The sequence below is a fragment of the Glycomyces sp. NPDC050141 genome (assembly GCF_055586545.1).
In genome coordinates this window covers 1-56,786 of record NZ_JBVJHZ010000017.1, presented here as the reverse complement: position 1 = coordinate 56,786, position 56,786 = coordinate 1, and the positions used below count along the sequence as shown (strand labels likewise).

The following is a 56,786-nucleotide window of genomic DNA, read 5'->3' as shown; positions in this document are numbered from 1 at the left end:
AGCCGAGATCGGATAACGTTATCCCCCATATTTGAAGATAAGGTTATCATCCATATATGTCAATATCTAGAGGCACTGTATCGCCACCTCGATGCCCGCAACGACCACTGCATATAGCGAGTCAAGGCGTCCCGGTTACTGGACTCCGATCTCGACACGAGCAATCTCGGACACTAGATTAGATATCGTTATCCCTCAGGCCTACCAAGGATTCCGCATGACCGACCGCATCCCCGGGCTGTTCGCCATGGACCCCGTGTACCTCCCCAAGCTCTTCCCGGAGCCCTACCTGCGCCGCCTCCGCGCCGTCCTCGACATCGACCCAGGCTTCGTCGCGCGCGACTTCAGCGACGAGCGGACGGCCGCCGCGCTCGCCGGAGCGGAAGTGCTCATCACCGGGTGGGGCGCGCCCCGGCTCGATCCGCCCGTGCTCGCCGCCGCCGGAAAGCTGCGCGCGGTGCTCCACGCGGCGGGCAGCGTCCAGTGGATCGACCGCGCCGCCTACGAGCGCGGCATCGCCGTCGTCTCGGCGCAGAGTGCCAACGCCGTGCCCGTCGCCGAGTACACGCTCGGGGTGATCCTCTTGGCGGGCAAGAACATCTTCGGCCTGCGCGAGCGGTTCCGCACCGAGCGCGGCTTCGTGATCGGCGAGGACCACGGCCGGACCGGCAACTTCGGGCGCACGGTGGGTCTGATCGGGGCCTCCAGGATCGGACGGCGCGTCATCGAGCTACTGCGCCCGTTCGACTTCGAAGTGCTGCTCAGCGACCCGCACGTCGACGCGGACGAGGCCGCCCGCCTCGGCGTGCGGCTCGTGGACCTCGACGCGCTCATGGCGAAAGCCGACATCGTCTCGGTCCACGCCCCGGACCTGCCGGAGACGCGGGGCCTCGTTGACGCGACGCGGTTGGCGGCCATGAAGGACGGCGCCGTGCTCGTCAACACCGCGCGGGGATCGCTCGTCGACACCGACGCGCTCGTGGCCGAACTGGCGACGGGCCGGATCTCGGCCGTCCTCGACGTCACCGATCCCGAGCCGCCGCCTCCGGCCTCGCGCCTGTTCGACCTGCCCAACCTCTTCCTGACGCCGCACGTTGCGGGCTCGCAGGGCAACGAGCTGGCCCGCATGGGGCTCAGCATCGTCGAGGAGGCCGAGCGGCTGGCCGCCGGCGAGCCGCTCGTCCACGCCGTCGACCCGGGCCTGCTGGCGATCCAGGCCTGAACACCGCACCGCCCCGCCGCGCGTCGTTGCGCGGCGGGGCGGGCGGCCCGAGACGGTCGGTTATGCGAGGTCCCCGAAGAACTGGACCTCGCCGAGGTTCCCGTGCCAGCGGTTCGGGTTGTAGATCTTGAAGTAGCGGTAGGACGTGTCGTCGGTGACGGGCTTGCCCTGCCACACGCCCGCCGCGGTGCGGGTCAGCGGCTCGGTGAGGTTCGTCCACGTCGTGCCGTCGTTCGAGCCCTGGACGATCGTGCCGTCAGAGCGCGAGGTGCAGCACAGGCGCGGCAGGAAGTACACCTCGTCGAGCCGCACGGACGCACCTTCGCCGAAGTCCACTGTGTAGTACGAGCCGACGCCGGTGTTGAGGTCCCCGGCGGTGTTCGCGTCGCCGTCGAAGAGCAGGTAGCCGACCTGGTCGGCGGGCAGCCCGTTGCCGGGCCACTGCTTGTCCGAGGCGAGGACGGTGGCGAGGTTCGCGACGTCGATCCACTGGTCCCGGTTGCCGCCGACGAACAGGCCCGCGCCTTCGGTGGGGCCGTAGAGGGTCGGCCCGGCCGTGCCGTCGGCGCCGGTGTAGTCGACGCTGAGGGTGACCGGTCCGGGCTCGACGCCGTCGAGGACGACGGGGGCGAGCCAGTTGACGCCGTCGTCCGAGGAGGCGGCCGCCTCGATGCCCATCACGTTGACCGTGACGGACTCGACCGGCTGGCGCGTGGTGACGGCGACGTCCACAGTGTCGCCGACAGCGACCTTCCCGGCCACCGCGTCCTCGGAGGTGAAGCTGGCCTTCGCGATCTGGTTGCCGATCTCGTGGCGCTCGCCGTAGATGTGGAACTCGGTCATCTCGAAGACGCCGCGGATGATCCCGTAGAGGACGTCCGGCAGCTGCTCGATCATCTGGACCTTGATGTACCGGAACTGGTCGTCCCGGAGTTCCGGCTCGACTTCGAGGGTGTTGAAGTCCTGCGTGAAGGCCGTGGTCCCCGGCGTCAGCCTGGTCCAGGTGACGCCGTCGTTCGAGCCGAACACCGCCGAGTTGGCGAGCCGGTCGGCGAAGATGTTGCTCTGGAAACCGAACTCGCGGGCCGAGACCCGGAAATCGGGGCCGAAGTCGAAGACGTGCGACATGTTGACGGCCTGCGGGTAGCCGGTGCCGGTCTGGTTGTCGCCGTCGATGAGGAGCGCGGTGCGTTCCTTCGCGGTGGAGGCGTGCAGTAGGTTCGCATAGTCGAGGCTGCCGTCCACTGCGGACTTCGGGTCGACGAGGCGCAGGCCGTCGAACGCGGTGACCATGCCCGCCAAGGCGGTCGCGTAGGCCGCGTCGGTGCCGTCCTCGCGTTCGGCTTCGGCCGCTTCGCGTGCGGCGGTGAAGGCCGCCTCGGTCGCGGACTCGTAGCCGTCCTCGGGTTCGAAGTCCTCCTCGGCCAGCGCCATCGCGCCGTCGCGGTCGGCGGCGGCGTCGAGGACGACGGTGCGCGCGGCGACGCTGGTGCCGTCGTCGGCGGCGACGGTGACCGTGCCCGAGTCCGCTCCGGTCCAGGTGAGTTTCCCTGTGGCCGAGTCGATCTCGGCGCCTTCGGGGAGTCCGGCGGCGCTGTAGGCGGTGCCTTCGGGTCCGGTTGCGGCGAGGTCGACCGTGAGGTCGGCGCCGTCCCAGCCGACGACCCGGTCGGGGGCGTCGTCGGGGAAGACCGGTCCGTCGAGTTCGGCCTGGGCGTTGGTGTTGATGTGGTCGATGTCGACCGCGGCGCCCTCGGTCTCGATGAACAGGATGTTGTCCATGCCCCTGGTGACGGTGACGTAACGCCATTCGCCGCCGGTGTCCGGGACGGTGACGGTGGTGTCGCGCTTGACGGTGTCGTTGTGGCTGACGCCGCCGAGGTGGATCACGGCCTCGCCTTCAGTGCGGACGAGGAAGCCCTGCTGCGGCCTGTTGTTGGCGCCGCTGAGGTAGGCGATCTTCGAGCCGTCCGCCATAGTGACGTAGCCGTCGCCCTCCTGGACGTCTCCGGCGAGGTGCGTGTAGCGCTGCTCGACTTCGAGGAGGTCGGGGTCGGCGTTCGGCTGCTGGGCCGTTTCACCGGCCGCTTCGGCGGGCGCGAACATCCAGGAGTCGCCGCCGCCGTCGTGGCCGTCCCAGCCGACGCCGGTGAACCGCTTGGCGTAGGCCTCGGCGAAGAACGGGGCGATCGCCTCGACGTCCTCGCCACGCGTGAACTTGTAGTGGTAGTAGATCTCCCAGAAGCTCGCGGTGGCGTACCGGCCGCGGTAGCCGTCGGCGATGTGGTCGTAGGTGTCGCGGATCGTGCCGTCCGGCGAGATCGCGTACCCGACGGGGGTCCACTCGGGGTCGCGGCCGGACATGAACTGCCAGAAGTAGTCGGCGGCCTTCAGGATCCGGTCGTCGAGGAACTCGTACGGCCCCACGGCGTCATCGGCGGTGGAGACCGTGCCGTCGACCGGGTCCACTTCGGTGCCCTGAGCGGTCATCATGCGGGACAGGACCGCGAAGTTCGTGATGTTGCCGCCGCCGTGGGCCTGGTCGCGGCCCATCTCGGTGAGCTGCACGTGCGGGTCGTCGATCGCTTCGCCGGTCTTGTCGTTCTTGTCGACCCAGCGGGCGAGGCGGGCGACGGAGCCGTTGAAGCCCTCGTCCTTCGCGGTCTCGTTGACGGTGAACCACTCGACCTTCTCGGCGTAGAGGTCCTTGTCGTCCATGAAGATCGATCCGGCCATGGAGCCCATGAGCGGGTAGTTGTGCTGGTTCATGAAGCGGTCCGGCGAGGACATGAACGTGGCGATCGCGGGCCTGATGAGGTTGTCGCTGAACGCCTGCGTGTCCGCGTCGGTCCACTTGAGGGCTTCATTGTCGCCGCAGCTGGTGTAGCGCAGGAGTTCGGCGGCGGAGGCCATGCGGAAGAGCGGGATGCCGTTGTGGATGTGGGAGTCGGTGTAGTACTCGAACTTGGCGGGGTCCATCTGCTCCCAGTTGCGGATGATGGCGAGCGCGTTCTTGCGGTAGACCTCCTTCCCGGTGAGCACGTGCATGACCGCCTGGGTGTAGGACTTCAGGCCGTCCGCTTCGAAGAGCCCCCTCGTGCCCTGGTTGAACGCGGTGGTGCGCGGCTTGGCGGGGTCGGCTCCGGCGTTCGAGGGTTTCACGTTCTCCCCGGCGGCGTTGGAGCGCTGCAGTTCCGCGAAGCCGGACGCCCAGGGCTCGGCACCGGCCGCGAGCTGGTCGCGCACGTTCTGCACGATGGGCTCGGTGAGTCCGATGCCGGGGTGGCTGAATCCGGTTTCGCTTGTGGTGGTGTTGAACTGGACCTCGCAAGTGCCGAGGTCCTGAGCCGTTGAGGCGGCGGGGGCGAGCTGGACGAGTCCTATGGAGAGCAGGAGTGCCGCCGTGAGCGCGGCGGCGCGCCTGGGACGGGCGGCTGTCGGTGGTCGCATGAGAGGTTCCTCCGTTGGAACGGTGTGGGAGCGGTCGGGGCCGGGTCAGGCCCAGGTCTTGGCCAGCCGCCGGTGTTCTTCGGCGGTGACGGGGAGGACGACGCCGTGGCAGGGGTCGTCGGGGAGCCGGTAGCCGGTGGAGGGTGTCCACTGGCCTCCGGCGAGGTCGGTGGTCTCGAAGGGCACGTAGCGGCGCTCGGCGGTGAACTCGTCGATCCAGAGGAACCACTTGTCCTCGGTGTTCGACTTGTAGACGAGCGGGCCTTCGCCCTGCTTGATCGCGCCGAGGCCGATGCCCTCGGCAAGAGGCGTCCATTCAGGAGCGGTCAGCGAGGCGGCGGTCTCGGAGAAGATCGACTTGCCCAGCGGTGCTTGGCCGCCGCGTTTGCGTTCGTCCTTGGTGAAGCGGTAGTAGACGCTGTCGTGCTCGATCACGGTGGTGTCGATCGTCTGGCGGCCCCGGTCGATCCAGGCGCGCGGCGCGGAGAACTCGCGGAAGTCGCGGGTGGTGGCGTACATGATCCGGTTGTAGGAATCGCCCGAGTGCTCGGCGTCGGCGTAGAGCGTGGAGGACCAGTGGACGAGGTAGGCGTCCTGCTCGGGGTCCCAGACTGATTCGGGCGCCCACGTGTTGCCCGCTTCGGGCGGCGCGACCTCCACGAGGCGGCCTTCGCCCCAGTCGACGAGGTCGCGCGACTCCCACACCATGATCGACCGGCTGCCCCAGCGCTGCACGTGGTCCCAATCGGGGTCGTCGAACACGCGCAGGTCGGTGGCGACCATGAAGAACCGGTCGCCCTCCGGGGCGCGGACGATGTGCGGGTCGCGGACCCCGCGCGCACCCAGCGTCGAGCGCAGCACCGGCTCGCCGCCGTTGAGGTCGTCGAAGTGCAGCGGGTCGTCGCCGTCGCTCAATGCGAAGTAGATCTGCTCGCCTTGGGGCCCTTCGCGTTTGAAGTGGACGTACAGGTACCCGGCGAATGCGTCGGCAGTGGTCATGGTGCTCCTTGATGTCGATGGTCGGGCGGCGCTAGCGCACGGCATGCGTTCTCAGGAAAACGATATCGTGGTAGTGATTCCTGCTCCAGACATGAATAGCATCGATCCAAGGATAACGATATCCCAATCTCACGATGCGAGCCGACCCCCCGGTACCCCAAGGCACGCACCGGATCTACGGAAGGAACCCCGCGATGAGCGGAACGAACGCAGAGGACGGCCGCGCCTGTCGGCGCGGCCGCCGTGCTGGAGCTCGCGGCCGGCATGGTGACGGCGTCCTCGCCCGCCCAGGCCCCCCGAGCGCATCACCGACCACGTGGTCGCGGTCAACGAGACCGTGGGCGACGTCGGCTCACCCCGGCATCGGCCTCTCCGCCGACGACGAACGACTCCAAGGACCGGCGGGACGCCGGTAGGTCTAGTAGAGCGGGTCCCCCGGCTCGACCGTGGCCGTCGGGTCGTCGGCGCCGAGCGGCTTGACGACCAGGTCCGCGAAACGCGGTGTGCTGAAGGAGGGTTCGGTGCCCGCGAGGAGGCCCGCCATGCCCGCCTCGTGCGTGGCGTCCACCGCCTCCAGGACCGGTTCGCCGTCGATCAGCGCGGTGATGCCGTTGCCCGAGAAGCGCATCGCCACGCGGCGCCAGCGGCCCGGGGACGCGGGGACCGCCGCCTCGGCGAGCGTGTGCTCCCCTCCGGCGCCCCGGCCGCGTCCGGCGGCGATCATGGCCTGCTGCTCGGCGTCGCCGACCGCCTCGTCGGGGTCCTCCTTGCCGTCGACCGAGACCAGTCGGCAGGTCCCGTCGGCGGCGAGTTCGAACAGGTAGCACTTGGGGATGAAGCCGTAGCCGGTGCCGACGTGGTTGACGCGGCCCATGAGCGCGGCGCGCTCCCCGGCTTCGAGGAGGACGCTGACCGCGACCTCGTAGTCGGTCCAGGCGGCGTCGCCGATGATCGTGTACGGCCGCCAGTCCGGGGCCCACGAGAGCGTCGCGGCGGGCACGACCTGCCGCAGGCACGTGCCGCCTTCTGGCGCGGGCACGAGTTCGAACGCCCCGGCGATGTCGGCGGTGAACCGCGGCAGGTGCCCGCGTGTTTCGGGATCGCCGTAGCCGCCGAACGTGTCGCGGTAGGGGAAGGGGAACGGCGCGCTGGCGGGGACCTCGGCGAAACCGCCCTTGCGCTGACCGGTGGTCGTCGACAGCGAGTACACCGAGTCGGGGGCGAGGTCGATCTCCACCGCGCCGTCCACGATGTCGATGAAGCCGAGGTGCTGGAACTGCTCGGCGGCGTCGCTGCGCCACACGGTCACCGGGCCCTGCGCGAGGCCGCCGGGGACGCGCACGCGCAGGCGCTGCCCCGCGCGGGCGTCCTTCGTCTCGGCGATGACGCTGAAATCGCCTGCGGGCGAGCGGAGGGCGACGACGCTGCCGCCGCCGTCCAGGAACGTGCAGGCATCGTCCACATAGGTCCATCCGAGCTCGGTGAACTGGCCGTAGTGCGCGTAGCCCCACAGCGCCTCCCGCACCCGGTAGTGCCCGCTCCACGGCTCGTGCGCCACGATCATCGCCGGGTCCACCGCGTACGGCTCGACCGGGTAGACCCCCGCGACGTCGTACCAGAGCACGGTCTTCGTGGCGCCGCTGCGCAGGTAGTTCTCGTTGAAGCACTCCACGATGCTGATCAGGCAGTCGAACCCGCTCAGGTACACGTGGTCCTCGGTGTTCCAGATCGGCTTGCCCGCCTCCTCGGCCCAGGCGCGGACCTCGTCGGGGGCGTGCACGTCGTTGCCGTACATGACGTGTGCGCCGATCACGTCGACCGCCTTGACCGCCTCGGGGTCGCGGCGCAGCTGCTCGACGAAGTCGAACTTGTCGTCGGGCCAGTTGTCGAACGCGTGCAGGAGGACCGATGCGAACCCGGCCTCGTCGAGGGCCGCCCGGAGGCGCTTGGCGAAGTCGAGGCTCACGCCCTTCTCGTTGCGGCAGCCGATCGCGTCGAGTTCGAACCCGTGCACCTCGCGCAGCAGCCGCGCCCACGAGACGTAGTAGTCGGCCATGTCCTGCGACCAGAACTCGCCGTCGCCGATCCATCCCGGCGCGCTCCACGCCACGGCGTCCAAGCTCAGCACCGGGTTGCGCCGCTTCGCCTCCCGCACCACCCACCACGTGTAGCCGCGGTGCGTGCCCAGGTCGTCCCGGGTGTGCATGTGGCTGGGCATGGACCCCTGCGTCGCGTTCCCGTCGCCGGGCACCTCCACGAGCATCGCGCTCACCGACGCCCCGAACTTCGGCGCGAACACCAGGTCCAGGATCTGACCGCGCTGCGGCTCGGGGTAGTCCTTGAACAGCACCGAGGTCGCCCCGCCGCCGTTGACCGCCCCGATCCCGTCGAACCGGCGGTCGCCGGGCCCTTCCCGGACTTCGATGACCTGGACCTGCTCGCTCACAATGATTCCTAACGTCAGTCGGCGATGTCGCCGTAGATCAGGCCGCGGCCGTTGGTGGCGATGTAGACCCGGCCGTACACGTCAGGGTCGCCGGTGACCGCCTTGCCGGTCCAACCCCATTGGTGCGCGTCGTCGTTGATCCGCGTCCAGGTCAGGCCCTCGTCCGTAGAGCGCCAGATGCCCCGCTGTCCGTCGGCTTTCGCGGAGGCGTAGATCGCGGGGTAGCCGAAGCGGTTGCGGGCCTTGCCGAAGCCGACCGCGTCGGCCTCCTCGAAACGCTGGACGCGACGCCAGGTCCTGCCGCGGTTGGTCGAGCGCCACATGCCGTACGCCTTGCCGGTCTCGCCACCGGTCAGCCAGAGGTGGCCGGGTCTGCCCGGGACGGCACGCAGGTCGACGGGGCCTGCGGCGGGAAGTCCCGACGCGCCCGTGCCGGTGAACGAGGAGCCGCCGTCGGCGCTCGCGTAGACGGCGCCGCTCGCGAAGGCGTACAGGCGGTTCGGGTCGACTCGGTCGGCGCGCACCAGCGCCCCGGCCGGGAGGCCCGCGACGGGCGTCCAGGTCTGGCCGAGGTCAGAGGAGCGTACGGGCGCAGTGGCGCCGTCGCCCGGGGACCAGACGATGACCGCGCCGTCGGCGCTCACGGCGACAGTGCCCGCGTTGCCGCCGCCCGCGACGCCGTCGAGGCGCTTCGTCGTCAGCCAGGTCGCGCCCCGGTCGAGCGAGACGCCCACATGCCCGTCCGTATCACCTTCGACATCGCCGGTGCCGACGATGACGTCAGGATTCGTTCCCGCGAAGTCGAGGGCACGGCCCGAGGTCCAGTTCGGATGGCGGATCATGGCGCCCGGCCGGTCCAGGTCGGTCTGGACGAACCCGGCGAGGTCGCCCATCGCCGAGACCAGGGTGCCGCCGAGCGCGGCGATGTCCTGCACCGCGGTCTCCTCGATGCCCTGGACGCGGACGCCGACCTCGAACTGCTCCACCGGCAGCGCGACCTGCTGCCCGGCCGCCTCGTCCCAGCCCACCAGCGGCCCTTGCGCGTCCCACGCGGTCAGCTGCTCGGTGCCCCAGATGGTGCCGCCGATCCACATGATCCGGTCGGAGTCGTGCGGGTCGATCGACACGGCGTCCATCATCCAGCCGTGTTTGATCGCGTACGCGGGGCCGTCGTCGGCCTTGCCCCAGGTGAGCCATTCGTTTCCGGTGGGGTTCAGGGTGAACCGGTCCGTGCGCCGCGGCGGCCAGGAGTAGTCCTTGTCCCACACGTAGTCCCAGGCGGTCTGCCAGGTCGCGCCGGAGTCGGTGGAGCGGAAGATGACCTCGTCGGGGTACCAGTGGTTCTCGGTCGCGGCCATGAGGGTGCCGGGGCGCTGGCGGTCGACGGTGAGCCCGCCGAAGCCGGGGATGGTCCCGACAGGGTCGTGGGTCGGGGTGACGTCGGTCCACTCGCCGGTGGCCAGCGACAGGCGCTGGATCGAGCCGCCCCTGCCGGAGGGCGGCGGGCCGTTGTAGGGGCCGGGATTCCAGCTGGTGACGATGAAGAGATGGCCGTTCTCGTGGTCGATCGCGGCCTGCTTCGGGATGGTGCGGTTGCCGTCGGCGGTCCCGAGCGCGGCGACCGCGCCGGGGACGGGCTGCCAGGTCGCGCCGCGGTCGGAGGAGACGTAGAGGGGGTCGTCCGGGTCGGCGACGCCGACGAAGATCCGGCCGGTCTGGTCGAACTCGATCCAGAGGACGCCCTGGTTGTCGCCGTTGTAGGCGTCGCCGGGCGTGATGACGAAGTTCCCGGGGTTGGGGAAGTCCTCCACCTCGGACCAGTTGCGGCCGTGGTCGACCGAGCGCCACAGGCCGTTCCCGTTCGGAGCGCCGAGGTAGACGACGGCGTTGTCGCTCGGGTCGACGGCGAGGCGCTCGCCCATGCCGCGCCCGGGCATGTTGCCGCCCTGCTTGAACGGGAGTTCCGCTGCGCCCCAAGTGTTGCCGTAGTCATCGGAGTAGAGCACCGCGCCGTCGGTCGGGTCCCAGTCGTTCGTGTAGGTCCCGCCCGCCGCGTAGACGCGGTTCGTCTCGACAGGATCGGTGGCGACGGAGACGACCCCGGTCCAGCCCCAGTGCTCCCAGCCGATCCAGTCGAGCAGCGGCGTCCAGGTCTGGCTCTGCTCCTGCCAGCGGTAGAGGCCGCCGATGTCGGTGCGGGCGTAGATGAGGCCGGGTTCGGTCTCGTTGAAGACGATGCCCGGGACCCAGCCGCCGCCGTTCACGACCGCGTTGCGCCAGGTGTACCCGTCCTCTTGGCGGCCGGGATTCGCGGCGGCGGAGGCCGGGACGGCAGCTGCGGCCGCCGCCGCGGCCGCGAGGGAGGCGGCGAGTGTGCGTCGTCGCACGAGTGCTCCTAGGGGAGAAGGAAAGTGAGGGTGACCTGGGGAAGCAGTCGAGCCATTTGTTTGGAGGCTCAACGTAACAGGCGGCCCGGCCCCGCCGCAAGAGGAAGCGGTGATTTTGTTTAGCGCATTGACAATAGCGTTTATATCGACGATCATCATTTTAATGGGCTCCTTGGGAGCGCTTCCCACATTGCCGTCCGAAGGGATCGGGCATATGCAGATCAGCAGCAGCCATCGAAAACGCCTGGGGTTCACCGCGATCGGCGCGACCGCCGTCATCGCGGCGGCACTCGGCCTCACCACCGCGAACCAGGCCTCCGCGCAGCAAGGCTGCGACGTCGACTACCGCGTCGTCAGCTCCTGGGGCTCGGGATTCCAAGCCAGCGTGAGCATCACCGCCGCCGCGGCGGTCGACGGGTGGGACCTCGCCTGGGAGTTCCCGGGCGACACCACCGTCACCAGCGCCTGGAACGTCGACTGGAGCCAGACCGGCGGCGCCTTCTCCGGCACCGACGTCGGCTGGAACGGCGCCATCGCCGCCGGGCAGACCCGCGAGGTCTTCGGCTTCATCGGCTCAGGCTCCACCGAGGCCCCTACTGAATTCACCCTCAACGGCGTCCCCTGCGGCGGCCAGGGCGAGCCGACCGAGACGCCCACCGACCCCGACCCGACCACCACCCCGCCGGACGGTCCGGCACCGCAGCTCAGCGTCTCCGGCAACCAGATCGTCACCGAGGACGGCGAGCCGTACCGGCTGCTGGGAGTGGACCGGTCCTCCGCTGAGTTCGCGTGCGTGCAGGGCAAGGGCCTGTTCGACTCCGGCCCCGTCGACCAGGCGTCCGTCGACGCCATGAAGTCCTGGAACATCCACGCCGTGCGCCTCCCGCTCAACGAGGAGTGCTGGCTCGGCCTCAACGGCTCACCCAGCGGCGCCGCCTACCAGGAAGGCATCAAGGACTACGTCGATCTCCTGGTCGCCAACGGCCTCAACGTCATCCTCGACCTGCACTGGACCTGGGGCGCCTACACCACAGGACCGGACTGGCACTGCACCGATCTGCACGCCACCTGCCAGAAGCCGATGCCCGACGCGCAGTACGCCCCGCAGTTCTGGGCCGGCGTCGCCGACACCTTCAAAGGCAACGACGCCGTCGTCTTCGACCTGTTCAACGAGCCGTACCCGGATATGGCCAGCGACTGGGACAAGACGTTGGGCTGGCAGTGCCTGCGCGACGGCGGCACCTGCGCCGGCATCGGGTACGAGGTGGCCGGTATGCAGGACCTCGTCGACGCGGTCCGCGGCACCGGTGCCACGAACATACTCATGGTCAGCGGGCTCGAGTGGACCAACGACATGCGGGAATGGCTGGCCTACATGCCGAACGACCCGCTGGACAACATCGCCGCTTCCTGGCATTCGTACAGCTTCAACCGGTGCGTGACCGAGTCCTGCTGGGACGCTGAGATCGCCCCGCTGATGCAGGAGGTGCCGGTCGTCCTCGGCGAGTTCGGCCAGGACGACTGCGGGTTCGGCTACATGCAAGGGCTCGTGGACTGGGCCGACGCGAATGGCATGGGCTACCTGGCGTGGACCTGGAACCCGTGGGGCTGCACCAGCGGCGCGGTCCTCATCAAGGACTGGTCCGGCACTCCGGAGCCCGGTGTCGGCGAAGGCTACCGGAGCCACCTGCTCACCCAGAGCCCCTACCTGTGACCCGACAAGACACTTAAGTGCTGGGCGACCGGTCAGCTATGAGGTGCTGACCGGTCGCCCGCGCCCGGCGACTCGAGCAGGTTGCGCAGCACCACCATCGCCGCCCCGACGGCCGCGGCGCAGGAGACGTCCGCGGCGAGCTCCACCCGCACCTCGTGCACATGCCGCATGAACACGGCCCGGTCCACTTCGTCCTGCAGCGCTTGGCGGTAGACCGGGCCGATCTCCGCGAACGCGTTGCCCGCCAGCACGACCCGGCCGACGTCGAGCAGGTTCACCATGCTCACCACCGCGACCGCCAGCGCCCGCGTGGAAGCCCCGATGAGCGCGCCCGCGTCGGGGTCGCCCGCCGCGGCCGCTGCGGCGACGCTCCTGAAGTCGGCGAGCGGATCGCCGTCGAGACCGAGGCGCGCGGCCAGCGCCGGGTCGCGGCGGGCCCGGTCGGTGACCGCGACGGGCCCGGCGACGCCGTCCACGCAGCCGCGGTTCCCGCACGAGCACCGGGGGCCTTCGGAGTCCACGGAGATGTGGCCCAGCTCCAGCCCGTTCGAGGTCGCCCCGCGGTAGGGGCGGCCGTCGATGATGAGGCCCGCGCCGATGCCGCCGGACATGAAGACGACCGCGAAGTTCGGCTGCGGGTCCCCCGGCGTCTGCGCCCCGATTCCTGCCGCGGTGGCGTCGTTCTCGATGGCGACGGGCAGGCCGGTCGCCTCGGCGAGCACCGCCGCGAGCGGGTAGCCCTGCCAGGCCGGGGTCGGCTGCGGGGTGAGCAGGACGCCCGCGTCGCGGTCCTGGGGTCCGTAGGTGGCGATGCCGATGCCGAGCACGTCGGCTCGGGCGAGGCCCGCCGAATCGAGGAGGTCGCGCACGTGGGCCGCGAGTTCGGGGACGACGGCGTCCGGATCGCGGCCGCCGGGCGCGGGCAGTTCGCGCCGCGCGACGATGCCGCCTGCCAGGTCGACGACCACGGCGGCGGCCGAGTACGCGTCGAACTGGACGCCGACCATGTGGCAGGCCTTGGGCTGGAGTTCGAGGAGCCGGCGGGGGGTGCCGCGTTGAGACTGCGCCGTCCCCACTTCGTGGACGAAGCCCAGTTCGATGAGTTTGCGCACGGCGTTGGTGATGGTGGCGCGGGTGAGTCCGGTGGCTTCGGCCAGTTCGACGCGGCTGACGGTGGTGCGCTCGCGGAGGAGGTCGAGGACCAGGGCGACCGTGGGCAGTCGCGTGTCCGAGCCGAATGCTCTCAATGCGGCCTCCTGGTCCCTTGGGCGGCAGCCGGTCCGCACCACCCTACTGGAGGCGGGGGCGGGTCACCTCAGGTCGGCGGCGTCGAGCAGGCGGTCCAGGTCTTCGGCGGAGACGACCGGGCGTTCACAGGCGGATGGCGTGTACGGCGGTGTCGTAGAGGTCGAACAGGTCGACTTGTCCGCGCAGGCGGGCCCATTCCTCGATCGCGGTCTGCAGGCAGACGATCGCGGCGGCCGCGATGGTGCGGGCCTGCAGGGTGCGGTGGTCGGTGTCGGGGAGCCGTGGCTCGATCAGCGGTGCGAACAGGTCCTGCCAGCGTGCCTGCTTCTCGGCGTGCCTGGCGCGGAGGGCGTCGTTGCCGAACAGCAGCGTGAGGAACTCGAGGCGCTTCTCGGGGGTCGTGTCGATCTCCTCGATCACGTGGAACGCCGCGCGCAGCGCTGCCCAGGCGTCCTCGTCGGCCGGGCGCTCGGCGAGGCGCGCGGCGACGAGTTCGCCCTGTTCGGCCAGGCTGGAGAGCGCGAGGTCTTCCTTGCTGCGGAAGTAGTTGAACAGGGTCCGCCGCGAGACGCCTGCGGCGGCGGCGACCTCCTCGACCGTGGTGTCGTCGTAGCCCTTGGCGGCGAACAGGTCCATTGCGGTCTGGGCGAGCAGTGTGCGGACCACGGAGCGGGTCTGCTCACGGATCGGCGCGGGTTTCCTGGTCATGCACTCATGGTACATAAATTTATCAAGTGCATAGATTTGCACTCAGTGCACAATCGTGCCTATAGTGAATGCATGAACGCCATCGATTACCGCCGCCAGACCGTCATCGTCACCGGAGCGAGCTCCGGTCTCGGCGAGGAATTCGCACGTCAACTGGCCGCACGGGGTTCGAACCTCGTCCTGGTCGCCCGCCGGGCCGACCGGCTCGAACGCCTCGCCGAGGAACTCAACCGGGCCCACGGCGTCACCGTGACGACCGTCGCCCGCGACCTCGGCCGCCCCGACGCGGGCCGCACGCTCCGCGCCGAACTCGAGTCCCGCGGCATCCACGCCACCGGCCTCGTGAACAACGCAGGCTTCGGGACCCACGACCCGTTCGGCGAGGAGGACCCCGAGCGCCTGCAGAGCATGATCGCGCTCAACATCGCCGCGCTCGTCGACCTCAGCCGTGCCTACTTCGCGCCGCTGACCGCCGCGGGCAGCGGCATCCTGATCAACACCGCGAGCCTGCTCGGCTTCCAGCCGATGCCCTATATGTCCACCTACAGCGCGACCAAGGCCTTCGTCCTCAGCTTCACCGAAGGGCTGTGGGAAGAAGCCCGCGGCACCAGCCTGCGGGTCCTCGCGATCAGCCCCGGCGCGATGGACTCCGAGTTCTTCGACGCCGCCGGGAGCCAGTCGGCCGACCTCGGGACCAAGCGCATCACCCCCGAAGCGGTGGTCCGGATCGCGCTCAAGACACTCGACCGCCGCTCCGGGCCGCCGTCCGTGATCACCAACGGCCGCCCGCTCGCCCTCATGTCCAAGTTCCTGCCGCGCCGCGCGATCGTCCGGCTCACGGGTGCAATGCAGCGCCGGGCCGTGAGCCGCGCCTGACACGACCACCGTGAGGAGCTCGCCGCCTAGCCGCCCACTCCGCGCCCGTCATGGCTCAAAGGTTGATCATGTGGCCCGTGAGTCCGTGGAACCCCTCCTGTAGCGCCTCGCTGAGGGTCGGGTGGGTGTGGACGTTGCGGGCGAGTTCGGCGGCGGTCAGGTCCCATTTCTGCGCGAGGGTGAGCTCGGGTAGGAGCTCGGCGACGTCGGCGCCGATCATGTGGGCGCCGAGAAGCTCCCCGTGCCGGGTGTCGGCGATCAGCTTGACGAAGCCTGAAGGTTCACCCAGGCCCTGCGCCTTGCCGTTGGCGGTGAAGGGGAACCTGACGACCTTGATGTCGTGTCCTTCGTCGACGGCCTGCTGCTCGGTGAGGCCGAACGAAGCGACCTGGGGCTGGCTGAACGTGGCTCGGGGCATCATCCGGTAGTCGCCGAGCGGCATGGTCTCGGCGCCGGCGATGGTCTCGGCGGCGACGACGCCCTGGGCTTCGGCGACGTGGGCGAGCTGCAGCTTCGCGGTGACGTCGCCGATCGCGTAGAGGTGGGGCACGTTCGTGCGCATGAACTCGTCGATCGCGATTGCGTCCCGGTCAGTCAGCGCGACGCCGGTGTTCTCCAGGCCGTAGCCCCTGACGCGGGGCGCGAAGCCGACTGAGATGAGCGCTTTGTCGGCGTGGAGCGTCGACTGCTCGCCTGCGGCGGAGGTGTAGGCGACGTCGACCGATGAGCCGTCGTCGACGACGGCGTCTACCTTCGTCGAGGTGAGGATGCTGATGCCGAGTTTCCTGTACTGCCGGGTGATCTCCTTGGACACCTCCGGGTCCTCGTTCGGCAGGGCCCGGTCGACGTATTCGACGATGGTCACGGTGACGCCGTAGTTGGCGAGCACGTAGGCGAACTCCATGCCGATGGCGCCTGCGCCGATGATCACGATCGATTCGGGCAGGTCGCGGTTGAGGATCTGCTCCTCGTAGGTGACGACGTTCTTGCTGGGTTCGACTCCGGGGAGGAAGCGCACGGTCGAGCCGGTGGCGATGATCGCGTCCTCGAAGGTGACCGTTTCGGTGGCGCCGCCGGCGAGGGCGACCTCGATGGTGCGCGTGTCGCGGAAGGAACCGTGCCCGTCGATCTCGGTGATGCCGTTCTTCTTCATGAGGAAATGCACGCCCTTGACCCGGCCGTCGGCGACGGTGCGGCTGCGGTCGAAGGCGGCCCCGTAGTCGAAGGTCACGTCGCCGGTCATGCCGAACTGCTCGGCCTGCCTGGTGAAGAGGTGCGCGATCTCGGCGTTGCGCAGCAGCGCCTTCGACGGGATGCAGCCGACGTTGAGGCACACACCGCCCCAGTACCGCTTCTCGATCACCGCGACGGACTTGCCGAGCTGCGCGGCGCGGATCGCCGCGACGTAGCCGCCGGGGCCCGCTCCGAGGACGACGACATCGTAGTGGCTGGTCATGAGGACTCCTTCAGAGTTGGACGGACGAATCGTGCCGCAGGTGCAGCAGCGCCCGCAGCTGTTCGGTGATGTCGGCGAGGACCTCGTCGTCGCCGCGGTGCAGATGGATGGTGGCCGTGGTGCTGATGTGGATGACCGCGCTGATCACCCGCGCCAGCGCGGCAGCGTCATCGGCGCGTCCGCGATCGGCGAGCAGGGCGGTGACGCCGCCTTCGAGACGGGCGGCGAGAGCGAGACCCTCGCGCCGGTACGGCTCGAGCGGGTCGCCGAAGACGAGTTCGCGCAGATACGTGCGGCCGTTCTCGACGTGCTCGCGCACGCAGACCACGACCGGGCGGATGAGTGCCAGCACCGCTTCGAGCGGTCCCTGCCCGGCGGCGGCCGCGGCGGTGAGACCGTCGTCGATCGCGGCCGCGAACTTCTGGTTCTGCACCATGATCAGCAGCTCCGCCTTGGTCGCGGCATACCGGAACAGCGTCCCGATCGCGATGTCCGCTTTGTCGGCGATCTGCTGCGTGGTGACTCCACTCACGCCGTGTTGCGAGAAGAGCTCCCGCGCCGCAGCCAGGATGCGCTCGTGTTTGCGCTGCTTAGCGCGTTCTCGGCGCCCGATAGGCGCTTGGCTTCCCTCCATGGTGCCTCCCTAGATTATTTTTCTGAGTGTGTTCATATCTGAGTCTACTCATGTATAGTCGATGTAGCGAGACGAGGAGAAGCAGATGTCGAAGCTAGACACAGCACAGGGCTATCGGGACGCGCCGACGCGAACGATCACGGCGGCAGGCGCCGCGTTCGCCTATCGAGAGCTCGGACCCCGCACCGGCGTGCCGCTGGTCGTCCTGACGCATCTGGGAGCGAACCTCGACAACTGGGATCCGCGCATCGTGGACGGACTCGCTCGGGACCGACGCGTGATCGCCGTGGACTACCGCGGTGTCGGCGACTCCACCGGGCAGGTGCGCGCCTCGATGGAGGAGATGGCCGCCGACATGGCCGCCGTCATCAGAGGGCTCGGCCACGACCGGGTCGACCTGTTCGGCCTGTCGATGGGGGGCATGGTCGCGCAGGCCGTCGCAACCCGAGCGCCGGGCCTGGTCGACCGGCTCATCCTGGTGGGCTCCGGGCCCGCGGGCGGCCCGGGCCTGGTGGACATGACCGGTGTGACCATCGGAACGACACTGCGTGCCCTGGTCACGCTCAACGACCCGAAAGCGCTGCTGTTCTTCACCCGCACACCGGTCGGCAGGGACGCCGCACGCCAGTACCTCGCTCGGTTGAAGGAGCGCAAGGCCGGACGCGACAAAGCGGTCACCCCGAAGGTGTTCCGCGCGCAACTCGCCGCGGTGCGCCGGTGGGGCCGGCAGGCTTCCGCCGACCTCTCGCGGTTCCCCGGCCAGGTGCTCGTCATACACGGCGACAGCGACCGCATGGTCCCGCCCGAGAACGCGGGCGCCCTCGCCAGTCAGCTGCCGAACGCGACAGTGCGGGTGTTCCCCGACTCGGGACACGGCGTCGCCTTCCAGAACCACCGCGCGTTCGTCGACGCCGCGCTCGACCACCTCCGCCGGTAGCGGCGGCCGCAACCAACACCATCACGAAGAAGGAGCAACAAGTCATGAAGGCGTTCGTCGTCAAGGAGTACAAGGGCCCGCTGGAGCTGGCGGAGGTCCCCGAGCCGCACGTGGGCGAGCACGACGTGCTCGTGCAGGTGCGGGCCGCCAGCCTCAACCCGCTCGACGAGAAGGTCCGGCAGGGCGAGTTCAAGCAGTTCCTGCCGTACGAACTGCCGTTCGTCCTCGGCCACGACCTCGCGGGCACGGTCGTCCAGGTCGGTGCGGGCGTGCGCGGGTTCGAACCCGGTGACGAGGTCTACGGCCGGGCCAGGGACCACCGCATCGGCACGTTCGCCGAGCGCATCGCTGTCGCCGAGGCCGACCTGGCGCTCAAGCCCGTCTCGATCAGCATGGAAGAAGCGGCCTCGCTGCCGCTGGTCGCCTTGACCGCTTGGCAGGCCATGGTCGAGAAGGGCCAGGTCAAGGCCGGGCAGCAGGTGCTCGTCCACGCCGGGGCCGGCGGCGTCGGGTCGGTCGCGATCCAGCTCGCCAAGCACCTGGGTGCCACCGTGGCGACCACGGCCAGCGCCGCGAACGCCGACTTCGTGCGCGGTCTGGGCGCCGACATCGTCATCGACTACCGCACCGAGGACTTCGCGCAGGTGCTGTCCGGGTACGACCTGGCGCTGGACAGCCTCGGCGGGAAGAACCTCGAGAAGTCGCTGCAGGTCCTGCGTCCGGGCGGGAAGGCAATCGGCATCTCCGGTCCCCCGGACCCGGCCTTCGCCCGCGAGGCCGGACTGAACGCGGTGCTGCGCCTGGCCATCGCCGGACTCAGCAGCGGCATCCGCCGCAAGGCCCGCAAGCTCGGCGTGCAGTACGAGTTCCTGTTCATGCGCGCCAGCGGCGACCAGCTCCGCGAGATCGCCGCACTCGTCGACAAGGGCGTGATCCGGCCCGTCGTCGGGAAAGTCGTCCCGTTCAACGAGGCTCCCGCGGCCCTCGACGCCCTCGAGAAGGGCGGCGTCCGCGGCAAGGCCGTCATCACCGAAATCTGAACAAACCCGCAAGTCATCACTACCGTCACACCTAGAGAAGGAGCACCATCATGACCACGCACGACCACTCGGACGGCACCGTCGTCACGTCGTACATCGCGGCGCCGACGAACACCGTCACCGCCGGCGGCGTCAACTTCGTCTACCGCGAGCTGGGACCGAAGGGCGGCATCCCGGTCGTCTTCTTCGTCCACCTGGCCGCGACCCTCGACTACTGGGACCCGCGGATCGTCGATGCGATCGCAAAGAACCGCCACGTGATCGCGTTCGACCAGCGCGGCGTCGGCGCCTCCAGCGGTGAGGTGCCGGACAGCATCGAGGCGATGGCCGACGACGCCTACGCGTTCATCAAGGCGCTCGGCTTCGAGCAGATCGACGTCTTCTCGTTCTCCCTGGGCGGCTTCGTCGCCCAAGCGCTCATCGCGAAGCACCCCGAGCTCGTCCGCAAGCTGGTCCTCACCGGAACCGGCCCGAAGGGCGGCAAGGACATCGACAAGGTCGCCGGTATGACCTACCGCGACATCCTGAAGGCGACGCTGACCCGCTCGGACCCGAGGGAGTTCCTGTTCTTCAACCGCGACGCCAAGGGCAAGCGGGCCGCGAAGGCCTATGTCGAGCGGACGACGGGGGCGCGCACCGAAGGCCGCGACGCGCCGATGCCGTTGAAGGGCTTCCGGACGCAGTTGAAGGCCATCAAGAAGTACGGCCGCGGCACACCGCACGACCTGTCCAAGCTCACGCAGCAGGTCCTGATCGCCAACGGCGACAACGACCGCATGGTGCCCTCGGTCCTGTCCGAGGACATGCACCGCCGCATCAAGGGCTCCGAGCTGATCATCTACCCGAACTCCGGCCACGGCGGGATCTTCCAGTTCCACCAGGAGTTCGCGCCCATCGCCGCCGAATTCCTCAAGCAGTAACGACCCCGCGACCGAACCAAGGGAGATCCGCTGTGGCAACTACACCGGCGTTCGTCAAGAAGCCCCTCGCCTCCTCGATCCTGCTGTGGGTGCGCGACGATCAACCCCGGCAGCAGGGGATGGACCGCTGGAGGGGCCCGCACTCGAAGATCATCAGCGCGACGCCGGGGTTCGATGAGTACCGGCAGATCCACCTGGCCGAGTCCAATCCCGGGTTGTGGCCCGCGGTCAGCGGAGTCGAGACGGCCATCCCCGTCGATCGCAGGATCGACGGGGTCGCCGAGGTCACTTTCAAGTCGGTGTTCTCGCCGCTGTCGGGCCGGAAGCAGACGAAGCTCGCCTATGCGGATGAGGTGAACCTGTTCCGGCGGACGCTGCTCTACATGGGGCCGCCGAACTCGACCCGCTGGTACAAGGTCGCGGGCCCCGGTGAGCGAGCGGGTGCCCGAGCCCTGATCTATGTCAGGAAGCGGGAGGACGTGGCCACCGGAGCCTTCCGGAAGATCGTCGCGAATCGGCTGGTCCCCGCCCTCGCGGGCGGGGGCGGGCTGAAGGAGCTCCGGACCAAGGTGTTCATGCCCTGGCGCCGGGGCCTGTGGAACACGCCGAACGTGGCGCACGACAATCCAGCGGACCAGCAGTTCCACGCCGAGCTGATGCTCGGTTTCGCCGATGCGGACGCGCTTCGGGCGTACTTCGCCGGCGACGCCGTCGCGAAGCTCTCGGCTAGGCTTCCCGCCTTCGCATCGGCGGTGCACGCCTACGAAGTGGACGAGGCGCTCACCTATGTGGAAGACGGGAAGACACTTCAGGATTACCGGAGCTGAGCGGTCACGGGAGCTCGCGACAGTCCATTCATGACAGAGCGGCGGCAGACGCGAGGCGTCCGCCGCCGCTCCTTTCGTCGCCGGTCAGGCGTTCGCGGTCTTCAGGCCGGGGTACATCGCCTCGATCGGGGCGCTGAGCGCGGCTTTGAGCCGCACTGAGGCCTCGTCGGCGAGGACCTCGTACTCGCCTGCTTCGAGCGCGTCGTAGACGATCCGCACCAGATCCGTCGGGTCGGTCTTGGGCTCGGTGGAGTGCGCGGCCATCGCGGTGTCGACGTAGCCGACATGCACCCCGACTACCTGCACGCCCTGGGGAGCGAGCTCCAAGCGCAGCGAGTTCGTCGCCGACCACAGCGCCGCCTTCGTCGCGCTGTAGATACCCGCGACCGCCCACCAGCTCAGCGCGGAGTGGATGTCGATGATCGCCGCCTCCTCCTTGGCCGCGAGGACCGGCGCGAACGCCCGGGCGAGGAACAGCGGGCCCAGGAAGTTCGTCTCGACGTTGGTGCGGATCTCCGCATCGGTGTGGGAGAGGATGCCCGCGCTCGATACCGAGGCCCCAGCGTTGTTGATCAGCACGGTCACGTCCGGAGCGGCCTCCACGGCCGCCCGGATCGAGTCCGGGTCGGTGACATCCAACACGAGCGGGACGATCCGCTCGTCGTCCCAGACGCGGGGATTGCGGGCGGTGGCGTACACCTTCGCCGCTCCCCGGGCGAGGGCGTCGTGCACGAAGTGGGTGCCGATGCCGCCGTTCGCGCCGGTCACGAGGATGACGGCGCCTTTGAGTGCGGTCATGTTCAGTTTCCTTCCACGGTCAGGACCCGCACCGGTCGATGCGGGAGGTTCGGAGCGAGCGGGCCGCCCGTGGGCGGCCCGCGAAAGGTGTGGTCAGGCCTGCGCCAGAACCGGGTAGTCGGTGTAGCCGGACGCGCCACCGCTGTACAGGGTGGCCGGGTCGACCTCGTTGAGCGGGGCGCCGGTGCGCACGCGCTCGACGATGTCGGGGTTGGCCAGGGCGAAACGTCCCAGTGGCGCGATGTCGGCGAGCCCGGCGTCGATGTCGTCGGCGATCTGCTCGCGGGTGCGGCCGTAGCGGAGCACGAGCACCGCTGTCGGCCACACGTCCCGGAAGGAGCGCAGCAGCTCGTCGTCGCCCACGTGGTGTACGTGCAGGTAGGCGAGGTTCAGTCCGGCGAGCTCACCGACCAGGTGCCGGTACTGGGCGCGCACGCCCTCGGTGTCGCCTTCGTCGATGCCGCCCAACGGCATCGCGGGTGAGAGGCGGATGCCGACGCGGTCGGCTCCGATCTCTTCAGCGACGGCCCGGGCGACCTCGATGACGAACCGGGACCGGTTCTCGACCGACCCGCCGTAGGCGTCGGCGCGGTGATTGGCGTTAGGCGAGAGGAACTGGTGCAGCAGGTAGCCGTTCGCGCCGTGAAGCTCCACACCGTCGGCGCCGGCGGCGATCGCCGATGCCGCGGCGTGGCGGAAGTCGGCGATCACGGCCTGGATGTCCTCGATGCTCAGCTCGCGCGGGACCGGTGTCTTCTGCGGCCCGGTCGGCGTGAACATGTCCTGGTCGGCGCTGATCGCCGAGGGTCCGACCGGTTGACGGTGGTGCGGCGTGTTGTCCGGGTGCGACATCCGGCCCACGTGCATCAGCTGGACGAACAGGGACCCGCCGCCCGCGTGGACCTCCGCTGCCACGGCCCGCCAGCCCTCGATGTGCTCGGGAGTGTAGATCCCAGGCGTGTTGAGGTACCCCTGCCCGTCAGCGGAAGGCTGCGTGCCCTCGGTGATGACCAACCCGAGGGAGGCGCGCTGCCCGTAGTAGGTCGCGGCGAGGTCGCCAGGCGTGCCGTCGGGGTTGGCGCGGCCGCGGGTCATGGGGGCCAGGGCGAGTCGGTGCGGCAGCCGGACGCGTCCGAGCGTAAACGGCTGCCAGAGCGAAGTCGAGGTCATGGTGGTTGTTCCCTTGCGTGATCGGTCGTGGACGCCATCGCCGACGGCAACGGAACTCGGTGCTCCGAGCCGACGTGGGAGGATAACGAGCGGGTCTTCCGAACCCACACGACAATGACTATAATCAGAACTGACCGCAATCAGATCTTATTCCCGAAGGACACGACATGCCAGCCGCACCCCGTACGGTCGGACGGCGCGAGCGGAACAAGCAGGAGAAGCTCGACCGCATCACGGCCGCCGCCAGCGAGCTCTTCGCCGAGCACGGCGTCGACGAGGTCACCACCCAGCAGATCGCCGACAAGGCCGACATCGGCACCGGCACCCTGTTCCTCTACGCCAAGAACAAGGGCGAACTGCTCCTACTCGTGCAGAACGCCTCCTACGCCGACGCGCTCGTCCGGGGCAAAGCAGCCGCCGAACTCCTGCCTGAACCGTTCGAGGCGGTGATGGCGATCGTCCGCCCTGTCGTGGAATGCAACCGCAAGCAGATCGACAACGGCCGAACGTACCTGCGGGAGATGGCGTTCGGGGACCCCGAGGAACCCCACCACCGCGAAGCGCTGAACCTCAACGCACAGACCGAGCGGGCCATCGCCGACGTGCTGCGGCGAGACGAACGCATCGAACCCGATGCTGCCCCCGTGCTCGCCCGCATCGTCTCCGCGATCGCGTTTGTCACCATGGCGGCCACGATCAATGCCGACCGCACCGTCGAAGAGCTCCTGCAAGAGATCGGCGACCAGGTCCGCGTGCTCCTGCCGGGCTGAACAGGCCTCCTTCCTGGAAACGCTGCAAGTCACGCGCCTCGCGGGGCCGCCGACCTGGGCGGCCCCGCGTTGTTCTTGCTCCTTAAGACATCAGAACGGTGTCGATGATGTAGACGGTGGCGTTGGCGGTCTGGACGTTGCAGGGTCGCGACCTGCCGGTAGGTGTGGCCGCCGTAGTAGGCGAGCAGGACCGCCTTGCGCTGCAGCTCGGTCAGCGATCCGAGGCAGCGGCGGACCTGCCGGTGCTCGAGGCTGCCGACGGCGGCCTCGGCGACCGGATCGTATTCGGGCGCAACGGATTCGGCGGCGACGCGCCGTTCGCGATCGTCCGCGGCCTGCGCCGAGCGGACCGGTCGACCGCGCGGCGGTGGGCGATCGTGGTGATCCATGCACCTGCCGAACCGCGGTCGGGGTCGAACCGGACGGCGGTGCGCCACACCTCGATCAGGACTTCCTGGGCGACCTCTTCGGCCTGCGCCCGGTCGCGCAGGATGCGCGCGCAGAGGCCGAAGACGCGCGGCGCGACCCGGTTGTAGAGCGCGGCGAACGCGTCCTCTTCGCCGAGCGCGGTGCGTCGCAGCAGCTGCTCGGCGGTGTCGTCCCCGTCCTAGGGGGCCACGACCGTCCGCGGCCGCTCCCAGCGGCGCCGTGCACCGCCCCCTCGCTCCAGCATCATCGCACTCCAGGCAGTGGGACTATGTCCTCTCCCTACCAGTTCGGAGCCGCCCCCCGCAGCGGATGGGCGGTTCTCGGCCCGGAGTCGCAGGGGATCGGCCAAGCTGTTCAGCTTCGCCATAGCGACCGGCACAGCGGCTAGGATGGATCGCGCCAGACGGCATGGATCATCTACCTTGCAGCTCAACAGGACTAGAATGCACCTAGGAACCCGGAACCCGGAACCCGGAACCCGGAACCCGGAACCCGGAACCCGGAACCCGGAACCCGGACTACCCTGAGCACGTGCGAACCGTGGTCCTTGCCGGCAGGACGATTCAGGCGCTCGCGCGGCTCCACTTCGACCTCGCGCCCCTGCTGGTCGTCGATCACCGGATTCGGCTCCTCTACTCCCTGAACGAGGGCTCTCCCAGGCGACGATTCGCTGAGCGGCGTGCGAAGACACTGGGCATCTGCCTGTATCCGTGGCAGGCGCTCGTCGAGCAGCGGCCGGACCTCGTCGTCTCCGCGAGCGTGGCACCCGAGCTGTACGAGCTGGGAGTGCCGGTGGTGCTACTGCCGCACGGCGCGACGTACAACCGGGTGTTGGAGGGCCTGTCGGGGGCCGCCGGTACTGCCCGCGAGCAGGTGCTCGGAGCTTCGGGCCAGACCCCTGCCCTGATGGCGATGCCCGGGAGATCCGCTGTCGACCAGCTCTCCCGCGACTGTCCCGAGGCGCTGCCGTCCGCGGAGGTCACCGGGGACCTGTGCATGGAGCGCCTGCGCATCAGCACACCGCTGCGTCAGCTCTACCGCGAGGCGCTGGGAGTCGGACCGCACCAGAAGCTCGTGGTGGTCTCCTCGACCTGGGGGCCGTATTCGCTCAGCGCGGCGGACCGCTCACTACCCGCGTTCCTGCTCTCGCGGCTCCCCGCCGACGAGTTCGCGCTCGCCTACCTGCCCCATCCCAACCTCGACGCCGACCACGACGGGACTCTGCTCGCCCGCCTGCGGCCGCTCCTGCGCAACGGCCTGATCATGACCCCGGCAGAGGAAGGCTGGCGGGCCTCGCTCATCGCCGCCGACTGCGTGGTCGGCGACAGCGGCTCAGTGACGTTCTACGCGGCCAACCTGGGCAAGCCGGTACTGCTGGCAGCGTTCGGCTTCAAGGAGATGGCACCGGGCAGTCCGCAGGAGGCGTTCGGCAAGATCCAGGCATGGCTGCGGGCCGGGTCCGACCCTGTGCCGCAGCTGCGGGCCGCGATCGCCGACACGTCCGGCGACGCCGAGCGGTCGGCGATCCTGTCCGACGCCTGGTCCGAAGACGAGCCGGGGCCCGCCGCGCGCATCACGCGGCGCCTGTACGAGCTCCTCGACCTCGAGCCGAACGCGCACCCGCCGGAACTGCTCGACCTCCCCGAACGACTGCCGGAGAGCCTCCCGATGTCGGCTTGGCACTGCGAAGTCGCCCTTGACGACCGTGCATCAGGGACGGTCGCGAACTGCGTCCGCTACCCCGCGGCGGCTCCAGTGCCGCCAGTACGCACCGAGTCGACCCATCTGGTCGTCGACGAGGCCTGCCTCGTGCAGACGCTCCGGGCCGACGCCGCCGCCACCCTGTTCCATCAGCGGGCCCGGTCGGCCGACGACGGCCGGTCGCTCATCGCCGAGGCCTTCGCCGAGCAGCCGCGACGTGCGGCCGCCAGCGTCCGCACCGGTCCCGGCGAAGCGCTCGTCGTCCTCAAAGACGGGCGGCAGTTCGCCGTGCGGGGTGACGAGGCATCGCTCGCACTCCTGCCTTCGATCCTGCTGATTGGCGCCCCGGAGGGCGCCATACAGGTGCGTATGGGCGCGAAACGCGTTGAAGCCTATGCGGAGCCGATCCGCTAGGACGCTTCGAGGAGCTTCCGGACCTCGTCGGCGGCCGGATCGCGGAGGGATTTGTACAGCGCCAAGGCATGCCGCAGCGCACTCCGCTGAGTATCGTCAGCGAGCAGGCCCAGCTGGTGCCAACCCTGCGCCGCAGGCAGCATCAGCGATTCGTCCTCGGCGAGACTGAGCGTCTCCGCAGCCCTGTCGTTCGCACCGTCCACGCCGTTGGCGACGTCGAACAGTGACTGTTCGATCCGGAGTATCAAGCCGGTCCGGGAATCCCCGGCTCGGAGGAACAGCTCCCCCGCCCGCGCGAAATGCTCCTGAGCGCCCTCGGCGTCGCCGAGCTCGCGTCGGCACCGGGCGAGGAACCGGTGCTGCAGGGCCAGCACGCGCGGGTTGCCGTCGTCCGAGAGCCGGTCCTGCTCGCGGGCGTTGACCAAGGCCCGCTCGAACCACGACTGCGCGAGTTCGACCTGCCCCTGCGCCAGATGGAGCCTGCCGGTGAACTCCAGTCCCGTGCCTGCGAGGACCAGCATCGGGCGGGCGGTCGCGGGATCGGGAACTTCCAGGGCCGTGTCGGCCAGCGCCCGGGCCTCGTCCAGGATGGACTCGGCGTCGGTGAAGGAACGGGCGTCAGTAAGGGTCTTGGCCAGCAGCAGCATCATGCGGATCTGCGCGATCGGGTCGCCCTGCGCTTCGGCTGCCGCTGCAGCGAGGCGGTAGCAGCGCTCGGCGTCGTCGTAGTTGCCGTTGGAACTGAAGTACGCCCATAGCGCCTCGGCGAGCGCCCAGGTCTCGAAGTGCCAGGCCCTCTCTGAGGCGAGTTCGACCAGGCGGACCAGGTTTCGCCGATTGGTCGCGAGCCACCGGCGTGCTTCGTTGCGGCTGTCGAACGTGATCGCGTCGTCGCCGGGGACCGGATCGGCGCAGACCCGGTAGCGCTCGCCCATGGCCTTGCGGTCCGCGAGCTGCGCTGCCCGCAGGTGCCAGCTGAGGAGTCGGCGCTCCTGCTCAGTCATTGGGGCCTCCCAGGTCGACGCCCTCGGGGCGGAGCTGCACCCGCCATGTCCCGGGGCCGACCTCGTAGATCAGCTGATAGTCCTTGAGCTCTTCGACGGGCCTCTCTCCTTCGGGCGCATCGCGGTCCAACCAGTCGAGCATCGCGCTTTCGAACACCGGGTCCGGCAGCGAGCACAGCGCCCGGTAGAGCCGCTTGGCCTCCGTGGACACCTGGTCGAAGGCTTTGAGGAACAGTGCCTGGTCGGCGTGCGCGTCGACGAGGTCCACCAGTCTGGCGACGTCGATGTCGCCGGCCGCCATGATGCCGACCGCGCGGAGCAGGTTCCCCGGGCAGCCGCCGAGCGCGGCGACGAGCGCGCGGTTCACTTCCGGGGAGAGGTGCCCGACCTTGCCGAGCAGTTCGAGCGCGTCCTCTCGCGCGAGTCGCGGGAGTTCGACCTGGCGGGCTCCGGCCCAATGGAGGTCCTTGGTGGTGAGCACGATGCACAGGCCTCGCGTGCCCTCGGGCCAGAACGCCTCGATCTCGCCCTTGTTGCGCGGCTCGTCGATCACCACGAGCGTGCGCTGGTCCGCCAGGAGGGAGCGGTAGTGCTTGTCCGCTGCTCCCGGCAGCGCGGAGATCCGGCCCGCGCCGAGGCGTTCGAGCGCTGCGATCAGTTCCGCTTGCACGCCGTGCCGACGCGGCTCGAGGTGCAGCACGCCGTCAGGGAGGTGATCGCGGCCGCGGCACGCGGCGACCCCTACGAACGCGCTCTTACCAGCATGTTTGGGGCCTTTGATGACCAGCGGACTCGGGTCGGGGAGCGCGATCCATTCCAGGACCTCCTCGAGCAGATCGGCGTGGTTGGTCCAATGCGGAGGATCGTTGCACAGGTCGAACGGGATCGGCTGGCGCTGCTGGATGTTGATCGTGCCCTGAAGGAGGTTCCTCACGCCGCGGACGTCGTTCTGGAACACCGGACCGCTACTCATCGAAACTCCCGCGCCGACTCAGACCAGACACACGTCGATCCTGCCACACCGCCGCCGCGCACGGGGTCCGGAAGCACCCGGGCCTGCCGCCGCAGGCCCGGTGGTCGCCATTCGCGGCGCGGGGGCCGGCCGTCGACCGGTCAGACGAGGCCGTCGACCGCCTCGTTCAGGTCGTCTTCGCTGAGCGATCCGCTCTCCACGACGTTCCCTTCGGCGTCGATGACGACGAAGGTGCTCTGGCTGACGACGCCGAACGCGTTCCTGATCGCGTAGTCCTCGTCCGCGAGGTGGACGATGTCGCCCGTGCCCGTCTGGTCGACGAAGCCCTCCTGGTCCTCGGCGCTGCCCGGGGCGTACAGGCCCGCGCCCGACACGCCGACGATCCCGACCTGGTCGCCGTATTCGTCGAACAGGCCGGAGACGGTCGGGCCCTGGCTCAGGCAGATCGGGCAGTCGTACTCCCAGAACCACAGGACGACCGGGCTGCCCGCGAGCGAGCCGGCGTCGAACTCCTCGCCGTCGAGCGTGGTGGCGGTGAAGTCGAGGATTTCGGGCACCGCCACGTCCTCAGTGGATTCGGTGGTCTTCTCGGCCGCCGTGGCGGGTTCCTCCACGGCCTCCTCGGTCGTCGTCTCGTCCGCGCGCTCCTCGTCGGAGCCGCAGGCGCTCAGGGCGAGGACGGCGGTGACAGCGGCCGCGGCCATCCCGATGGCGGTGCGTTTCAAGGTGGTTCCTTTCATGAGGTGCAGGGCGTCAGCGTCCGAACACTGTGGAGATCAGTTCCTCAAGCCAGCGCTGCACGGACAGCGCCGCTTCGATGACCGGGTCCGACGGGTCGCCGCCGTCCAGGACGCGGAGGTCCCACCAGCCGTAGTAGGCGACGTAGAGGCCGGCCGCCAGCAGCAGCGCCCCGACCACCCGCATCACCTTGGGGAACTGGCGTTTGAGCCACACGATGAGCCCCTCGCGGGCCAGCGCGATCGCCAGCGAGACCGCGCCGATGACGATGGTCATGCCGAGCGCGTAGGCGAGGAACATGGCCGTGCCGCCGAGCAGCGAGGTCGACCTGAAAGTCTGGGCGACCAGGGCCAGGAACGGCGCGATCGTGCACGACAGCGAGGCGAGGGCGAAGAACAGGCCGAACACCGTCATCGAGCCGAGCGACCGCTTCACTTCGCGCCCGCCGAGTTTGGGCATGAACGTCGGCAGGTCGCGGCCGAGGAGCAGCCAGACGCCGGCGGCCGCCGCACTGACGCCGACGACGACGGTGATCCACGGCAGGAACGCGGTGATGCCGGCCGCGGCGGTGGAGACGACGAGCCCGAAGACGCCGAAGACGGTGACGAAGCCGATGGTCATGGCGAGGGTGAACAGGCCGGCTCGGCCGAGGGCCCGCCAGCGGGAGACGTCTTCGTCGGCTTCGCCGGTGATGAGGAATCCGGCGCAGACGGGGAGGAGTGCGAATCCGCAGGGGTTCACCGCGGCCACGGCGCCGGCGGCGAGCGCGATCGCGAAGGGGAGTTCGTCCATGGTCAGGTCGTCGGGCGGAGGACGACCCAGGTGAACGGCTGCACGAGTCCGGCCGGGGTGAGGTGTTCTTCGGCGCGTGTGTCGACCAGGTCGAAGTGCGGGGCGAAGACCTCGGCGAGATCCGTTGCGCTGTAACGAACCACGGGGAGTCCGGAGCAGTGCGTCGGCCCGTGGGCGTCGAAGGTGGCGATGACGACCCGGCCGCCGGGGGCGATACCAACAGGCCGATGAGCAGGAACGCGCCGAAGGAGGCCTCGACGGCGAGGACGAGCCAGCCGAACACCGTGAAGTTCGGGACGACGACGGTGGCAGGCCCACGGCGCCAGCACCTCGTGTTCGACGCCGTTGAGCGTCCAGCTGTAGAGGCCGCTCGGGGTGCCGCCCTGCCCGAAGTCGGGCGGCACCTTCCAGGAGACGTTGTCGATCCACATCAGCGCCACGCCGACACGTGTGGCGGCGATGAGCCACGCGCTGAGCCGCGACGGTGCGACCGGGTCTGCTGCCCTCATTTCCTGAGTACAGCATGAACCCGGCCTGGTTGATCCTTACAAGTTGAGAAACCGTCCAGCCTGCGGTGGAGGACGATCTCCAGCAGGCGGTTCCGGGCCTTCAGTGCCCGGGCCCGCTTGTCCGAGCACGGCGATCGCCGTGCCCGCGGCAATCGTGTTGGCGCCGTTGATGACCGGCAAGAACGGACTGCGGGCCCCAGCTGAACGGCTGCGGGAAAGGCTCAGCGCGGGCCCACGCGTCGACCTCGCTGCGCACGCCCGATTCGCGGCGGTATCGCTCGTCAGCTTGTCAGGTGGTGGGCGCAGTCGAGCTCGGTGCCGATCCTGGCGAGCGTTTGGGAGAAGCCGGCTCGGGTTCGGTCGTCGAATCCGATGAACAGCTTGTTGGCGAGCGGCACACCCCATCGGGCGCGGGTCGCGGCGTTGTAGACGCGATGGACGATCTTGGTCCCGGCGGTGTCCGGCTCGAGCCGGTACTCGCCCCGGTACCACCACCCGCCCTGGAAGGCGATGGCCTGCCGGTCGTGATCGACCTCGATCGTGCCGCTGCGCCCCGGGGACTTCAGGCTGAACCGGTCCGGGCCTCCGGTTACGATCGCCTGCTCCGAGTCGTCTTGGAAGAGCCAGGCGCTGCCTTCGCCGACGTCGCCTGAGCGCACCGTCAGTACCAGGTCCGAAACGCGGTCCAGCGAGGCTTCGAGCAGACCCGTGATCTCCACCAGTACCGTCCTCATGCTGGAATCGTAGGGAAGATCCGCGATCTGGGCAATACGTCGTCACCGGATGCTCCTTCAGCACGGCGGCCGCCGCGCGGGGTACGCGCGGCGGCCTGCGAATGCCTTCTGAGAGTCGGTTCGTCGGTGTCCTCCTTACTTACGGCCGGTCGTCTCGGCGATCCAGGCGATGAACGCCTCGGGGTCCTCGTTGGCGCCGTGCCCGGCGTCCCAGTACATCGACAGGTCCACGTCGTCGCCGAGCCCGGAGAGGCTGGCGGCGAGGTTCACCGCGACGCTCAACGAGGTGTCGGTGTCCTTGGTGCCCAAGCGGATCCACCAGTGCTTGGCGCGGCCCTTGTTCTTCCTGCCGATGAAGTACATGGGGTTCATCAGGTTGAGCAGCTCGGGGATGTCCTCGTCGAGCTCCGCGCCGTCGTCGCCGGTGTCCTGGCGGAGGCTGTAGGTCGTGAAGTGGCGGGCCGCTGTGGTGCCGGTGCCGAACTCGTTGTTCTCACCCGCGCTGAGGTCGAACGCGTCGAACGCGGGCGCGGACTTCTTGCGGGTGCCGAGGTAGGCGAGGAAGTCGTCCCAGGTGAACGAGGCTTTGTCGTTCTCCCAGGTGATCCAGGCCTGCTCGGCCAGGTAGGCGTCGCGGTCGGTGTCGGACAGCGCCGACAGGTAGGCGGCCGCCGAAGGCCGGAGGTAGGTGTCGGTGATGTAGTCGCCGAGGTTGTCGGCCGTCAGGGTCTTGTAGCCCTTGCCGCCGGAGAGCTTGAGCTTCTTCTGGTAGGAGGCGAACTGCCCGGCCAGGTCCTCGGTGACAGCGGCATCGAGCGCCGTATCGTCCATAGTGGTGAGTGAGCCGTAGGCCCATTCGTACGCGCCGTCGGCGTGCTCGAGGTCGGTGATCGGGCACCAGTCGCCCGAGGCGAAGATCGCGTCCGACTCGTCGGCCGCGCCGATCTCCTCCAGGTAGGCGTCGTACAGCTTCGAGTCGCCCGAGGCGCCCAGCAGCGCCGAGAGCGCGCCGCCCGCACTGGTGCCGCTGGAGACGATCCGGTCGGTGTCGCCCGGGACCGTGTCCCCGTTGTGCCGCAGATACCGCACGGCCGCTTTGAGGTCCACGATCGCAGCCGGGGCCACGCCGTAGTAGGCGCCCTCATCGTCGTGGAGGTCGCGGCCGCGCGCGCCCGGCTCGACGACGACATACCCGGCCGCCAGCGCGTACTGGGCGTTCCCGGCGGCGGCTTGGATGCCGGTCTGCAGGTCCTCGGACCCGGCGGTGTCGTCGCCCGCGCCGGGCGGCACCATGCCGCCCATGCCGCCCCCGCCGATGCCGGTGGCCTCGGCGACCGAGGAGGAGAGGTACCCGCCGATGCTGTTGGCGAGGAGGATCGGCGAGTTCGCGGCGTCGACCGCTTCGCCGTTGATCTCGGTGGGGACGGAGATGTTGAGGCTCTGGTAGGCCTCGTCGACGGGGTAGGCGACGTAGACGAGGTTCTTGTAGAAGCGGTAGGCGATCTCCTGGTCGCCTTCGCTGGTGGTGACGGTGGTGGTGAGTTCTTCGTAGGCGTCGGGGTCGAAGGTGAGTGCGGTGTCGGTCGCGGCGGTGTCCTCGGAGGCCTCTTTGGCGTAGGCGAGGTTGCCGGTGGCGATGACGGCGGTTCCGGCGACGGCGGCGCCGCCGATCGCTTGGACTACGTTCCTGCGCTTCAACTTGTTCCTCCATGTCTCTCGCGGCCGGTGCGGCCGCGCTGGGACCGAGTGAAGGCCGGGAGCCTGGGAGGATGCTGGAAGATTTTGCAGACCGAATTGCGAATCATATTGTCACCAATGATGTACGAAGCGACCCCCGGCCTGGGAGTGGCCGGGGGTCGCGTATCGGGGCAGGTCAGCGGGTGCGGCCGGTGGTCTCGCCGAGCCAGGTGATGAAGTCGGGGGCGTCCCATTTGACGGCGTGGCCGCCGTCCCAGTACATGAGGGCGTTCACGTCGTCGCCCAGGTTTTCCACGCTCGCAACGAGGTTGGCCATCACCGAGGGCGAGGTGTCGGAGTCGCTGGTGCCGGTGCGGAACCACCAGTGGCGGGCCCGGGAGCCGCTGCGGGCGTTGAGGAAGTGCATGGGGTTCATCAGGTCGATCTTCTCGGGCAGGTCGGCCTCGAGTTCGGCGGTGTCGTCGCCGGTGCCCTCGCGGAGGCTGTAGCGCGTGAAGTACCGCCGGTCGGTGTCCTCGTCGCCGAACAGGCTGTTCTCGAAGGTGCCGAGGGTGAAGCCGTCGAACGCGGGGACGCCCTTCCAGCGCTGCACGTGCTGGATGAAGTCGTCCCACTCGAACGACGCTTTACTGCGCTTCCAGGTGATCCAGGGGTTCGCGGCCAGGTAGGCGACGCGGTCGGCCTCCGCGAGGCCGCTCAAGTGGCGGGTGGCAGCTGGTTCCATATAGGTCTGCTTGAGGTAGTCGTCGAGCCGGTCGGCGGTGAGCTTCCCGAAGCGGCCTTCACCGCGCAGTTTCAGGGCGTCCTGGTAGGCGGGGAATGCCTCGGCGAGCTCGGCGGCGGTCTCCTGGTCGACGTACTCCCCCGAGTTCCGGTTCGGGGCGGCGGCGAAGGCCCATTCGTGGGCCATGTCCGCGTGCTCGAGGTCGGCGATCGGGCAGTATGCGGCCACGGCGAAGATCGCGTCGCTCGCGCCCGCCGCGCCAATCTCGTCCAGATAGGAGTCGTAGCGGCTGTCGCCGGCCGAGGCGCCGAGCAGGGTCGAGAGCGCGCCGCCCGCGCTGACGCCAGTGGAGACGATCCGGTTCACGTTCCCGGGGACGCGACCGCGGTTGTGCCGCAGGTAGCGAACGGCCGCTTTGAGGTCCACGATGGCCGCCGGGGCCTTGCCGTAGAAGACGCCGTCGGCGTCGACGTTGGTGCGGCCGCGCACGGCCGGGGCGGCGACCACGTAGCCCGCCGCGAGCGCCAGTTCCGCGTTGGTCCCGCCCAGGTCCGCCCGGTCGATCGGCACCGGCATGTAGCCGCCGACCTTGATGTTGAACAGGATCGGCGCGTTCGAGGCGTCGACCGGCTCGCCGTCGATCTCGACGGGCTCCCAGAGATTGAGGCTCTGGTGGTCGGGGTCGACCGGGTAGGCGACGTAGGGGACGGCGCGCCAGTGGCGGTAGGTCACTTCGACGTCGCCCGCTTCAGTGGCGATCGTCGTCGTCTCGACCACGTGGTCCTCGGGCACAAAGCCCAGTTCGTCGTTCACCGCGTCATTGTCGCCGGTGCGTGCGGCCGCGGCGCTGCTCGCCGTTCCGACCACGCCCGCGGCGGCGGTTCCGGCGATCGTGCCGATGACGTGCCTGCGCTTCAGGGATGGGTTTTCCATGGGGGTCGACTCCGCTTCATTGCGTGTGGTTGTTGAGGATCGAGTTGAGGGCGTCCCGGGTGGCCGGGGCGATACGGGGATCGAGGCCGAGGTCGAGCAGCTGCCGGGTGGCGGCGTCCATCTCCTCGGCGCGGCGGCGGGCGTGGGCGTAGGTGCCGGTGACCATGCGGTCCAAGGTGTCCGCGTCGAAGGACGCGAACTCGGCGGCGATATGCGCGCGGAACCAGTCCTCCAGACCCGCGGCGCGGGCGCCTTCAAGAGCCTCGACCACGGCGGCCGCGATGCCCTTGTAGACGACCGAGCGCAGCAGCTTGCGCGAGTTGGCCGCGCCGGGAGGACCGGGGACGGTCTCGATGCGGGCGCCGAGCGGCGCGAGGTAGCGGGTGAACCGCCCGGCGCCCGGTCCTGAGGCGAGCATGGGGGTGCGCAGGCCGCTGCCCGGCACCGGGGACATCAGGGCGACGTCGACGAAGTCCACGTCTGCGGCGATCTCGGCAAGCTCCACTTTGAGTGAAGGCGCGGCCGTGTTCGCGTCGGCCCACAGCGTCCCGGCCCTCAGTGCCGGGAGGCTGCGGCGCAGCGCGGTCTCGGCTTCCTCAGCGGTGGTGAGGCTGACGACGAGGTCGGCGTCGCGCACGGCGTCGGCCTCGCTGCCGCGCTGCTCGATGCCCTTGGGGGCCTGGGCCATCGGGTCGAAGCCGCGCACGTCGGCTCCGGCCGCGGCGAGGTCGGCCGCGATCAGGGCACCGGCCTCGCCGAAACCGAGGACGGCGATCATAGGCGGCACCTTCACGGCGCGCCTTCGGGATCGGGCATCGGGGTGCCGTAGGTGTGGAAGGACTCGATGGTCTTGAGGCCCCAGGCCTGGCCCTTCTTCCGTTCGGTCTCGGTCCAGTCGACGGTCTTCCAGTCCGGGGCCAGGACGAGCCGGGCACCCGCGTTGCACAGCTCGATCCGGTTGCCGCCGGGCTCGTAGACGTACAGGAAGAACGTCTGCTGGATCGCGTGCTTGTGCGGGCCGGTCTCGATGTGCACGCCCTGTTCGAGCGCGATGTCGCAGGCGCGCAGGATGTCCGCGCGGGTGTCCGCCGCGAACGCGATGTGGTGGAGGCGGCCGGAGAGGCCGAGCGCGTCCTTGGTGTAGACCACGTCGTAGCCCTTGTTGGTGAACGTCGACCAGGTGCCCGCGATCTCCCCGGTGTCGAGGACGATCTGCTCGGTGACCATGCCGCCCAGCACGTCGCGCACGAAGTCGCGGTTCGCCACGGGGCTCTTGCCGAGGTAGTTGATGTGGTCGAGGCGCCGCACGCCCACGCCCCTGCCCGGATAGGCCTCGGCCTGGTTCTTCAGCGACGGGCGGGTGTCCTCGCCGGGCGTGAACCACTCCGACTCGAAGTAGACCCCCAGCTCGTGCCCGTCGGGGTCGTTGAACAGGTAGGTCGGCCCGTAGCCGGTCTCCCCCTCGGTCCAGCCGATCCCGTGCCCGGCATCCTCGATGGACTTGACGAGGCGGTCGAGCGATTCGGGGCTCGCGGCCCGGAAGTTGGTGCGCGCGACGCCGGGCTTGGCGCGTTCGGTGAGCGTGATGGAGTGGTGCTCGTACTCGTCCCAGGCGCGCAGGTACACCGACCCGCCTTCGCCGCCGACCTCGCGCAGGCCGAGGTAGTCGGTGAAGAACGCGGCGCTGGCGGCCACGTCAGGAGTGTAGAGCTGGACGCGCCCCAGGTGCGCGATGTCGTGTCTCGGTGCCACTTGATCCTCCTTGGTCAGGCTCGCGGGAAGACCCGGCCTTCGAACAGTTTCCGGGCGGTGCGGACCACCCCGGCCCGCCGGATGCCGCCCGCATCGCGGTCGAGGTCGAGGTCGATGAGCAGGTGCCCGGACGGGTGCTCGACGTCGACGCGGTCGAGCCGCTCCGGCCAGCTCGCGGTGATCGCTCGGCCGACCGCGCCGTCCATGGTGAGCGCGGTGACGGCGCTGACGGCGGCGAACACGCCGATGGCGGCGTGGAGGCGGCGCGGGATGAACGATTGCGTGCTCACGTGGCCGCCGTCGCGGGGAGGGGAGACCAGGATCGTTTTCGGGACGGAGGAACCGGTGACGTCGCCGAGCCCCATGAGCCGCCCGGCTTCGATGCGGAGGGCGTCGACCCGGTCGAGGAGGGCGGCGTCGGCCTCCAGGGCGGCGGGCGGTTCACCGCCCGTGAGGCCGAGGCTCGCGGCCTCGGCGACCACCACGGGCATGCCGTTGTCCACACAGGTCACTTCGAGCCCAGCGATGACGTCGCGGACGTTCCCGGTGGGCAGGAGGGCACCGGTGGCCGACCCGGCGGTGTCCTCGAAGAGGAGCCGCACGGGTGCGGCCGTGCCAGGGACGCCGTCCACGCTGGTGTCACCGGCGTACTCGGGCAGGCCGCCGGTGAGCGGGAAGCTCGCGGTGGCGGTGCCGCCGGTGTTCACCAGGCGAATCCGTACCTCGGCGCTGTCGCCTCCGGCCGCGAGGAGCCCGGATTCGACGGCGAACTGGCCGACCCCGGCGAGGATGTTCCCGCAGGTCTGCCTGTCGGAGACGGCGGGCGCGTCCACGCCGAGCTGGAGGAAGAGGTAGTCGACGTCGGTTCCCGGTGCGGCCGAAGGCGAGACGATCGCGACCTTGCTGGTCAGCGAGGTCGCTCCGCCGATGCCGTCGATCTGGCGGGCGTCGGGGCTCCCCATGATCCGCAGCAGCAGGTCGTCCCGGTCGGCCGGGTCGGCGGGCAGGTCTTCGGCGAGGAAGAACGCGCCCTTCGAGGTCCCGGCCCGCATCCAGGTGCAGGGAATCCCCGCGGTCATGACCCGGTCCCGTGGTGGTCGTCGTAGGAGACGTACTCGATGCCGAGGTCTTTCAGCTTGCCGCGCATGTTGTAGCGGTCGAGGCCGAGTTCGCCTTCCTTGAAGGCCTGGCGGGTCGCGGCCTCCTTGTCGGCTCGGGCCCTCGACAGTTCGACGACGCTGGGCGCGTCGAGCCGGGGGACGCGGACCACGCCGTCGTCGTCGGCGACGATCACGTCCCCGGGGTGGATCGTCTGTCCTTCCAGGACGATCGGGACGTTCACCGCGCCCGCGGTGGCCTTGACCGAGCCTTGGGCGCTCACGGCGGTCGACCAGGCGGGAAAGCCCATGTCGCGCAGCTCGGCCACGTCCCGGATGCCGCAGCCGAGGACCACCCCGCGCACGCCCCGCTGCGCCAGGGCGGTAGCGAAGAGCTCGCCGAAGAGGCCGTCGGTGGACGGCGAGTTCGTCGCCACCACGAGCAGGTCGCCGGGTTGGCACTGCTCAACGGCCACATGGATCATCAGGTTGTCGCCCGGCCAGCACAGGGCGGTCACCGCGGTCCCGGCCGCCCGCGCCCCGGCCCAGGCCGGGCGCAGGCGCGGGCCGAGGTACCCGGTGCGGCCCTGCGCCTCGTGGACGGTGGCGGTCCCGAAGGCTCCCAGGGTCTTCGCGTCCTCGGCGGAGGCGCGGGGCGGGTCGGTGACGACGACGGTCCTCATGCGAGCCGCCCGGTGGTCTGCGGGTAGTGGCGGACGAACGCCTCGGCCCGGGTGTCGTGCGGCAGGCCCAGGTTCGGGCCCGCGTTGCGCTTGAGCTGCGTCCCGCGCCGGGCCGCCAGGTCCTCGTAGTAGGTCCACATGTGCTGCTGCGCACCGAGGCAGCGCATGGCCTCGCACTTGGCGTCGTAGACCGAGGTGATGTCGAGCAGCACGTCCGGGGTGAAGTCGCACATCTCCGGCTGGTGCGGCTCGAAGCTGAACACCGGCGGCGCGCCGAGCGGTTCACCCGGGGCCTCGTAGCCGATGGCCTGGGCCAGGATGCGCGCCTGCATCGCCATGCGGGCGGCGGCGGGGTGGTCGCCGTTGTACGGGTCCTTCAGGGTGTGGGTGAGCACGATGGTCGGATCGGTCTCGCGGTAGACGCGCACCAGCTGGTCGACCAGCTCCTGCGACTCCAGGAGCGGGTAGTCCCCCGCGTCGAGGAAGCGGATGTCCGCGCCGAGGACCTTCGCGGCGGCCTCGGCCTCGGCCCGGCGGATCGCCTTGATCTCGTCGAGGCCCTTGCCTTCGCGCCAGGCCCTCGCGGACTCGCCGCGCTCGCCGTAGCTGAGGCAGACGACCGTGGCCGCTTCGCCCCGGGAGGCCGCCAGCGCGATCGCGCCGCCGGAGCGCCAGACGAAGTCGCCCGCGTGGGCGCTGACGACCAGCAGCCGGTCCTTCGCGCTCGTAGACATTGTTTCCCCATTCTTCGCTGTGGTGTCCGGCCCCGTCGCCGAAGCGAACGGGGCCGCTTCCATGAGACTAAACTTTCGTCGACATTATTGTCAACAATTTTGTAGATGATTCAGCTGGAGAGGCGGGACTTCGCGCGGACGGCGAACAGGCTCAGGGCCGCCAGGCCCGCCGCGGCCGCGAAGCCGTAGAAGGGGAGACCGAGATTGCCCGTGGCGGCCAGCCAGCCGCCGAAGACGGGCCCGAAGACCGCGCCCCAGCGTCCGACGCCCGCGGTCCAGCCGATGGAGGTGGCCCGGGCGTTCGCCGGGAAGTACGAACCTGCGGCCGCGTAGACGAGGGTCTGGGCGCTGAACAGGCAGCCGCCGGTGACGAACACGACCGCGTAGGTCAGCACCAGCGGCATCTGGACCGAGAAGACGAGCAGGCCCAGGCAGGTGATGACGAACCACAGGATCGCCACGGCGCGGGCGTTGAACCTGTCCGCCAGGGTGCCCGCGACGAGCATGCCGACGATGCCGCCCGCGTTGATGACGACGAGGAAGGCGATCGCGGCGCCGAGGTCGTAGCCGTTCTCGCGCATGAGGTTCGGGAGCCAGACACTGACGCCGTAGACGAGCATGAGGCCGAAGAAGGTGGTGATCCACAAGAGGATCGTCGACCGCAGCACCGGGCGGGCGAACAGCGCGCGGACGCCGCCGGTCTCCTTGGCCGCCTGCTTCTCCTCGAAGTGCTCCAGGCCGACGCCGTGCTTGGCGAGCATGGCGCGGGCCTGCTCGGTCCGGCCTTTGGCGAGGAGGAACGCGGGCGATTCGGGGAGCATGACGAGCAGCACGGGGAGGACGACGACGAGGGGGAGCGCGCCGAGCCAGAACACCGAGCGCCAGCCGAAGTCGATGGCGAACGTGATGCCGAGGAGCCCGGCGATGACGCCGCCGGCCTGGTGGGCGGTCATGGTGATGGTGACGGCGAGGTTCTTGCGCCGGGCGGGGGCGAACTCCATGGCCATGGCGATGGCGGTGGGCAGCAGCCCACCCAGGCCGAGCCCGGCGATGAAGCGCGTCGCGCCGAACACCTCGACGGTGGGGGCCAGGGCGGTGGCGGCCGAGGCGAGGGAGAAGAGCGTGACCCCGGCGATGAGCACCTTGCGCCGCCCGATCATGTCGGTCAGGGTCCCGGCGGTGAGGGCGCCGATGAGCATGCCGAAGGTGGCGAGGCTCCCCATCGTGCCGATGTCGGCTGGGGTGAAGCCGAATCCCTTGTCCTCCAGCATGATCGGGATGACACCCGAGTAGACGAAGTAGTCGATCCCGTCGAGGAATACGAGGATCCAGCACAGTGCCGTCACCCTGATCGACAGCTTGCTGAGCGCGGCCGGGCCGCTAGTTGTGGTCGTGGGCATCGTTGCCCTCCTGTTCAGTTACGCCGAATGAGCTGACGCTACATCGCCTGAGATCCTGGACACAAGAGCTGTGACTAAATTGTTGACAATTTTGTTCATCAAAAGATTCCGGAGGTCACGGCTACCGGCCCCTGCACTCCAGGCGCGCGGGAGGCGGGTCGCAGATACAATGGCCACAATTTTGTCGCACATCCAGTTGACGCAAGGGGCCTCAGTGACGGCAGCGAAGCAGGACACCGCGAAGCCCGCGACCGTGGCCGAGGCCATCCGCGACGCCATCGTCAGCGGCGACTTCGCCCCCAACCAGCGCCTGGTCGAGGCCGAGCTCTCGGAGCAGTTCGACGCCAGCCGGGCCAACGTGCGCAACGCCTTGGTGCAGTTGGCGACCGAGGGCCTGGTCGAACGCATCCAGAACCGCGGCGCCCGGGTCCGGGCGGTCTCACCTGAGGAAGCCGTGGAGATCACCGAGATCCGCATGGTCCTGGAAGGACTGTGCGCGGCCAAGGCCGCCGAGCGCGCCACCGATGACGACCGCGACGAACTGGCCGCGATCGGCGAGGCCATGGAAGCGGCCGTCAAGAGCGGGGACGTCTTCGGCTACTCCGACCTCAACTCGCGCCTGCACGAGAAGGTCATCGCCCTCAGCGGCCAGAACACGGCCCGGGAGGTCCTGGCCCGGCTGCGCGGCCAGAACGTCCGCCACCAGTTCCGTCTGGCCATGCGCCCCGGCCGCCCCGGCGTCTCGCTCCCCCAGCACCTCGAGATCATCGACGCCATCGCCCGCCAGGACCCCGAAGCCGCCGACGCGGCCATGCGCGCCCACCTGCGCAGCGTCATCCAGGCGCTCACCGAGACGGCCCCCGCCGACCGCTGAGCAGTCGGCCAGCCGACCGAGGCGGCATCCTCGCGGCCGCGGCGCTGCCGCGACCGTGCGGGCGGCACGGCCGGGGAGGGTGCTCCCTTCCCGGCCGCGCCTGTCGATCCTCACTGCCCGTTGCCGCCTCCGCCGCCGGGCATGCCCATGCCCGCCAGCGCTTCGCCTGCGACGACCGTGGTCTCGGCGCCGTCCACCGAGACGGTGTACGTCGCGCCAGCTTCGATTTCCGACGAGGAGTAGACCAGCGAGGCGCCGTCCTTCGTCGCGGTGAAGGACGCGACCTCGTTGCCGTCCGCGTCGGTCACGGTGACCTCGGCTCCGGCCGCGAACGAATCGACGCTGGCGGCGATGAAGGACTGCTCGGACTCGGCGTCCGGGGACTCGCTCATGCCGCCCGAGTCGGTGGCGCGCAGCGTGCCGCCGGAGACGGTGATGCCGCCGTTGGAGTCCAGCGCGCCGTTGCCGCCGTTGGTGGTGCCGTCGACGGTGATGTCGCCGCCGCTGATCTCGGTGCTGCCGTTGGAGTCCAGGCCGTCGCCTTCGGCGTTCACGTAGACGGTGCCGCCGGTGATGCTCAGGATCGAGCCGTCGTCGCCCATGCCCGCGCCGCCCATCTGCGTGCCGCCCGCGTCGGCCTCCTCGGTGGCGCCCGCGGAGGCGTTGAAGCCGTCGTCGGAGCTGGTCACGGAGGTGGTGCCGCCGTTGACGGTGATGAAGTTGGCCTCGATGCCCTCATAGGCCTGCGCCACGGTGACCGCGCCCGCGTCGATCACGAGGTACGTCTCGGCGTGGGCGCCGTCGTCCCCTGAGGACAGTGTCGTCTCGGTGCCGTTGAAGTGGACGGCCCCGTCGGAGTGCACAGCGTCGTCGGCGCTGTCCAGAGTCAGGGTGCCGCCTTCGAGCACTTGCAGCACACCGGATTTGAAGCCCTTCGCGGAGGTGTCAGCGGTCTCGCCGGAGCCGCCGCCGGTGGTCGCGTCCACGGTGCCGCCGGTCATCACGAGGTCGGTCGCGGCCTGGACGCCGTCGGCGCCCGCGGTGATGCCGACCGTGCCGCCGCTGATGAGGACGAAGCCAAAGGCCGCGTCGTCGTCGCGGTCGGACTTCAGGCCGTCGCCGGTGGCGTCCACGGTGACCGTGCCGCCGGAGACGGCGACGTAGTCCTTGCCGCGCACGCCGTCGTCGGCCGCCGTGGCGGTGACGGTGCCGGACTCGATGAGGAGGCCGTCGTTGGAGACGATCGCGTCCCCTGCATTGCCGGTGACCGCGAGCGAGCCGGTGCCGGTGATCGTGAGGTTGCCCTTCGAGAACAGGGCGCCGTCGGCCTCGTCCTCGGTGTCGGCGTAGGTCGCGGCGTCAGTGAGGGTGTTCTCGGTGCCGTCGGCGAGCACCACCGTGAGCTCGTCGACCGCGTATGCGGCGACCGCCGCGCCGGTGGAGGAGGTGATGTCGACGCCGTCGAGGACCAGCTTGACCTTGGCCGCGTCCGCCTGGATCACGATCTGACCGTCCGTGAGGGAGCCGGAGAGCACGTAGGTGCCTTCGGCGGTGATGGTCACGGTCGAGCCGTCCGCCTCGGCGCCTTCGCCGTCGACCGTGGCCGAATCGCCCGAGAGCGTCACGGTGGTGGCCGAGGACGCGTCGTAGTCGGCCCCTTCGGAGGAGTGGACCTCCTCGTTGGCCGCGATCACCGCTTCGGCGGTCTCGGTGCCGTCGGCCTCGGCGGCGGCCGCCACCACGGTGTCCGAGACGGTGTCCTCGGCGGCCGCGGCACTGGACGTGCCGTCCGAACTGCACCCGGCCATGAACGCGGCCGACAGCGCGAACGCCGGGACGGCGAGTGAGAAGCGGCGCAGGGAAACAGGGATCTTCATCGGTATTCAACTCCTTCGAAGTCATTGGGAGGCAGCGGTGCTGCGGCGAAGTGCTCGCGCAGCGCCCGGTGCCACTTGTTCGCGGGCAGGCGCCGGTCGAGTGCGGCCAGACCGGTGCCGTACTTCGAGCAGCGGCCTGGGCGGCGGCCGAGCGACCACAGGGCCCGGTCGGCCTCGCCGGGGCGCTGCCCGGCCTTGGTCTCGACGATCGCCAGGGGCCCTCCGCGCAGTTCGGGGCCCTGCCAGGCCCGCCACGCGAGCTCGGTGTCGACGGTGCAGCGGCTGCCCGAAGCGGGCAGGTACAACGTGGTGCGCCGGTAGGTCGACTCGACGACCGGCACGAGTTCGGACCCCGCCTCGGGGACCCGAGCGGCGGTCAGGGTGTCGTGCACGAAGGCGAGGCCTTCGGGCGTCAGGCGCTCCCGCCTGCCGTCGCCGTAGGCCATGCGCTGCTTGACGGTGGCGCCGCGCGGCCCCTTGGTCTTGACCTCCAGGAAGCGGGCGCCGGTGTCGGCGTAGGTCCGCACGCGGACCTTGAACCGCCGCCGCCTGCTCTGGGCCGTACTCCGGTACCCCTGCAGCCCAGGGGTGTCGAAGTAGAGCGAGTGGTACGCCATCGCACGCCGCCCGCCGATCTCCAGGACCCGCGTCTCCGCGGGCAGCAGCGCCCAGAAGCGGTCGAGCTCGAGTTCGTCCAGTGCGTACTTGCGGTCGACGCGGGTCATGAGCGAGGCGCGGCCGACCAGCTCGTCGAGCGAGATCGGAGCGAAGGTCATCGCTGCATCACCGCCTCCCTGCGTTCGGCTTGCAGGACTTCACCTGCTGGGCGGTTCGGGTCCAGCTTGTAGCGGACCTCGACGAGGGTGATGTCGTTGACCAGGTCGAGCTGGCGGACGTCGGCGCCGGTGACCTTCCCGCCGACCAGCCGCTCGAGGGCGGCGCGCAGCTCGTCCTCGTCGGCGATCGCCCGGTCCAGCCGGACCTCCTGGCTGCGGTGCCGTTGGAACAGCCGCGGGTGGTCGACGATGAACAGCGTCGCCACGACGAGGGCGAAGAGCCCCAAGGTCATCGCGTTCTGCGTGCTCGGCAGGCCGCCGATGAGCCCCAGCGCGAGGGCGGCGAAGTAGTAGGCGACCTCGGTCTGGGTGATCTCGGTCGACCGCAGCCGGATGATCGACAGGACCCCGAACAGGCCGAGGCCGACACCGGCCCCGATCGTCGAGGAGGCCATGATCATCGAGACTGCGAGGACCCCGACGTTGACCGCGAGGAACGCGGTCGCCAGGCCCTTGCGGCGGTGCCGCGGCCAGTAGATTCCGAAGACCATCACGGTGATCGCCACGAGATCCGCGATCACGCCGGTCCATTGCTCGGGCATCGGGTGCCGCCCTTTCATGCGAAGGGCCGCGGTATCGGGGACCGCGGCCGCCGGCGGCTCCCGCCGGTGCAGTCATCCTCAGCGATTCACCTGTGGGTCGACTCGTGTTCACTTTCGAGTTTCGTGAGAGCGGAACGGCACCCCAGGTCAGGGGCGGTAGCACGCGCAAGGATTGTCGACAATTTTGAGACCTAAGTCATCGCGAACCGGTCCGCGCCGCACCGTGAATCTCATGAAATTAGGGTCCACTAATAATTATTAGGACACCCTATTTAGAAGGAGTCGCCGTGCGCCTCGATCGACGTGCCGTCGCCGCCGCCCTCATCTCGGCCGCCGTCCTGCCCCTGATCGGCTGTTCCGCCGACGACGGCGAAGCAGCCGCTGAGACCGCCGAGACCCGGACCTACACCGACGCCTCCGGCGCGGAGGTAGAGATCCCCGCCGCGCCCGAGCGGGTCGTGACGCTCTCCGAGCAGACCCTCGACGGCGCGCTCGCGCTCGGGCTCGCCCCCGTCGGGACCACCGCCGCGCGCGGCCAGGAGACCGTCGCCTCCTACCTCGCCGAGCAGGCCGCCGACGTCCCGGTGGTCGCCACGGTCGCCGAAGCGGACCTCGAGGCCGTACTGGCCGCCGAGCCCGACCTCATCCTCGTCGACTCGACCACCGCCGCCCGCGACCAGGTCGAAGACCTCGCCAAGATCGCCCCCACCGTCTTCGTCTCCGAAGCCGGGACGGACTGGCGCGACGCCTTCACCGCCCTTGCCGACGTGCTCGGTAAGACCGGTGAGGCCGACGAGTTCCTCACCGCGTTCGACGCCGATATCGAAGCGGCCCAGAGCGCTTTCGGCGCGAACACCGGCGCGAGTGTCAGCCTCGTCCGCTGGATGGAGGACGGCGCCCACATCTCCGGGAACTCCGGCCCCGCCGGGCAGGTCCTCGCCGCGCTCGGCTTCACCCGCCCCGAAGGCCAGGACGTCGCGATCGAGGGCAAGACCCCGGCCGTGAGCATGGAGCAGCTCGACACCATCGACGCCGACTGGATGTTCTTCGGCGCCCTCGCGGGCGTCGACGCCGCCGAAGCCGCCTTCGCGACCGCCGAAGCCAACGCGGCCTTCACCAACCTGGAGGCCTACAAGAACGACCGGATCGTGCTCGTCGACGGCTCGGCCTGGAACAGCGCGGGCGGCCCGCTCGCCGTCGCCAGGGTCCTCGACGACATCCAGGCGAACCTCGCCGCGTAGCAGCAGACGACCGGGGCCGGAGCGCATCAGGCGTTCCGGCCCCTGCTCGTGCGCGCCAGGAGCCACGCCAGGTAGAGCCCGCCGAGCGCGGCCGTGCCGACCCCGACCGGCAGTTCGATTCCCGGCAGCGCCCACTGCGCCGCGAAGTCCCCCGCCGACAAGAGGACCGCCCCGCACAGCGCCGAGGACCACAGACCCGGCGTCCCCGCCAGGCGGCGGGCGATCTGCGGCGCGGCCAGCGCGACGAACATGACCGGCCCGGCCGAGACCACGGCGAGGGCGTTCAGGACCACGGCGATCACCAAGGCGGCCAAGCGGATGCGGCCGACCGGGACGCCGAGGCCGGCTGCAGAGGCGTCGCCCATCTCGATCATCCGCATCGGCCGCGCGAGCGCGAGCAGCAGCGGCATGCACACAGCCAGGCCGATCGCGACCGGCCACACGTCGTCCCAGGTCCGGGCGTTCAGGCTCCCGGAGAGCCAGACGGCGGCGCGGTCGGCGTTGTTGGGCTCGGCCACGGCCATGAGGTACGTGTTGAGGGCGGTCATCATGGCGGTCACGCCGATGCCTACGACGATGAGCCGGTCGCCGCTGACACCGCCGCGCCAGGCCAGGAGCAGGACGATGAGGACGGTGCCGAGGCCGCCGAGGACGGCGCCCGCCGCGACGGCGAGGCCGATCCCGTTGAAGGCGATGATCACGACGACCGCGCCGAAGGCCGCGCCGGTGCCGACACCGGTGATGTCGGGGCTGCCCAGGGGGTTGCGCGAGAGGCTCTGCGTGACGGCTCCGGCCGCGCCGAGGGCCATACCGACACCGAGCGCGCACAGGGCGCGCGGCAGCCGGAACTCCACGACGACGAGCCGGTCGAAGTAGTCGCCGGTCCCGGCCAGGGCCGCGACCACCCGGTCGGCGGGGACGGCGTACTCCCCGACGCCGATGCCGAGGACCGCCAGGGCGAGCGCGGCGGCTGCCAGCGCGAGCACACTGAGGAGGGCCCTGGGGTCGAGCCGCAGGGAGTACGGGCCGAGCCTGGCGGCGCGGACGGGTGCTTTCACGGTCATAGCGCGGTGAGCTTTCTTCTGCGCGCCAAGGCGATCAGGACCGGCGCGCCGAGGAACGCCGTGACGAGGCCGACCGGCAGTTCGGAGGTGGGCATGGCGATGCGGCCGAGGATGTCGGCGCCGAGGAGGAGCGCCGGGGCGGCCACCACGGTGCACGCGAGGATGCGGGTCTGGTCGGGGCCCGTGAGGGCCCGCACCGCGAACGGCACGGCGAGGCCGATGAACCCGATCGGTCCGACGGCGGCGGTGGCGGCGCCGCACAGGACGGTCACTGCTGCGCCGCCGAGGAGGCGGGTGCGGCCGGGGCGCGAGCCGACCGCGCGGGCCGCGTCCTCGCCGAGGGCCAGGGCGTTGAGGGGACCGGAGAGTGCGAGCGCGGCGGCGGTTCCGGCGAGGACGAACGGCAGGACCTGGAGCGCGGTCTCGATGCCGCGCGAGGAGAGCGAGCCGACGTCCCAGGCGCGGAACGCGTCGAAGGCCTCGGGGTCGACGAGGAGGACCGCACGGACGACGCCGCCTTGGACGAGTGCGGCGATCGCGGCTCCGGCGAGGACGAGCCGGGTCGGGGTCGCGCCGCCGCGGCTGCCGGTCGAGAGCGCGTAGACGAGCGCGGCCGCGGCCGCCGCGCCGAGCATGGCGGGCCAGACGTAGGCGGTGAACCCGGTGAGGCCGAAGAGCGACACGGAGAGCACGACGGCGAGGGAGGCGCCGGCGTTGACGCCGAGGAGGCCGGGGTCGGCCAGGATGTTGCGGGTCAGGGCCTGCATGAGGGCCCCGGACAGGCCGAGGGCGATCCCGGCTTCGAGGCCGAGGAGGGTGCGCGGCAGGCGCTGGGTGAGGACGATGATGTGCTCGGTGTCATTGGGGTCGTATGAGGTCAGGGCCTCGATGATGACGGCGGGGGCGATGTCGCGGTTGCCGATGGCGATGCTGGCGAGGACGGCCAGGAGCAGTGCTGCGGTGAGGGCGAGCAGCACGGGCGCGAGCGGCCGCCGGGTTCGCGTCGGCGGCGCGGTGGGGGCGGTCATCCGAAGACCGTGCGGAGGGCGTCGGGCATGGTCGCGAGCCAGCAGTACGGGTCATGGCCGCCCGCGTACTCGGTGAGCGTGACGCGGCGGCCTGATTCGTTGAGCGCCTTGTGCATGCGGGCGGTCGGTCCGGCGAGGCGGCCGCCTTCGTCGGTGCCGGTGAGGAGGTGGACGCGGGTGGCGGCGGGGCCGCCGAGGTTGCGGGTGAGCCATTCGGCTTCGGGGGCGTTGGGCCACCAGAAGGAGCCGGAGTGGCTGATGACGGCGCTGAAGCGCCCGGGGTGGCGGCTGGCCGCGTAGACGGCGGCGAGGCCGCCGAAGCTCTGTCCCGCGATGGCGCACGGCCCCGGGGCGAGTGCCGCCAGCCGGTCGGCGAAGGCCGGGTCGCAGGTGTAGTCGGCGGTGCGGGTGTCCCCGGCGTCGACCATGACCGCCCTGAGTGGAGGGATGGCACGGGCGGCGATGAGGTTGTCGAGGAGGGTCGGCAGGTCGGCCTTCCAGCGTTCGCCGTCGAGCATGAGGAGGGTCTGCTCGGCGCCGCCGGTCGGCTCGTAGAGCGTGAGGTCGCCGTCGCGGGTGAGCGTGTGGCGGACCGGCCCGGGGTCGAGCCAGCGCGGCCGCCCCGGGACGTCGGCGATGCTGCGGCCCAGCCAGATCACGGGGTTGAGCGGGTCGGGACCGGTCTCGCCGTCGACTTCGAAGCAGTACGAGGCGCGCCAGTCGGCCCGGACCCGGAAGGTCTGCCAGCGCAGGTCGGTCCCGGGACAGGGTGCCATGACGGCGGCGCGCGCGCCCTGGGTGAGCTTGTTCGCCAGGAGCCTCACCTCGGACGAGGGGGTACCGCGCCAGACGAAGGTCACCGCGCGGTGCCCGGGGTCGCCGGGGATCGGCCTGACCAGGGGCGCCGCCGAATCCCGGTCCCAGGACTCGATGCCGAAGGCCTCCAAGGTCTCCGGTTCGGCCGCCCGGGGCATCCCGGGCGGCCGGTCGGCATTCAGATCCCGGCCGGGGCGGGTTCGGTTCGGCACCCTGATCACTCCATGAATTAGGCTCGCCTAACAAAATGTAGGGGAGTCTAACTACACCCGCCCGAGGCACTTAACCGGGGACGGCCGGGAGTGCACGGAAGGCGTTCGCCGCTCTATCCATGCGGACTTGGCCCTCGGTCCCCGAATCGAGGACCGTGTTCCGCTTCGACTGCGGATCGCACATAACGGTGGTGACCGCGAGGCGCTCCGCGTCATCGGTCGCGAGCAGGGCGTCCACTTGCGCCGCGTAGGCGGAGTCGTTCGCCTTGCCGCGGACGTCCATCGACACGACGTGGTTCGTGGCGACGTAGTTCGCCTCCCCCGCCTTCAGGCGGATGATGACGGGCGCCGCTCCCGCCGGGCGGACCCTGTCGGCGTCGACGATCGCGGAGAAGTGGTTCCCGATGACCGAGTTGCCGCTGCCGCTGACGTGGAGCAGCCCGAAGTCGTCGTCGAGTCCGTTGTCGACCCCGAAGAAGGGGGCCCAGGGTTCATGGTCCCGCAGGAAGTGGTTCGAGCCGACCAGGTTCTCCGAGCTGCCCTCCAGTACGACCATGCCGGGGTAGAAGGAGTGCAGCCGGTTCCCGGTGATGCTCGACCTCGTCACCCCTTCGAGGCGGACACTGCTTGCGCCGCGGGGAAAGACGTTGTTCGCGGTGATCAAGAGCCCGCCATGGTGTTCCGCGTAGATCGAGTGGCCGCCCGGACCGGCCCCGATCAGGTTGTCGGTGATCTTGGAGGCCTGGCCCCAGCCGCGCAGTTCGATGCAGCTGCCGCATTCGGCGATGAAGTTGTCGTGGATCGAGAGCGCGTCCGCGTTGTAGACGGTGAGGGCGTGCTCGAGGTAGACGAAGCCCATGCCGCTGATGCGGAACGAGTCGTTGGCGTCCGCGACATGGATGCCGCTCTTGCCGTTGATGTAGGTGTTCTCCGGGTCGAGCCCCGACCCGTCCGCGGCGAAGTGCAGCCCGTCGATGCAGAAGTCCGCGAACTCGACCGAGCTGATCCGCGGGTTCCCGCTCCGTGCGACGAGGAAGGCCGCGCCCGCGGCCTCCTCGTCCCCCGGGGGCAGGTCGACGAGGATGCGGCTGCCCCCGGGCCACAGCTCGTGCAGGTCCGGCCACTCGTCCTCGGGCACGTTGAAGCGGATGCTCGACGACGTGAACCCGTGTCCGGCGCCTTCGATCCGCAGGAAGCTGATGTCGATCAGCACCTGCGTGCGGAGGCGGTAGTCCCCGGGCGGCAGGTAGACCACCGCTCCGGGCTTGCCGCCGTCGTGCTCGTCGGTGGCTTTCTGGCGGCTCTTGATATCGGCGATGATGCTGTTGAGCACCTCGCCGACGTCCTCGGCCGCATTGCCGACGGGCCACTGCGTGACGTCGTAGTAGTTGGCAGTCGGCGTGGAGGTTCGCTCCGGCAGTGTCTCGGGCCGGACGGTCTCGGGCTGGGCCGTCTCGTCGATGGCGAGTCGGCCGTCGACCCATCGGACCGGTTGCGGGTCGGTGATCTCGCCGATCCAGTCGCCGTCCTCGGTGTTGCGGAACGCCAGGAAGCACCACTGCCCCTTGCGGTCCTGCACGAGCCGGCCGACGTAGCGGCGCTCGTCGGTGATGCGGTAGGCCTCCCCCAGCGGGAACGGCCCCGTCATCGAGTCGATCGGGAAGGCCCAGACGCCGCCCACGGGGTCCCCGTCCCGGCGGCCTCGGGCCAGTTCGGAACCGAGGCAGGAGAACAGCCCGACCGGGGTGCCGTCGACGACGGCGGTCTGGACCACCTCGATGTGCCCGAATCCGGCGCCCGGCTCGGACAGCGGGGGCTGGACGGTCCAGTGGGCCAGGTCCGGTGAGGTCGCGTGCCCGATCACGCCCCGGTCGTCCGCCGCGCCGCGGTTCGCGCGCGCGGTGGTCAGCATGTGCCAGCCGTCCTGGTCGCGGAACACCCACGGGTCGCGCCACGCCTGGTCCGGCCACTGCCGGGTCGCGGCCGTCTCGTACCAGCGGGCGTCCGGTTCGAGCACCTGCCGCTCGGGTTCGCGGCGCCAGGTGAAGAGGTCGTCGGAGACGACGGAGCTGATCCGCTGCTCGAGACCGTCTTCGGCGCGGCTGACCGCCGTGTAGAACATCCGCCACCGGCCGTCGTCGTCGCGGACGACGGACCCGGTCCAGGTCGCGAGGTCGTCGAAGGCGGGGGCGTCGTCCGGGATGACCGCGTCGGCGTGCTCGGTCCACGTCGTCAGGTCGGTCGAGGTCGCGTGGCCGATCACGGCGCGCCAGTGCCGCCGGTCGGGATCGAGGAGCGCCCGGGACGCTTTCAGGAAGAACAGGTGGTAGCGGTCGCCGTCGTCGGCGATCCAGAAGTCCCACACCCAAGATGAGGCGAGTCGAAGCATGTTGTCAGGCCTTTCAGGGCTCTCGGGGCGCGGCGACGGAACCGCGGACGACCAGTGGGCAGTGGAGACGGGTCGGACCGCCGGGGTCGGGCTCGGTGTCCCCGCTGAGCAGGTGCACGAGCTTCTCGACGGCCCACTCCCCCATCTCGTAGTGCGGGAGCGCCACCGTGGTGAGGCCGGGGAACAGGTTCGCGGCGATGAGCTCCTGATTGTCGAAGCCCACAATGGACAGATCTCGCGGGATGTCGAGGCCCAGCTCGGCCGCGGCCCGGTAGGCGCCCATCGCCATCCGGTCGTTGTAGCAGAACAGGGCGGTCGGCCGGTCGGGCCCGGCGAGCACCTCCCGCGCGAGCGCGTAGCCGGGCAGGGTCTCCGACGGCGCCTGGAGGATCAGGTGCTCGTCGACCGGGATGCCGTGCCGGTGCAGCACTTTCTTGTAGCCGATCAGCCGTTCGTGCGTGGCCGGCACGTCGTCGTCGTTGTTGAGGAACCCGATGCGCCGGTGACCGGCCTCGACGAGGTGGGTGACGGCGGCGACCGCGCCGCCCACCTCGTCGGGGACGACCGCGGGCACGACGCCGTCCCGGTCGGTAGAGTCGATCAGCACCGCGGGCACGCCGCGGAGGTTCGCGGGAACGGCGATCTCGCGGTGGTACATCGTCGCGTACAGGACCGCCTCGACCTGCCGGTCGATCAGTGTTGCGACGTCGTCCTCGTGCGAGCCGCCGCTGGATTCCCGCTCGGTGTTGACGATGACCAGGGTCAGGTCGTGGGCACGGGCCGCCTCCTGCGCGCCGAGGATGATCCGGCCCGCGTGCGGGGTCGTCGCGATCTCCTCGCTGAGCAGTCCGATCAGTCCGGACCGGTTGGTGCGCAGCGCCCGCGCCGCCCGGTTGGGGCCGTAACCGAGCTGGGCCGCCGCCTCGCGGACCCGCGCCCGCGTCTCCGCCGAGACCCGGGTCTGCGGCGTGTCGTTGAGGACATGGGACACCGTAGTAATCGATACCCCGGCCAGCCGGGCCACGTCCCGGATGCCGACTCCGTTCACCGCCACTGTCGTCTCCTGCCTGCTCGCCTTCGGTTGCGTCCGTTCATCCTTTCACCGCGCCCAGGGTCAGGCCCGCGACGATGTGGCGCTGGAGCGTGAGGGTGAGCAGGATGACCGGGAGCGAGTAGACGGCGGCGAGCGCCGTCATGGCGCCCCAGTCGAGCCCGAACTGCGTCTGGAAGTTCGCGATCACAATGGGCGTCGTCTGCGCGCGCACCGAGGTGAGCAGCAGCGCGAACAGGAACTCGTTCCAAGAGGCGAGGAACGCGAAGATCGCCGTCACCGCCAGGCCGCCGGACACCACCGGCAGGACGACCCGCCAGAGCGCCCCGAGCCGCGACGCACCGTCCATCTTCGCGGCCTCCTCGAGCTCGTCGGGGACGGCCTCGAAGAAGCTCGCCATGAGCCAGATCGAGAGCGGGAGCGAGATCGTCGTGTGGGCGATCGCGAGGGCGAACGAGGTGTCGCCGATCCCCAAGGCGCGCATCGTCTCCACCAGCGGGGCGCCGATCGCGATGGTCGGCACCATCCGGGTGACGAGCGCCGCGAGCACGAACACCCGGCCGCTCGGCGTGCGGTACCTGGTGACCGCGTAGGCCGCCGGAACCGCGAGCACCAGGGAGATCAGCGTGCTGAGCACTGCGGTCACGACACTGTTGATCAGCGCCGGAGCGACGCCTTCCTTCGTCAGGGCCGCAATGTAGTTCTCCAGCGTCCACGCGTGCGGGACCACCGACGGGGGCACCGCGATCGCTTCGCTCGGGGGCTTGAAGGAGGTGAGCAGGAGGTAGATGAACGGGAAGCCGTACAGCACCAGGATGACTGCGAGCAGGACGCAGAGGATCGCCTTCGTCGACCGGCGACGGGTCTCGAGGCCGTTCATCGGGCCTCCCCCGGCCGCCAGATCGCCATGACGGCCACGGCCGCGACGAGGAGCATCCCGATCAGGTAGATCGTGCCCATCGCGCTGGCCAGTCCGATGTCGCCGTAGCGGGTCATGGTGCGGTAGATGAGCAGGCTGAGCGTGGTCGTGCTCTCCTGCGGACCGCCGTTGGTCTGGATGAGGATGATGTCGAACGCGCGGGCCGCGTCGATGCCGCGCACGATGAGCGCGACGGCGATCACGGGGCGCAGCAGCGGGATGATCACCCGGAACAGCATCGTCGGGTACCGCGCTCCGTCGATGCGGGCGGCCTCCAGGATCTCGCCCGGGATGGTCTGCAGTCCGGCGAAGAGCACGAGGGTGATGAACGAGGTCGTCAGCCAGACGTCCGGGAGGGCGACCGAGAAGAGCGCGATCGTCGGGTCGCTCAGCCAGCCGACCTGGCTCGAGCTCTTGAGGACGCCGGCCCGGAAGAGGAGCTCGTTGACGATGCCGAAGTTGTCGATGAGCAGGAACCGCCACAGCAGCCCGGCCACGACGGGCGCGATCATCAACGGGTACATGAAGACCGTGCGGAACACGGTCGAGCGCCGGCCCAGTGCCGCGAAGATCAGTGCGACGGCGAGACCGAGCGCGAACTCCAGCGCGACGACGACGACCGTGTAGACGACCGTGCGGAGCGACGCGCCCTGGAACGAGGCCGAGGCGAACGCCTCCATGAAGTTCTGGAGGCCGACCGGGGTGCGGGGTCCGCCCGCGATCGGCGAGATGTCGTAGAAGGCGTTCGAGACGAACCGGACGAGCGGCCAGAGCACGAAGGCCGCGAGGAAGAGGGCTGCCGGCGCCATGAGCAGCAGGGCGAACCGGCGATCGGTGACACGCACAGTGGAGGGTCTTTCTAGTCGGACGGGGTGGCCGCCGCTCCGAGCGGCGGCCACCGATGCGGAGCGGCTACTGGAGGATCGCCTCGATCTGCGCCTCCGCCTCCTTCAGCAGGGCGGCGTTGTCCGCCCCGGGCTCGACGGCCTTCTGCAGCATGGGCGTGAGCACGGTGTCGACGATCTCCTGCCACTGCGGGGTCGCCGGGCGGGCGCGGGTGGCCGGAGCGTTGAGCGTCTCGAGGATGGCGGGGTAGTTCTCCCTGCCGGGGACGCCCGCCTGCGACTCGAACGCCGAGATGCGCGCGGCCAGACCGAGCGGCGTGTCGATCGACAGTTCGTTGTGCTCGTAGGCGAAGGCGATGAAGTCCTTCGCCAGCTCCTGCTTCGTCCCCGCCTTGGGCACGGAGAGGTACCAGGCGCCGGGCACCCCGGCGACGCCGCCGGCACCCGCGATCATCGGGGCCGCACCGATCTGGCCCGCGACGGGCGAGTCGTCCGGGGTCTGGGTGTAGGCGTGGCCCCAGAACCGCATCATGGCGAGCTGCCCCTGGTAGAAGAGGTTCTGCGCTCCGGCCCAGTCCAGCTGCGCCGACCCGGCGGGGGCGTACGGCAGCAGGCTCGTGTAGTAGTCGAGCGCCGCCAGGTGCTCGGCGTCATTGATGTGGACCTCGCCGGTCTCCGGGTCGAGGACCATGTGCTCCTCGCCGGTCTGCGAGACCGTGGCGAGCCACTCGGTCTCTACGGCGCCCTTGACATCGGTGCCGTAGAGGTCGATCTGGCCGTCGCCGTCGGTGTCGCGCGTGAAGAACTCCGCGGCGTCGCGGTACTGCTCCCAGGTCGTCGGCGGCGCGAGCGGGTAGCCGTACTCGGCCTCGAAGTCGGCCTGGTTCTGCGGGTCCCCGAACAGGTCGGTGCGGTAGTAGAGGATCTCGGTGTTGGTGAAGACCGGCATGCCGACGAACTCGCCGCCGACCTGCGCCTCGCTCACGAGGCCCGGGAACAGGTCCGCCTTCACGTCCTCAGTGAACAGGTCGCCGAGGGGCGAGACGCCGTCGGCGAACGCGCTCAGCCAGATCGCGTCGAGGGCGGCGACGTCGAAGGACACGCTGCCCGATCCGAGCTCGGACTGGACGCGGTCGTACAGGCCGTCGTACGGGAGCTCGACGAGGGTGACCGTCGTTCCCGTCTGCTCCTTGTAGAGGTCGGCGATCGGCTGCAGTTCCGCCAGTCCGCCGCCCTCGACGACGACGGTGAGCTCGTCCGCCGCGGCGCTGCCGCCGGCGCCGCAGCTCGAGAGCGCGAGCATGCCCGCCGTCGCGGCGGCGGTGGCGAGGGCTGCGGTCCGGACACGACCGCTGGTATCGCGAAGCGACATCACTTCGACTCCGTTCTTGTAGCAGCACTGCTACGTGCGAGGGGCCACCGTAGGCGTGGGTGACAAAACGTTTTGACAAAACGTTCTGGCACGAGTCTGCGTCGCAGGATCAGCGGCTGTCAATGCCAAACACTGAAAAAATTTCGCCAAAATCGTTTGGCGCATTGCCTCGTGAAGCGGCCAGACCTAACATCAGTCCGACACGATGCCAAATCCATTTGGCTCCCCGCCCCCTCAACGAAGACGGAGCACCATGAGCGCCAGAGCGACCGGCCTCAACCGCCGCACCCTCATCCTCGCCGCGGGCGCCAGCGGCGTCCTCGCGGCGCTCGGCGCGCCGCGGCCCGCCCGCGCTGAACCGGCCCCCGCGCAGGAGGCCGCACCCCAGGAGCGACCGCACCGCACGCTCCTCGGCGTGGTCTAACTAGACCGCCGCCCCGCATACAGCATCGACCTCGACGAAGCGGAGACCGCTATGCCCTCGACCATCTACGACGTGACCACCTGGACCATCCCCGGCAGCCCCGGCACGACCGCGTACACCGACATCGGCGCCGTCGTGAACAGCATCATCGCCGACATCAAGGCGAACCAGCCCGACCAGGCCTCGAAGCCCGGCGCCGTCGTCTACATCCCGCCGGGCGACTACTCGCTGAAGACCCGCATCGTCATCGACATCAGCTACCTGCAGATCAAGGGCTCCGGGCACGGGTTCACCTCCTCGAGCATCCGCTACAACAGCGGCGACACCTCCGGCTGGTGGGAGGTCTGGCCCGGCGGCAGCCGCATCAAGGTCGAGAACACCGACGGGAACGCGGAGGCGATCCTCATCAGCCGCAGCGGGTCGCCGCGCCTGAGCTCGATCGAACTGGTCGACTTCTGCCTGGACGGGCTCTCGTTCACCCCGGACCAGAACAGCTACCGCAACGGCAAGACCGGCGTGCGCTCCACGAGCGACACCGACTCGCTGCGCATCGCCGGCATGGGCCTGGTCTACCTCGAACGCGGGGTCGTCCTCACCGGCGTCGACGCGTTGCAGCTCAACGGCAACTTCATCGCCGAGTGCGGCAGCTGCGTCGAACTCGTGGGCTCCGGGCAGGCCACGATGGTCAACGGCAACCACCTCGGCGCGGGGCCGGCGGGATTCTCGCTCTTCGCCGAAGGGCACTTCGGGCTCGTCGTGTCGGGCAACAACGTCTTCCCGCGCGGCAAGAGCTCAGTGCACCTGAAGAACTGCAACGACAGCGCCGTCTCGGCGAACCGCCTCCACTCGTTCTCGTCCGGCATGGTGACCCTCGAAGGCGACTGCCGCAGCAACCTCATCGGCGCGAACCACTTCCTGCGCAACCGCGAATCGTTCGGCCCGTTCCAGAGCGTGCCGCTCACGACCGACGACCTGTTCGGGCTGGTCCACATCAATGGCAGCGGCAACACCGTCACGGGCAACCACTTCACGTACGACGTGCCCTCCGGTTCCATCACCCCCTCGGGGGCGGTGCCCACCGTAGTCCTGGTGAAGTCGGGGAGCGGCAACTACCTGGCGATGAACCACCACGTCGCGAACGTGGGCGTCCGGTCGGCCGTGCTCGACGGCAGCACGACGAACACGAAGGTGCTCGACTCCGGGACGACCGCCGAGTTCCAGGCGCTCTCCGGGGCGACCTACGGATTCCGCCCGACACCGTAGCGTGCCGCCCGCAAGTGGGGGGGGGGGGGGGGGGGGGGGGGGGGGGGGGGGTGGGGGTGGTGGGGGGGGGGGGGGGGGGGGGGGGGGGGGGGGGGGGGGGGGGTGGGGGGGGGGGG

48 protein-coding genes and 2 pseudogenes are annotated in these 56,786 nt (G+C 69.9%); 13 read left to right on the top strand and 37 right to left on the bottom strand.

Going from position 1 to position 56,786, the window contains the following annotated elements:
• Positions 1-217 precede the first annotated feature (217 nt).
• Positions 218-1,222, top strand: coding sequence for a hydroxyacid dehydrogenase (locus tag ACZ60M_RS12540; protein ID WP_465417505.1), 1,005 nt, complete (start codon positions 218-220; stop codon positions 1,220-1,222).
• A 60-nt stretch (positions 1,223-1,282) separates the two neighbouring features.
• On the opposite strand, the gene ACZ60M_RS12535 is transcribed toward ACZ60M_RS12540, so the two are convergent.
• The 4 genes from ACZ60M_RS12535 to ACZ60M_RS12520 all read right to left on the bottom strand — a co-directional run bounded on the left by ACZ60M_RS12535 (position 1,283) and on the right by ACZ60M_RS12520 (position 10,504).
• Entirely contained in the window at positions 1,283-4,672 is a 3,390-nt protein-coding gene (locus tag ACZ60M_RS12535) for a discoidin domain-containing protein (protein ID WP_465417503.1), read from the bottom strand.
• 45 nt (positions 4,673-4,717) lie between these two features.
• On the bottom strand, positions 4,718-5,671 hold the full coding sequence (locus ACZ60M_RS12530) for a glycoside hydrolase family 43 protein (RefSeq protein WP_465417501.1): 954 nt from the start codon (positions 5,669-5,671) through the stop codon (positions 4,718-4,720).
• 418 nt (positions 5,672-6,089) lie between these two features.
• Complete coding sequence (locus ACZ60M_RS12525) at positions 6,090-8,117, bottom strand: glycoside hydrolase family 30 protein (protein WP_465417499.1); 2,028 nt, start codon at positions 8,115-8,117, stop codon at positions 6,090-6,092.
• A gap of 14 nt (positions 8,118-8,131) precedes the next feature.
• A complete protein-coding gene (locus ACZ60M_RS12520; protein ID WP_465417497.1) occupies positions 8,132-10,504 on the bottom strand; it encodes a WD40/YVTN/BNR-like repeat-containing protein in 2,373 nt (790 codons plus the stop codon).
• 214 nt (positions 10,505-10,718) lie between these two features.
• On the opposite strand from ACZ60M_RS12520, the gene ACZ60M_RS12515 reads away from it, so the two are divergent.
• Complete coding sequence (locus ACZ60M_RS12515; protein WP_465417495.1) at positions 10,719-12,218, top strand: cellulase family glycosylhydrolase; 1,500 nt, start codon at positions 10,719-10,721, stop codon at positions 12,216-12,218.
• 32 nt (positions 12,219-12,250) lie between these two features.
• Here ACZ60M_RS12515 and ACZ60M_RS12510 read toward each other — a convergent pair whose 3' ends face one another.
• Both ACZ60M_RS12510 and ACZ60M_RS12505 read right to left on the bottom strand, forming a co-directional pair.
• Positions 12,251-13,465 carry an ROK family transcriptional regulator gene (locus ACZ60M_RS12510; protein ID WP_465417493.1) on the bottom strand — a complete coding sequence of 405 codons (1,215 nt, stop codon included), beginning with the start codon at positions 13,463-13,465 and terminating at the stop codon, positions 12,251-12,253.
• Positions 13,466-13,589: 124 nt separating this feature from the next.
• Positions 13,590-14,174, bottom strand: a complete 585-nt coding sequence (locus ACZ60M_RS12505; protein ID WP_465417491.1) for a TetR/AcrR family transcriptional regulator — start codon at positions 14,172-14,174, stop codon at positions 13,590-13,592.
• Positions 14,175-14,246: 72 nt separating this feature from the next.
• Here ACZ60M_RS12505 and ACZ60M_RS12500 point away from each other — a divergent pair, with 72 nt between their 5' ends.
• Complete coding sequence (locus ACZ60M_RS12500) at positions 14,247-15,050, top strand: SDR family NAD(P)-dependent oxidoreductase (protein ID WP_465417489.1); 804 nt, start codon at positions 14,247-14,249, stop codon at positions 15,048-15,050.
• A 55-nt stretch (positions 15,051-15,105) separates the two neighbouring features.
• Here the strand turns inward: ACZ60M_RS12500 and lpdA are convergent, their stop codons facing one another.
• Together lpdA and ACZ60M_RS12490 are read right to left on the bottom strand one after the other, a co-directional pair.
• Positions 15,106-16,506 (bottom strand): dihydrolipoyl dehydrogenase, encoded by a 1,401-nt coding sequence (lpdA, locus tag ACZ60M_RS12495; RefSeq protein ID WP_465417487.1) that lies wholly within the window; start codon positions 16,504-16,506, stop codon positions 15,106-15,108.
• A 10-nt stretch (positions 16,507-16,516) separates the two neighbouring features.
• The gene (locus ACZ60M_RS12490; protein ID WP_465417485.1) at positions 16,517-17,140 is read right to left on the bottom strand and encodes a TetR/AcrR family transcriptional regulator; all 624 of its coding nucleotides are present in this window, start codon (positions 17,138-17,140) and stop codon (positions 16,517-16,519) included.
• 85 nt (positions 17,141-17,225) lie between these two features.
• On the opposite strand from ACZ60M_RS12490, the gene ACZ60M_RS12485 reads away from it, so the two are divergent.
• The 4 genes from ACZ60M_RS12485 to ACZ60M_RS12470 are packed head-to-tail and all read left to right on the top strand — an operon-like array spanning position 17,226 to position 20,864.
• On the top strand, positions 17,226-18,077 hold the full coding sequence (locus ACZ60M_RS12485; RefSeq protein WP_465417484.1) for an alpha/beta fold hydrolase: 852 nt from the start codon (positions 17,226-17,228) through the stop codon (positions 18,075-18,077).
• Between the two features lie 44 nt (positions 18,078-18,121).
• Complete coding sequence (locus tag ACZ60M_RS12480; protein ID WP_465417482.1) at positions 18,122-19,117, top strand: NADP-dependent oxidoreductase; 996 nt, start codon at positions 18,122-18,124, stop codon at positions 19,115-19,117.
• Between the two features lie 50 nt (positions 19,118-19,167).
• Positions 19,168-20,037, top strand: a complete 870-nt coding sequence (locus tag ACZ60M_RS12475; protein WP_465417480.1) for an alpha/beta fold hydrolase — start codon at positions 19,168-19,170, stop codon at positions 20,035-20,037.
• A 32-nt stretch (positions 20,038-20,069) separates the two neighbouring features.
• Positions 20,070-20,864 carry a strictosidine synthase gene (locus tag ACZ60M_RS12470; RefSeq protein ID WP_465417478.1) on the top strand — a complete coding sequence of 265 codons (795 nt, stop codon included), beginning with the start codon at positions 20,070-20,072 and terminating at the stop codon, positions 20,862-20,864.
• Positions 20,865-20,948: 84 nt separating this feature from the next.
• Here the strand turns inward: ACZ60M_RS12470 and ACZ60M_RS12465 are convergent, their stop codons facing one another.
• Together ACZ60M_RS12465 and ACZ60M_RS12460 are read right to left on the bottom strand one after the other, a co-directional pair.
• Entirely contained in the window at positions 20,949-21,662 is a 714-nt protein-coding gene (locus tag ACZ60M_RS12465) for an SDR family oxidoreductase (protein ID WP_465417477.1), read from the bottom strand.
• A 93-nt stretch (positions 21,663-21,755) separates the two neighbouring features.
• On the bottom strand, positions 21,756-22,832 hold the full coding sequence (locus tag ACZ60M_RS12460) for an alkene reductase (protein WP_465417475.1): 1,077 nt from the start codon (positions 22,830-22,832) through the stop codon (positions 21,756-21,758).
• A gap of 167 nt (positions 22,833-22,999) precedes the next feature.
• Here ACZ60M_RS12460 and ACZ60M_RS12455 point away from each other — a divergent pair, with 167 nt between their 5' ends.
• Positions 23,000-23,602 carry a TetR/AcrR family transcriptional regulator gene (locus ACZ60M_RS12455; RefSeq protein WP_465417473.1) on the top strand — a complete coding sequence of 201 codons (603 nt, stop codon included), beginning with the start codon at positions 23,000-23,002 and terminating at the stop codon, positions 23,600-23,602.
• A 29-nt stretch (positions 23,603-23,631) separates the two neighbouring features.
• Here ACZ60M_RS12455 and ACZ60M_RS12450 read toward each other — a convergent pair.
• Positions 23,632-24,185 (bottom strand): annotated as a pseudogene (locus ACZ60M_RS12450) (sigma-70 family RNA polymerase sigma factor).
• A gap of 377 nt (positions 24,186-24,562) precedes the next feature.
• On the opposite strand from ACZ60M_RS12450, the gene ACZ60M_RS12445 reads away from it, so the two are divergent.
• Complete coding sequence (locus tag ACZ60M_RS12445; RefSeq protein ID WP_465417471.1) at positions 24,563-26,146, top strand: hypothetical protein; 1,584 nt, start codon at positions 24,563-24,565, stop codon at positions 26,144-26,146.
• Here the strand turns inward: ACZ60M_RS12445 and ACZ60M_RS12440 are convergent.
• The 14 genes from ACZ60M_RS12440 to ACZ60M_RS12375 all read right to left on the bottom strand — a co-directional run bounded on the left by ACZ60M_RS12440 (position 26,143) and on the right by ACZ60M_RS12375 (position 39,917).
• Complete coding sequence (locus ACZ60M_RS12440; RefSeq protein ID WP_465417469.1) at positions 26,143-27,150, bottom strand: hypothetical protein; 1,008 nt, start codon at positions 27,148-27,150, stop codon at positions 26,143-26,145. The genes ACZ60M_RS12445 and ACZ60M_RS12440 overlap by 4 nt on opposite strands.
• Positions 27,143-28,123 (bottom strand): hypothetical protein, encoded by a 981-nt coding sequence (locus ACZ60M_RS12435; RefSeq protein WP_465417467.1) that lies wholly within the window; start codon positions 28,121-28,123, stop codon positions 27,143-27,145. Before ACZ60M_RS12435 ends, ACZ60M_RS12440 begins: the two co-directional genes overlap by 8 nt.
• Positions 28,124-28,263: 140 nt before the next feature.
• Positions 28,264-28,848, bottom strand: coding sequence for a TlpA family protein disulfide reductase (locus ACZ60M_RS12430; protein WP_465417465.1), 585 nt, complete (start codon positions 28,846-28,848; stop codon positions 28,264-28,266).
• Positions 28,849-28,876: 28 nt separating this feature from the next.
• A complete protein-coding gene (locus tag ACZ60M_RS12425) occupies positions 28,877-29,653 on the bottom strand; it encodes a cytochrome c biogenesis CcdA family protein (RefSeq protein WP_465417463.1) in 777 nt (258 codons plus the stop codon).
• A gap of 2 nt (positions 29,654-29,655) precedes the next feature.
• On the bottom strand, positions 29,656-30,162 hold the full coding sequence (locus tag ACZ60M_RS12420; protein ID WP_465417461.1) for a hypothetical protein: 507 nt from the start codon (positions 30,160-30,162) through the stop codon (positions 29,656-29,658).
• Between the two features lie 281 nt (positions 30,163-30,443).
• Positions 30,444-30,896, bottom strand: a complete 453-nt coding sequence (locus tag ACZ60M_RS12415; RefSeq protein WP_465417460.1) for a hypothetical protein — start codon at positions 30,894-30,896, stop codon at positions 30,444-30,446.
• Positions 30,897-31,031: 135 nt separating this feature from the next.
• On the bottom strand, positions 31,032-32,594 hold the full coding sequence (locus ACZ60M_RS12410; protein WP_465417458.1) for a subtype B tannase: 1,563 nt from the start codon (positions 32,592-32,594) through the stop codon (positions 31,032-31,034).
• Between the two features lie 175 nt (positions 32,595-32,769).
• On the bottom strand, positions 32,770-34,251 hold the full coding sequence (locus tag ACZ60M_RS12405) for a subtype B tannase (protein ID WP_465417456.1): 1,482 nt from the start codon (positions 34,249-34,251) through the stop codon (positions 32,770-32,772).
• Positions 34,252-34,267: 16 nt separating this feature from the next.
• Positions 34,268-35,029, bottom strand: a complete 762-nt coding sequence (locus ACZ60M_RS12400) for an NAD(P)-dependent oxidoreductase (RefSeq protein ID WP_465417454.1) — start codon at positions 35,027-35,029, stop codon at positions 34,268-34,270.
• 11 nt (positions 35,030-35,040) lie between these two features.
• The gene (locus tag ACZ60M_RS12395; RefSeq protein ID WP_465417452.1) at positions 35,041-36,003 is read right to left on the bottom strand and encodes a VOC family protein; all 963 of its coding nucleotides are present in this window, start codon (positions 36,001-36,003) and stop codon (positions 35,041-35,043) included.
• Positions 36,004-36,017: 14 nt separating this feature from the next.
• A complete protein-coding gene (locus tag ACZ60M_RS12390) occupies positions 36,018-37,082 on the bottom strand; it encodes a 4-oxalomesaconate tautomerase (protein WP_465417450.1) in 1,065 nt (354 codons plus the stop codon).
• On the bottom strand, positions 37,079-37,783 hold the full coding sequence (locus ACZ60M_RS12385) for a 4-carboxy-4-hydroxy-2-oxoadipate aldolase/oxaloacetate decarboxylase (protein ID WP_465417448.1): 705 nt from the start codon (positions 37,781-37,783) through the stop codon (positions 37,079-37,081). Before ACZ60M_RS12385 ends, ACZ60M_RS12390 begins: the two co-directional genes overlap by 4 nt.
• Positions 37,780-38,517 carry a PIG-L deacetylase family protein gene (locus ACZ60M_RS12380; protein WP_465417446.1) on the bottom strand — a complete coding sequence of 246 codons (738 nt, stop codon included), beginning with the start codon at positions 38,515-38,517 and terminating at the stop codon, positions 37,780-37,782. The genes ACZ60M_RS12385 and ACZ60M_RS12380 overlap by 4 nt, the downstream gene beginning before the upstream one ends.
• A gap of 110 nt (positions 38,518-38,627) precedes the next feature.
• Positions 38,628-39,917 (bottom strand): MFS transporter, encoded by a 1,290-nt coding sequence (locus tag ACZ60M_RS12375; protein WP_465417444.1) that lies wholly within the window; start codon positions 39,915-39,917, stop codon positions 38,628-38,630.
• A gap of 214 nt (positions 39,918-40,131) precedes the next feature.
• On the opposite strand from ACZ60M_RS12375, the gene ACZ60M_RS12370 reads away from it, so the two are divergent.
• Positions 40,132-40,791, top strand: coding sequence for a GntR family transcriptional regulator (locus ACZ60M_RS12370; RefSeq protein ID WP_465417442.1), 660 nt, complete (start codon positions 40,132-40,134; stop codon positions 40,789-40,791).
• Positions 40,792-40,901: 110 nt separating this feature from the next.
• Here ACZ60M_RS12370 and ACZ60M_RS12365 read toward each other — a convergent pair whose 3' ends face one another.
• From ACZ60M_RS12365 to ACZ60M_RS12355, 3 genes are read right to left on the bottom strand one after another with little or no spacing between them, the layout of a single operon-like run.
• Positions 40,902-42,668, bottom strand: a complete 1,767-nt coding sequence (locus tag ACZ60M_RS12365) for a carbohydrate-binding domain-containing protein (protein WP_465417441.1) — start codon at positions 42,666-42,668, stop codon at positions 40,902-40,904.
• Positions 42,665-43,444: a polyphosphate polymerase domain-containing protein gene (locus tag ACZ60M_RS12360; protein ID WP_465417439.1), complete on the bottom strand. Its 780-nt coding sequence runs from the start codon at positions 43,442-43,444 to the stop codon at positions 42,665-42,667. The genes ACZ60M_RS12365 and ACZ60M_RS12360 overlap by 4 nt, the downstream gene beginning before the upstream one ends.
• A complete protein-coding gene (locus tag ACZ60M_RS12355) occupies positions 43,441-44,046 on the bottom strand; it encodes a DUF4956 domain-containing protein (RefSeq protein ID WP_465417438.1) in 606 nt (201 codons plus the stop codon). The genes ACZ60M_RS12360 and ACZ60M_RS12355 overlap by 4 nt, the downstream gene beginning before the upstream one ends.
• A gap of 287 nt (positions 44,047-44,333) precedes the next feature.
• Between ACZ60M_RS12355 and ACZ60M_RS12350 the strand changes: the two genes are divergently transcribed.
• A complete protein-coding gene (locus tag ACZ60M_RS12350) occupies positions 44,334-45,287 on the top strand; it encodes an ABC transporter substrate-binding protein (protein WP_465417436.1) in 954 nt (317 codons plus the stop codon).
• A 26-nt stretch (positions 45,288-45,313) separates the two neighbouring features.
• Here ACZ60M_RS12350 and ACZ60M_RS12345 read toward each other — a convergent pair whose 3' ends face one another.
• From ACZ60M_RS12345 to ACZ60M_RS12305, 9 genes and pseudogenes are all read right to left on the bottom strand, one after another.
• Positions 45,314-46,351, bottom strand: a complete 1,038-nt coding sequence (locus ACZ60M_RS12345) for a FecCD family ABC transporter permease (RefSeq protein WP_465417434.1) — start codon at positions 46,349-46,351, stop codon at positions 45,314-45,316.
• A complete protein-coding gene (locus ACZ60M_RS12340) occupies positions 46,348-47,379 on the bottom strand; it encodes a FecCD family ABC transporter permease (RefSeq protein ID WP_465417432.1) in 1,032 nt (343 codons plus the stop codon). Before ACZ60M_RS12340 ends, ACZ60M_RS12345 begins: the two co-directional genes overlap by 4 nt.
• Positions 47,376-48,407: an alpha/beta hydrolase-fold protein gene (locus ACZ60M_RS12335; protein WP_465417431.1), complete on the bottom strand. Its 1,032-nt coding sequence runs from the start codon at positions 48,405-48,407 to the stop codon at positions 47,376-47,378. Before ACZ60M_RS12335 ends, ACZ60M_RS12340 begins: the two co-directional genes overlap by 4 nt.
• 70 nt (positions 48,408-48,477) lie before the next feature.
• Positions 48,478-49,827, bottom strand: coding sequence for a NosD domain-containing protein (locus ACZ60M_RS12330; protein ID WP_465417567.1), 1,350 nt, complete (start codon positions 49,825-49,827; stop codon positions 48,478-48,480).
• A gap of 381 nt (positions 49,828-50,208) precedes the next feature.
• Positions 50,209-50,796, bottom strand: a pseudogene (locus ACZ60M_RS12325) (glycosyl hydrolase family 32); the annotation flags it as partial.
• A gap of 13 nt (positions 50,797-50,809) precedes the next feature.
• Entirely contained in the window at positions 50,810-51,850 is a 1,041-nt protein-coding gene (locus tag ACZ60M_RS12320; protein WP_465417429.1) for a LacI family DNA-binding transcriptional regulator, read from the bottom strand.
• Positions 51,851-51,887: 37 nt separating this feature from the next.
• Positions 51,888-52,727, bottom strand: coding sequence for a carbohydrate ABC transporter permease (locus ACZ60M_RS12315; RefSeq protein ID WP_465417427.1), 840 nt, complete (start codon positions 52,725-52,727; stop codon positions 51,888-51,890).
• Positions 52,724-53,611 (bottom strand): carbohydrate ABC transporter permease, encoded by an 888-nt coding sequence (locus tag ACZ60M_RS12310; protein WP_465417425.1) that lies wholly within the window; start codon positions 53,609-53,611, stop codon positions 52,724-52,726. The genes ACZ60M_RS12315 and ACZ60M_RS12310 overlap by 4 nt, the downstream gene beginning before the upstream one ends.
• Positions 53,612-53,678: 67 nt before the next feature.
• Positions 53,679-54,983 carry an ABC transporter substrate-binding protein gene (locus tag ACZ60M_RS12305; protein WP_465417423.1) on the bottom strand — a complete coding sequence of 435 codons (1,305 nt, stop codon included), beginning with the start codon at positions 54,981-54,983 and terminating at the stop codon, positions 53,679-53,681.
• 253 nt (positions 54,984-55,236) lie between these two features.
• Between ACZ60M_RS12305 and ACZ60M_RS12300 the strand changes: the two genes are divergently transcribed.
• Both ACZ60M_RS12300 and ACZ60M_RS12295 read left to right on the top strand, forming a co-directional pair.
• Entirely contained in the window at positions 55,237-55,407 is a 171-nt protein-coding gene (locus ACZ60M_RS12300; RefSeq protein WP_465417421.1) for a hypothetical protein, read from the top strand.
• 51 nt (positions 55,408-55,458) lie between these two features.
• A complete protein-coding gene (locus ACZ60M_RS12295; RefSeq protein ID WP_465417419.1) occupies positions 55,459-56,670 on the top strand; it encodes a NosD domain-containing protein in 1,212 nt (403 codons plus the stop codon).
• Positions 56,671-56,786 lie beyond the last annotated feature (116 nt).

Bases quoted from the DNA above. Each gene is read 5' to 3' on its own strand.
- ACZ60M_RS12540 (WP_465417505.1), top strand. From the start codon at position 218: ATGACCGACCGCATCCCCGGGCTGTTCGCCATGGACCCCGTGTACCTC.
- ACZ60M_RS12535 (WP_465417503.1), bottom strand. From the start codon at position 4,672: ATGCGACCACCGACAGCCGCCCGTCCCAGGCGCGCCGCCGCGCTCACG.
- ACZ60M_RS12530 (WP_465417501.1), bottom strand. From the start codon at position 5,671: ATGACCACTGCCGACGCATTCGCCGGGTACCTGTACGTCCACTTCAAA.
- ACZ60M_RS12515 (WP_465417495.1), top strand. From the start codon at position 10,719: ATGCAGATCAGCAGCAGCCATCGAAAACGCCTGGGGTTCACCGCGATC.
- ACZ60M_RS12505 (WP_465417491.1), bottom strand. From the start codon at position 14,174: ATGACCAGGAAACCCGCGCCGATCCGTGAGCAGACCCGCTCCGTGGTC.
- ACZ60M_RS12500 (WP_465417489.1), top strand. From the start codon at position 14,247: ATGAACGCCATCGATTACCGCCGCCAGACCGTCATCGTCACCGGAGCG.
- lpdA (WP_465417487.1), bottom strand. From the start codon at position 16,506: ATGACCAGCCACTACGATGTCGTCGTCCTCGGAGCGGGCCCCGGCGGC.
- ACZ60M_RS12490 (WP_465417485.1), bottom strand. From the start codon at position 17,140: ATGGAGGGAAGCCAAGCGCCTATCGGGCGCCGAGAACGCGCTAAGCAG.
- ACZ60M_RS12485 (WP_465417484.1), top strand. From the start codon at position 17,226: ATGTCGAAGCTAGACACAGCACAGGGCTATCGGGACGCGCCGACGCGA.
- ACZ60M_RS12480 (WP_465417482.1), top strand. From the start codon at position 18,122: ATGAAGGCGTTCGTCGTCAAGGAGTACAAGGGCCCGCTGGAGCTGGCG.
- ACZ60M_RS12475 (WP_465417480.1), top strand. From the start codon at position 19,168: ATGACCACGCACGACCACTCGGACGGCACCGTCGTCACGTCGTACATC.
- ACZ60M_RS12465 (WP_465417477.1), bottom strand. From the start codon at position 21,662: ATGACCGCACTCAAAGGCGCCGTCATCCTCGTGACCGGCGCGAACGGC.
- ACZ60M_RS12460 (WP_465417475.1), bottom strand. From the start codon at position 22,832: ATGACCTCGACTTCGCTCTGGCAGCCGTTTACGCTCGGACGCGTCCGG.
- ACZ60M_RS12455 (WP_465417473.1), top strand. From the start codon at position 23,000: ATGCCAGCCGCACCCCGTACGGTCGGACGGCGCGAGCGGAACAAGCAG.
- ACZ60M_RS12440 (WP_465417469.1), bottom strand. From the start codon at position 27,150: ATGACTGAGCAGGAGCGCCGACTCCTCAGCTGGCACCTGCGGGCAGCG.
- ACZ60M_RS12435 (WP_465417467.1), bottom strand. From the start codon at position 28,123: ATGAGTAGCGGTCCGGTGTTCCAGAACGACGTCCGCGGCGTGAGGAAC.
- ACZ60M_RS12425 (WP_465417463.1), bottom strand. From the start codon at position 29,653: ATGGACGAACTCCCCTTCGCGATCGCGCTCGCCGCCGGCGCCGTGGCC.
- ACZ60M_RS12420 (WP_465417461.1), bottom strand. From the start codon at position 30,162: ATGAGGGCAGCAGACCCGGTCGCACCGTCGCGGCTCAGCGCGTGGCTC.
- ACZ60M_RS12415 (WP_465417460.1), bottom strand. From the start codon at position 30,896: ATGAGGACGGTACTGGTGGAGATCACGGGTCTGCTCGAAGCCTCGCTG.
- ACZ60M_RS12405 (WP_465417456.1), bottom strand. From the start codon at position 34,251: ATGGAAAACCCATCCCTGAAGCGCAGGCACGTCATCGGCACGATCGCC.
- ACZ60M_RS12400 (WP_465417454.1), bottom strand. From the start codon at position 35,029: ATGATCGCCGTCCTCGGTTTCGGCGAGGCCGGTGCCCTGATCGCGGCC.
- ACZ60M_RS12390 (WP_465417450.1), bottom strand. From the start codon at position 37,082: ATGACCGCGGGGATTCCCTGCACCTGGATGCGGGCCGGGACCTCGAAG.
- ACZ60M_RS12385 (WP_465417448.1), bottom strand. From the start codon at position 37,783: ATGAGGACCGTCGTCGTCACCGACCCGCCCCGCGCCTCCGCCGAGGAC.
- ACZ60M_RS12380 (WP_465417446.1), bottom strand. From the start codon at position 38,517: ATGTCTACGAGCGCGAAGGACCGGCTGCTGGTCGTCAGCGCCCACGCG.
- ACZ60M_RS12375 (WP_465417444.1), bottom strand. From the start codon at position 39,917: ATGCCCACGACCACAACTAGCGGCCCGGCCGCGCTCAGCAAGCTGTCG.
- ACZ60M_RS12365 (WP_465417441.1), bottom strand. From the start codon at position 42,668: ATGAAGATCCCTGTTTCCCTGCGCCGCTTCTCACTCGCCGTCCCGGCG.
- ACZ60M_RS12360 (WP_465417439.1), bottom strand. From the start codon at position 43,444: ATGACCTTCGCTCCGATCTCGCTCGACGAGCTGGTCGGCCGCGCCTCG.
- ACZ60M_RS12355 (WP_465417438.1), bottom strand. From the start codon at position 44,046: ATGCCCGAGCAATGGACCGGCGTGATCGCGGATCTCGTGGCGATCACC.
- ACZ60M_RS12345 (WP_465417434.1), bottom strand. From the start codon at position 46,351: ATGACCGTGAAAGCACCCGTCCGCGCCGCCAGGCTCGGCCCGTACTCC.
- ACZ60M_RS12340 (WP_465417432.1), bottom strand. From the start codon at position 47,379: ATGACCGCCCCCACCGCGCCGCCGACGCGAACCCGGCGGCCGCTCGCG.
- ACZ60M_RS12315 (WP_465417427.1), bottom strand. From the start codon at position 52,727: ATGAACGGCCTCGAGACCCGTCGCCGGTCGACGAAGGCGATCCTCTGC.
- ACZ60M_RS12305 (WP_465417423.1), bottom strand. From the start codon at position 54,983: ATGTCGCTTCGCGATACCAGCGGTCGTGTCCGGACCGCAGCCCTCGCC.
- ACZ60M_RS12300 (WP_465417421.1), top strand. From the start codon at position 55,237: ATGAGCGCCAGAGCGACCGGCCTCAACCGCCGCACCCTCATCCTCGCC.
- ACZ60M_RS12295 (WP_465417419.1), top strand. From the start codon at position 55,459: ATGCCCTCGACCATCTACGACGTGACCACCTGGACCATCCCCGGCAGC.